Genomic DNA, 56984 nt, shown 5'->3' on the forward strand with positions numbered 1-56984 from the left:
CCCCAAACGCTGTCCACTCATCCGGGTGAATCCGGGAAAACCTCGCTGGATCCAGTGCATACCCGGTTAACGACCCGTTGGCCGAAATCATGAGCACCTCTCCCGCTTTTTTAGAGATTCCAGTCAGAGTTTGGCGGGTTTCACGCAGCCAGCCGGCCAGATCTCCGGCAATTCCGAACGTTAACGACAAAAGCCTGGCAGGAATCCAGCCGGCAAGGTCGGACATTTTTGCAAACCTGGGCCTGGCCGGCGCCTGCGGCCATTGCTCGGCAAGCGCAACCAGCCCACGCGCCAGAACCGCAAGACCAATGCCGCCAACCACATACCAGAAAGCCACCAGAAAGAAACGCTGGAACACCGAAACCATCAGTGCCTTGGACAGGGAGAGGTGCATGGCCTCGGGAGATACTGCGGCTCCCCGCTCATCAGCCGGAAGAAGATCTTTCACATGATGCCAGGCTGACTGCATGTCTCCCCGATGCCACCCCTCCGCATAGGCCCGCAGCACCTGTCGCCAGCCCGGCGTGCCCATCAGGACGACCAGAACCAGGAACTCCAGCGGGTAGGCCGCCATTCTCCAGCCGGACGACACCAGCAGATATTCCGCAAGCCCCAGTATCAGTGCCGGCAACAGGACCAGCGCCAGCCCGGTTGCAATCCCCGATTCATGGCCGGCCCTGACCCGGCTGCCATTGCGGAACCACCGGCGCCAGACCTCGTCGCCGGATAGCATATCCAGGGAGTCCAGACGCCTGCGAACCATGTAGGCCAGAAGAAACACAACAAATACCATTCAGACGGTCCTCCCCGATCCACGGGCTATTTCCAGGGCTGACCGGAAATACCGCCAGTCAAAGGCCGGCCCCGGATCGCTTTTCCTGCCGGGCGCAATGTCGCAGTGCCCGGTAATCCGGCCAGCTGTGATATCCGGCCAGGCCGTCATAATCAGGCCTGCCACTTCCGCCAGCATGCGGTATTGTTCGGTGGTGTAAGGGGTGTCATCGGTTCCTTCGAGTTCAATCCCGATGGAAAAATCATTGCACTCCTCCTGTCCTTCAAAACACGATCGGCCCGCATGCCAGGCTCGATCAAGCAGGCTGACAAACTGGACCAGCGCGCCATCGCGGCGAATAAGCAGGTGTGCAGACACCTGGACGCCCTCGATGGTCTTAAAGTAGGGGTGCGCAGAATGGTCGAGTTGATTACAGAAGAAGTCTTCTATTTCGGGCCCACCAAACTGGCCCGGAGGCAGGCTGATATTATGAACGACCAGAAGAGAGATGCCTGCTCCGTCTGGACGAGGCCCGAAATTCGGCGAAGGGGTCCAGCGGGCGAAGGGAATCCGCCCGGTATCACGAAGCGAGTTTCCATCGGTACCGGAAGCGGTAATGCGTTCGGAAAAAACGTCTGAATCGGGCAAAGTAATTCCAAAAGTTTCAGAGGATTACAGCCTCTGATTGAATCACAAAGTTGCCACGGTTGCCACGAATCAGTCCTTGCGGCTGTTGCGCAGGTTGTCGATGATCGACTCCAGTGCCCGGTCGAAGATCAGGCCGTCATCCAGCATGCTGATATTACCGGCTTCCATGTCGGCGGCCAGCTCCTGACGCAGATACTCGGCGACCTTCGCACCACTTCGATTCACAAAAATGTATTTACCGGTGGCCTTGATAAAGGCGGCGAGCTTGCAGCGCACCCTGGTTTCGTCACGGGTAAGTTCAATCCAGGAACCGACACGCAGGCTTTCTGCCTTTTGCAGCCACTCTGGCGACACGGACGCCGCCTCTGTGTCGGCGCCCCCCTGAGCGGGAGTCTCTCTGACCACAACAGCCGGCTCTTCAGGTTCGGCCGGCAAAGGCGTTGCCTTAACAGCGTCTTCGGCCGCCGGCACAGCCACCGGCGGTTCTATGGGCTGCTCAGAAGTAGGTTCTGCATCGGGCAGGTCTTCTGGTTCCGGAGGTGATTCCGGCCGGGACGGCGCCGTCACCAACCGCTGGAACACGTCCACGTGGGCAAGCTCAAGGTCGCGAATGGCCGCATCAGTGGCAAACGGATCCCAGGAAATCTCCTGCAGCGCCTTGCGAAGGTCGTCCACAATAGCCGGTATCGCCCTCAGCAGATCTGCCCTGGTGGTATCAGTGACCGGGCGCGGATCCACACTCCAGACCAGCTGCTCGGTCAGGTTCCGGGCGTGCTGCCACCGATCGCTGTCCTCGCCTTCCCGGAGGACAACCCATTGTAGGTACCGGGTCCAGGCTTCGCTCAGGAGGCCGGCAACCGGCTCGGGTAGGTCCCGCTGCTCTGTCAGCTCCTGAACCAGGCCTTCCGCCGCCTGGGACGCCCGCTCCTGACGAGCACGCCCTTCCTCTGCATCCCGAAGACGTTGCTCGACGAGCTCACGACGTCGGCGATCAAGATCCATGAAGTGGCTGAAATCTTTCAGCAATTCCTCGAACAGAGAGACGTTGGTGGTGAATTCACTCAGAACCCGATCTACCACCGATTCGATTTTGTCCCGAAGCGGATCCCTTTGCCCGACCTTCTTCTCGGTCCAGCCAATCGCTGAAAGTGCCAGTTCGTTGAGGAGCTTTCTGACGGGATGACCGCCCCGATTAAAAAAGTTCTTGTCACTAAGCGCCACTTTCAGCACCGGAATCTGCAGGCGCCCGATCAATGCTTTCATTACCGGATGCAACTGGCGATCTTCCAGAATAAAGTCGAACAGCATGGAAACCAGATTGATCACGTCACTGTCAACCTGCCCAACGCTCAGGCTGTTGCCATCGCCGGAACGCAGGATGGGTTGAAGCTGTTCGTTCAGCGGTACAACGGTACCGTAACCCCATTGCCTGCTGCTCGACTGCGCTTCAGTCAAACGGGCCATGAGCCTGTCGGTATCAATGTAGCTTTCGCCGACCGGGGATCCGCCAGTTACAGAGTTAGATTCGCCGCGATGCAGCAGCGCGCTGAGCTCAGAGAAAGTAGCCTGTGATTGAGACATACCCTGGCTCTCGCTGGGAGAATCCGCCTGACCTCTGGCGCTGGTCGGCACTGAACTATCTCCTGACCCACGCTGACCGGAACGGGAGGGCACTTTGCCGGTGGGCGGTCGTTTCATGTCGGGCATTACGCCTTCAGTGATCAAGGTGCGATTGGCTTCTTTGTAAAAATCACCGAGGGTATCGGCGAGCAGGCGATCAAAGAGCTTCAGAACCACCAGCTTGGCCCGGATATCAATGTCGAGGTCGGCACAGGCCTCGGCAACACCGCCACAGATGATCTCAGGGCTCAGCGGCATTTGCGCGTCTTTCAGCTCGATGCCCGGCACCAGATGCCCAACCCGGACGGTAAGCAGACGGATCTGTTCTGTATAACGGTTCCGGAGTTTATTTATGAGGTTGTCGACAGCCACCTGCTGCTCAAGCTGGGAATGGTCAACGAGGCTAAGAGAATCCTCGTCAACTTCATCCAGAGACCTGGCACTTTGTTGGGGCTGGAACCTGCCGATTTCATTGAAAGCCTGGCTGACATACTGGAGGATCGAGACCACCATGGCCTTGCGACGAAGCCTGAGCTCCCGCATGGCATCAAAGTAGGCGGTCTGGTCGAGATTGGTGCCAGCTCTGTCGGCGAGTTCAAACAGGGCATCATCGGCACGATCGAAAAAACTGGCAAGAACGGACTTGAGGGACTGACCCGATGCGTCACGCAGGCGCACGAGGGACGCAGGCAAAGAAAACCGGGCGGGCGGTTTCTGGCCTGAAAAGCTGACAACCTTGTTATCGTGCACCATCTCGCTGCTCCGCCTTGTATTACGTAATCGCCTGTTTATTTCTCCACTTCACATGATACGAGCTGCCCACGTCAGGTTGTGTCAGAATTTGTCACCTTTTGTGTAGACCTGACGTGCATCACAGTTTAGCAGTCCTGCCCCAAGAGTTTGGCGATTCACCAGCGGCGCTTTAGAATTGGCAGCCTGAAACGCTGACAACCCACTGCACCGGACTTTTTGCCCTATGATTCCCCCTGAACTCCTCCGCCAGGCCAGAATTGAAAATGTTGCCCAGAGTCTGCGCGAGGACATCGGCGATGGCGACATTACGGCCAGACTGATACCCGCCGACAAACAGGCAACAGGGCGGGTAATTACGCGTGAAACCGCCACCATCGCAGGCAGGGAGTGGGTGGACGAGGTTTTCCGACAGGTGGATCCGGCCGTTGAGCTCAACTGGCAGGTGGCCGATGGCGAAACCGTGTCACCGGATCAGGTATTGTTTACCATGCAGGGTTCTGCACGAAGCCTGCTGAGCTCCGAACGCGCGGCCCTGAACTGGCTCCAGTCCCTGTCTGGCGTTGCGACCGCCTGCGCAGGCTATGCCGCCCGGGTTGCGCACACCAGTGTTCGGCTACTGGATACCCGTAAAACCCTGCCGGGTCTGCGCCTGGCCCAGAAATACGCCGTAACCTGTGGCGGCTGCTTCAATCACCGGATCGGGCTGTGGGATGCTTTCCTGATCAAGGAAAATCACATTGCCGCCTGCGGCTCCATTGCCCAAGCCATTGAAGCCGCCCACCGGATTGCACCGGGCAAGCCGGTGGAGGTGGAAACCGAGAACCTTGACGAGTTGGAACAAGCCCTTCAAGCAGGTGCAGACATCATCATGCTGGATGAGTTCTCGCTCGAAGACATGCGAATCGCGGTCGCTACCACAGGTGGCAAGGCAAAGCTGGAGGCATCCGGGGGAATCAATGTCGACACCCTGGTCCCGATCGCCGAAACCGGCGTGGACTTCATCTCGATTGGCGCGCTGACCAAGGATGTGAAGGCTGTCGACCTGTCAATGAGACTGGACTGATCACTCCCCACTAAGCAGGCGGTCGATCACCTCGAGTTCCCGAACCAGCCTGCTGCCGGACTCCAGTCGCCCCCGGAAATGCTCTTCGGCCATCGGCGCCATACCGGAGGCCGAAGGCAACGGGTGGTCATTTTCGATGATGATCTTCATTCTTTCCACAAAGACAAATTGCAGCCACTGGGTAAATTCCAGCGTATCGATGCAAAAGGGCTGGGCACTCTGGAACGCCTCGTCCGGTGGCGGCTCTGACTCCCAGAGCCCCAACTGCCGCAACTCCATCTCAATGTTCAGAAGGCAGTCCGCAACCTGCCCGACCGGGGTACCGGATTCGGTCATATCAATCTCGCTTCAATCGTTGAGCGGCTCAAGCTCCACGGTTTCGCCATGCAGAACCCGAAACAGGTCCTCGTACTGGCGCGTCAGCGGGTGCTTGGGTGCCATGTGAATCAGGGGCTGCCGGCTCTGGTGGGACTCTTTCATCTTCACGGAACTCGAGAGGCGCACAGGCAGAACCGGCAAGCCCTCTTCGGTAAGCTCCCTGACCAGTTGCTTGGGGAGGCTGGCCCGCGGCTGGAACTGGTTGGCAACAATTCCTTCGACAACAAGATCCTCATTGTGATCTTCCTGCAGATCACGAATTTCGTTGAGGATGTTGTACAGCGCCTGCCGGGAAAAGTCGTCACAATCGAAGGGTATCAGGCAGCGCTGGGCTGCAATCAGGGCAGACCGGGTATAGAAATTGAGCGCCGGCGCGGTATCGATGTAGATCGCATCGAAGGATTCACCCAGTTTTTTCAGGGCTTCCCTGAGTTTGTATATTTTGTGCTTGGCCTCCAGCTTGCGCTCGAGGAAATCCAGCTCCGGGCTGGAGGGCATCACAAACAGGTTCTTGAACGGTGAGGCATGGACAAACTCGTCCGGACGGCGGTTGAACACGGTAAAGGCCACCGTCTGCTCCAGCATATCCGCAACGGTATCCTTGAACTCGCTGGCAGGTTTGCCCAGCAGGTAGTGGGTGGAATTTCCCTGCGGATCAAGATCCACGACCAGGGTTCGCTTGCCACGAGCGGCGCTGATAGCTGCGAGATTGCATGTGATACTGGACTTGCCGACACCGCCTTTCTGGTTAAATACCACCCGTCTCATTTTGCCTCTCCCTTGATGAATCCGTTATCGATTTCTGCCCTGAGATGAACTCATTCCAACTCACCAACCCATCACTGTCTTCACAAACGGGATGGTCAGCCGTCGCTGTGCCTGAAGTGAATTTTCATCCAGTATATCCAGAATCCCCAGCAAATCACCGAGCCTTCGAGGCGCCCGACGCATTATATAGTTGGCTACATCATCCGCCATCACCAGGCCCCGCTTCTCGGCACGGGCCCTGAGAATTGTGAGGCGATCCTCATCCCGGTAGATACCCAACTGGATGACCAGCCCGTGACTGAATCGGGAGACCAAATCCGGCAACTCAAAGGGCAAACTGGCCGGCAAATCGGTCAGACTCACCAACAAAAGGCCGCCTCGATCGAGAATCCGGTTATAGAGGTGAAAAATGGCCTCTTCCCACACGCGCTGGCCTGCGATGCGGTCCACATCGTCCAGGCAGACGATGTCATGGGTCTCAAGCCCCGACAAGGCATCGGGACCAAAAGGCTCGAGCTCTGCGATGCTGATACATACCGCTGCCCTGCTGTGCTTCTCGCCCAGGTGGCATACTGCCTGCAGAAGATGGCTCTTGCCGGTATCGGCATCACCGCAAAGAACAACAACAGGCATATCATCAGGTTGCTGACAAACGCTTTCAAGGCGCTGGGCTGCGCTCGTGTTCCGGTCGCCATGAAAATTGTCGAATCGGGCGTCGTCACGCAGCTTGACCCCGAGCACCAACTGGGATGCGGTCATGGCCGGGTAGCCCTCCAGGCCCGAAAGCCCCACACGAACAGGTAATGCCCCCCGCTGAACACTGTGGAGACAGCCACCAGGAGAATGCCGGCATCCACCACCCACGGCTGCATCGGCAGGTCCGCCAGAAGCACAATGATGGCCAGGGCTACAAGAATCTGGATAAATGTATTGATCTTGCCAGGAATGCTGGGCTCCATGTCGTATCGACCAACCTTGTAGTGGTAGGCAAGAGCGCCGACCACAATCAGCAGATCACGCCCCAACACCAGCAAAAACAGCCACACTGGCAGGACAGAAGTGAGGGTAAGCATCAGGTACGCGGTGATCAGCAAGGCCTTGTCGGCAAGAGGATCTGCAATTGCGCCAAGCCTGGAACGCCAATTGAAATGCCGGGCAAGGAAGCCGTCAACCGCGTCTGTACCAGCTGCCAGAAAGAATATCAGCAACGCACGGCGATAATCTCCGGTCAATAACGCTCCCGCGAATGGAGCGATCAGAAGAATGCGCAGGAACGTCAGGGCATTGGGAATCCAGCGCCAGCGGTGCAAATTCAAAAGACTCCCTCCGGTTACACCTTATTCGCCGCCATCGCTCCCGATGACAGAAGACGGTTGCCAACGATAATACAGAACCTGGTACAGGGATTCGAACGCCTCCCTGGCATCTTCCTCATCGACGGGCACCGGCTGATAGGTAAACAGGGCAGTCTCCTCAGACGCCTCCGCAGAGGTTTGCTGATCCGGGCCAGCCGGCTGTGATTCCTCGCTTTCGGGCGCCTCTTGCGGGTTCGCCCCAGACGACGCCACCTGATCCTCTCCTCTGCGGGCGGTAACCGGAGGTTCTGCCGGAACGTCGGCCTCCATCGGAACAAAGCGCGGATCCAGGGCGATGTACTCCCGGAGCTGGTCCAGCTCACCGGAAAAAGCCACTCGCAGGGTCAGTTGTTCGTCTCGTACCCGATGGGCACCAACGCTAACCACGGGGGTCAGTCCCTCAAGCACCTTATTGGCTCCGGCATAGTCTTCAAGCGACGTAACGCCACGCAGCACAATGTCCACCTGGGGCGAATCGCCCACTTCCGATGCAGCAACCGCGTATCGGCTGGCGTACAGCTCGGCCCAGCGATTAATCATGGCCTCCGCCAATGCCTCGGGAGTCTGGGCGGTTACTGACTCTTCACCAGCATTCATGGCCATACCATCGAACACCCAACCGGCACGCCATTGGCCACCAGCGCGGCTGACGCGCACCAACGCCAGAACATCGTGTTCCAGATCTTCGGAGGCGGACTTCACCCGGCCAATAAACTGCCCCCAGATATCTGACAGCAATTCCCGGTCTGAGGCGAAATCCGACGGCGGAAGCGCCACCGGCAAGCCCCGCTTCCTGGCCGCCTCATCGAACGCAGCCCGCCAGTTTCCAGCGCTGCCCTGCCCGTCGCTTGCGGCAGACCGGGTCACAAGTGTTCTCGAACCCCGATCCTCGGCAGCAATCCAGGCCAGCGTGAGCGGTCTGTTGGCACCCCACACCGGCGCATCAATTGCAGCCAGAGCACGGTTAACGCCAACCGCTCCGAAGGACATGCTCAGAACACTCTGGCCAGACTCGCCACGGGCAACCTGATAGGAAAGCAGCAACGACTCGGCATCGGACAGCAGGGCTTCAACGCCTTCCATCGCCAGTACGTCTCGGGTACCGGAAACCCGGACCAGTACCTGGCTCAGCCCATCTGCATACCCCTGGGCGAGTTGACCCGGCGAGGACCCTTCCACTGGCACCTTTGCCGAATAGAGCCCGGAAACGGTCACCGCAGTCGCCTGGGCGGAAAACCCGGCCAGAAGAACGGTGAACAACGCAACTACCCACGCCCCGGATACAGACCTGTGTGTCGCCTTTTGCCCTGATACTGACATGAAACACCCTGCAATTCGCATGAATGGCGCATAGGATACACCATGCCCCAAGGTGTGAGTAGCGGCCCCGGATTTCGGAAAAGCAATATACATTTGGAGCGCCACACCGCACCTGTTAAAATCCGCCGCCTGACCCACTGGCCAACGGTTAAGTACACCATGAGCGAACAGAAGCCCTCCCTGACCTACCGCGATGCCGGCGTAGATATTGATGCCGGCAATGAACTCGTCAGCCGAATCAAGGACACCGCCGCGCGCACCCGCCGCCCCGAGGTTCTTGGCGGTCTCGGCGGCTTCGGCGCCATGGTCTCGATTCCCGCCGGATATAACGAACCGGTTCTGGTTTCCGGCACCGACGGAGTGGGCACAAAGCTCAGACTGGCCATGCAACTGGACAAGCACGACAGCATCGGTATCGATCTGGTCGCCATGTGCGTGAACGATCTGGTTGTCGGCGGCGCTGAACCGCTTTTCTTCCTCGACTACTACGCGACCGGCAAGCTGAACGTAGACGTTGCCACTCAGGTGGTTGCCGGGATCGGCGAAGGCTGCGAACAGGCTGGCTGTGCGCTGGTCGGCGGTGAAACCGCTGAAATGCCGGGCATGTACGAAGGCGACGACTACGATCTGGCGGGCTTCTGCGTAGGCGTTGCCGAACGCAGTGAAATTATTGACGGCGGCCGCGTCCAGGCCGGAGACGTGCTGATTGCACTGGGCTCTTCCGGCCCCCACTCCAACGGCTACTCCCTGATCCGGAAAATTCTGGAAGTCAGCAACGCTGACCTCAAGCAGCCAATGGGCGACACCACCCTGGCCAATGCTTTGATGGCACCAACGCGAATCTACGTAAAGAATCTTCTGCAGCTGATTCGCGAAGTCGACGTCCGTGCCCTCTCCCACATCACTGGTGGTGGCCTGCCGGAAAATATTCCCAGGGTGCTGCCGGACGGCACCATCGCTGCCATCGATACCAACAGCTGGTCATTGCCCCCGGTATTCCAGTGGCTCAAGGACAACGGTGGCGTTGCCAGTGAAGAGATGTACCGCACCTTTAACTGTGGTATCGGCATGATTGTCTGCGTGCCAGCCAATCAGAAGGAGCTAGCCCTGGATACCCTGAAAGCACTGGGCGAGCACGCCTGGCAGGTAGGCCTGATCGAACGTGCCGATGACGAACAGGCAGATGCCTGCGTTCGCTACGCACCGGGGCTGCTGTCGGCATGAAGGCAGATCAGACCCCTTTGCCGAAAATCCTGGTGCTTGCCTCCGGAAGCGGCACCAACCTTCAGGCAGTGATTGACGCCAGCCGGGAGCGGGATTTTCCCGGGCAGATCGTTGCCGTTGGCTGCAACCAGCCAGGCGCGTTTGCCCTTGAGCGCGCCGCCCAGGCCAATATCGAGACCTTTGTGGTAAACCACAAGAATTTCGAATCCCGGGATGAGTTTGATGCTTCCCTGATGGCGGAAATCCTCCGATACAATCCGGATCTGATTATCCTGGCAGGTTTCATGCGCATTCTGACCACGGATTTTGTGCGGGCATTCCGGGGTAAGATGCTGAATATTCACCCGTCCCTGTTACCGAAGTATACCGGGCTGAATACTCACCGTCGCGCACTGGAAGCGGGCGATACCGTACATGGCGTTTCCATCCACTTCGTTACCGAAGAGCTGGATGGCGGCCCCGTGATTGCCCAGGCAGAAGTGTCGATTGTTTCCGGTGACACGCCAGAAAGCCTCGCTGAGAAGGTACAGGCCAAGGAACACATTCTTTACCCCATTGTTGTGCGCTGGTTCTGTGAGGGCCGGGTTCAGCTGGGTAGCGATTATGTGTTGTTCGACGGCGACCCCTTGAACGCCCCGATGCGTTTGTCTGACAACTGAGGCATCGTCTGAACGAATTGTCATCCCCGCATCCTGCCCGAGCAGCTACACTGTCGCCATTGATGACGGTAATTGTTCGGGTTTAACAAGATGCTTTCACGACATCTCATCAGACTTGGTTGCGCGGCACTGCTGGCCTGTCTCGGCATTCTCGCCGGGCCGGTCACACTGCATGCCCAGACCGAAGCAGATCTGACCCCCTTCGAGGCCAGCTATACCGCAGCCATGGAGAAGGGGCTCTCCCTCAATGGCACCGCAAAACGCACACTCTCCTCCCAGGGCAACGATGTCTGGCTGTACCGCACGGATGTTGATTCCTTCATTGTCAGCATCGACGAATCGCTGGTATTCCGCTGGGAGGACGGGCAAGTCATACCCATGCGATACCGATACCGCTTATCCGGTTTCCTGATCAGCGACCGCAAGAACTCTATCGACTTCGACTGGTCCGCAGGCGTCGCAACCGGGGAATACAAGGGAAAGCCCTTCGAACTGGCGCTGGAAGAAGGCCTGCTGGATCCGCTGGGCTACCAGCTTCAGCTGCACCAGGACATCAAGAATGGCAAGCGGGAAATGACCTATCGGGTGCTCGACGGTAACTCTATCGACACCGATCGCTTCGCGGTGATCAATGGTGAAAACATGAGTACCGGCAGCAAACAGAGCGCCACGCTCAAGGCGGAGAAGGTTCGCGAGGACTCAAAGCGTCAGACGCTGATGTGGTTCTCGCCGGAGCAGAATTTCCTGCTCGTCCGCCTCAGGCAAGTTGAGCCGGACGGCAGCACCTACGAATTGAAGCTCAAGGAAGCAGAGTTCGACCGCTAGACCTCACGCCCGGCCTCGCGCCACACCGCCTTGACCTCATCGGCAATGATCCGGAGGCCCTCGGCAACCCGATCGTCGTCCTGGGAGTAGGTCACGCGCAGACACTCATGCCGGTGCCTCCAGCCATCTTCTGGCAATCCGGGAAAGAAATAGTGCCCGGAAACGACCAGAACCCCTCGGCTCTTCAACCGCTGATACAGTTCAAGGCTGGAGATCGGCAGATCCGGGAACCAGAGCCACAGGAACATGGCGCCCTCGGGCTTGTGCACATACCAGCGGCAGCTGTCCTCCCCCATGGCCTCCCGGAATGCGGCAACCGCCCGCTCCATCTTCGCCTTGTAGAACGGGCAAACCACATCCCGGCTCAGGGACAATATTTCACCGGAACGAACCAGAGGCTCTGCCAGCATGGCGCCAAAACTGCCCGTGGCAAGGTTCATGATGGCATTAATGCCTGACAACGCCTTGATCACCGGCTCGGCCGCAATCACGATTCCGGTCCGCGCTGCCGGCAAACCAAGCTTCGAGAGGCTCAAGCAGAGGATGATCTGGTCGTTCCAGGTGGGTGTTGCATCGACGAACAGCAAGCTGGGAAATGGTGTGCCATAGGCGCCGTCGACGATCAGTGGTATGTCGTGTTGGCGGGCAAGCTCTTCAAGCCGCGCAAGCTCTTCGTCAGTAACGACGTTACCGGTCGGATTGGTGGGGCGTGACACACAGATAGCGCCGGTCTCGCCGGTAACCTCGACGGCATCAAAATCCACCCGGTACTTGAACTCGTGGGCGTCGGTGAACGAGATGTCTGGCTGCACCGCATGGAACAGGCCCGGCTCAATACCCGCGTCAGCGTAGCCGATGTACTCGGGCGCAAGCGGCAAAAGAATATGCTTGCGGTTACCGTCTCCGTAGTCTCCGCCAAACATGTTGAACAACATGAAGAATGCCGCCTGGCTGCCATTGGTAAGGGCGATATTCTCGGGTTTCAGGCCCCAGCCATACTCGCGGTTGAGTAGCTCGGCGAGCGAGGCGATAAACTGCTTTTCCCCCTGGGGCGGATCGTAGATGCCGACCAGACGACGAACATCGCCCTCGTTACGGCTCATATCCGCAAGAATTTCCTGCACTCTCTGCTGGATCTCGGGAATATGCCCGGGATTTCCGCCACCCATCATGATCATGTCATCGCCGGATGCCATGGCATTACCCAGGTCATCCATTAGGGACGTGATACCGGCATCGGCGGTGAACTTGCGACCAAAAGCAGAGAGTTTCATGGGGTAAAATCCATCTGACCTAATCTGAATATAACGGGTAATACCGAAAGTGTAGCTTGCCAGCTCCCCAACGTTTATTCGGTGAGCGAAATGCCAAGGTTACTAACGCCTTCGTTAGCTGCATCCTCCCGGAGACGGGCCACGAACTGATCGGTTGGCGTGCGTTGGCGCTTCAGCTCCAGGATCAGGTCCCGCTGGAAGGTTTTGTCTTCTTTCATCAACGGGTGATGATCAAGCAGACGGACGAGTTCGTCTTCCTCGAGGTCTTCCCCTTCGGACAGCTCAATAAAGTTCATCACGGTTCCGGTCGCCATCTGTGACGCATCGGTAGCGCGGTGTTTGGACGGGTTCAGGCGGTTCAGAAGCGCCTGCTCCAGTAGCTGACAGAAGTCGAAGGCCGGGTAAACACCGTAGGCATCGTAGGCGTCCACGTCTGGCGACAGGGTTTCCAGTTTGGCGAGCAATTGCGGGATCGCCGATTCGGAGACGTCCTTTTGGAGTAGGTCCCAACCTAGATCCAGAAGCTGGCGCATTTTGGCACCGGTCTTCAGGCCCATGGCATCGGCAAACAGCGCGTAGTTGGGGAATGAGCGCTCAGCCAGAGCGAGCAGGAAGGCGCATTCGCGCCATCCCTGCAGTTGTGAAACGGCTTTCAGGAACTGGTTGGCGTTCATGTCCTGGGCAGGGTCACGCCGGTCTGGCCAAGATATTTGCCGCCCCGGTCTTTGTAGCTGGTTTCACAGATCTCGTCGGATTCGAAGAAGAGCATCTGGGCGACGCCTTCGTTGGCGTAGATCTTCGCCGGCAGGTTGGTGGTGTTGGAGAATTCCAGGGTAACCTGGCCTTCCCATTCCGGCTCCAGCGGGGTGACGTTGACGATGATGCCGCAACGCGCATAGGTGGACTTGCCCAGGCAGATGGTCAGGACGCTTCGCGGAATGCGGAAGTATTCAACGGTGCGGGCCAGTGCAAAGGAGTTCGGCGGGATGATGCAGACGTCGCCGGTGTAGTTGACGAAGCTGTTTTCGTCGAAGTTCTTCGGGTCCACGGTGGCGGAGTGGACGTTGGTGAAGATTTTGAATTCGTTGCTGCAGCGTACGTCGTAGCCGTAGCTGGAGGTGCCGTAGGAGATCACGCGGCCTTTTTCGGTTTCACGAACCTGTCCGCTCTCAAACGGTTCGATCATGCCGTGTTGTTCGGACATTCGGCGAATCCACTTGTCGGATTTGATGCTCATTGGCGAAGTCTCGTATCCACTGGGAAAATTGGGGCGTAGTTTACCTTTTCCCTTGGGGTCTGTCGAAGGCTGTCGAGTCTTTACTTCTGGGGGCTGCGGCTGCGTGCTCGGACCTCAGAATTGGCGGGCTGCGCTCATAGGAGCAGCCTTCCAAAAACCGCTACGAGCACATCCATGTGCGCTTGGCGAAGGCCATCCATGGCCTTCGACATTTTTGGAAGGCTGCCCCTAAGACCGCGAACTAACTTCGGAGTGAAACGCCGCAAACCTTGAGACGTTGTCAGTGCTCCGTCACTGAAACGCTTGAGATCGAACCGGAAAGGTTCCGCTCCCGAGTGGACAGTTCAGCCCCTACCCTTCTCGCGATATCCCGGTAACGGCGGGCCACTTCGGAGTCCGGTTCGGCGATAACCGAGGGGGTGCCGCCGTCGGTCTGTTCGCGGATGGTCATGTGCAGGGGCAGCTGGCCGAGGAGTGTGGTGTCGTATTCTGCAGCGATGCGTTCTCCGCCGCCGTGGCCGAAGAGGGGTTCTTCGTGGCCGCAGTTGCTGCAGATGTGGACGCTCATGTTTTCGACCACGCCAAGCACCGGGATGTCGACTTTGCGGAACATCTCGATGCCTTTCTTGCCGTCCAGCAAGGCGATGTCCTGGGGTGTGGTGACGATGACGGCGCCGGTTACGGGGACTTTCTGGGCCAGGGTTAGCTGTATGTCGCCGGTGCCAGGGGGCATGTCGACGATGAGGTAGTCGAGTTCGTTCCAGAGGGTCTGCTGGAGTAGTTGCATCACGGCACCGCTGACCATGGGGCCGCGCCATACCATGGGGGTTTTCTCGGTAACGACAAAAGCCATGGAGTTGGCCTGGAGGCCGTGGGCGTCCATGGGGACGAAGTATTTGTTTTCGCGGGTATCCGGGCGCTTACCTTCGGGCACGCCGAGCATCATGCCGATGCTGGGGCCGTAGATGTCTGCGTCGAGGATACCGACTCTCGCGCCTTCGGCCTGAAGCGCCAGGGCAAGGTTGACGGCGGTGGTGGATTTACCGACGCCGCCTTTGCCGGAGGCGACGGCAATGATGTTTTTGACACCGGGGACGGAAGGCAGGTCTTTCTGGACTTTGTAGGAGTGGATTTTCTGCCCTACATGAACGTCTGCGCTCTCCACGCCGTCAACAAATTCTAGAGCGTTGCCAACAATCTGTTTCAGGGCGCCTGCAATCCCCTTGGACGGATACGGAAGCTCCACTATGAGGGTCACTTTCCCGCTATCGTCGGCGTTCAGGGATTTTACGGCACCCAGTTCGTAGAGGTCCTTGTTGAGGTACGGGTCGCGGTACTCGCGGACCGCTGTTTGCAAGGCCTGCTCTGAAATCTGTGTCATCGGCTTCTCCGGAATAAGCTCATGCTCGATTTTAAGCACGGAAACAGGTGATTCGGGTGAAAATTATCTGCTCGGAAGGTATCATCTGTGCCCGTTTCTGACCATATGGGGTCTTTACCTGGGGCAATCAATCAAGACAGCCGCCGGTCCCCCGTTTTGTCTTTCCAACCCGTGTCAACATAAGGTTCGGACATCACCATGACGCAAGCGAGCAAGCAACAGCGCGATATTCTGGTTACCAGCGCCCTGCCGTACGCCAACGGCCCTATCCATCTGGGGCACCTGCTGGAATACATTCAGACCGACATCTGGGTGCGTTACCAGAAGATGCGTGGCCAGAATTGTTACTACGTTTGCGCCGATGATGCCCATGGTACCGCCATCATGCTTCGTGCCGAGCGGGAAGGCATTACCTCCGAGCAGTTGATCGACCGGATCCGCGAGGAGCATCAGGAGGACTTCGCCGGGTTCCACATCCGGTTCGACAACTATTACACCACGCATTCCGAAGAGAACCGTCAGTTCTCGGAGTATATCTACCGTCAGCTTCAGGAAAACGGGCACATTGCCACGCGCAAGATTACCCAGTCCTACGACCCTGAAAAGAACATGTTCCTGGCGGACCGGTTCATCAAGGGCACCTGCCCCAAATGCAAGACCGAGGACCAGTACGGGGATAACTGCGAGGCCTGCGGCGCGACCTACACGCCGGCCGAGCTGATCAATCCACGCTCGGCGGTCTCCGGCGCCACACCGATCGAGAAAGAATCCGAGCACTATTTCTTCAAGCTGCCGGATTTCCAGGACTTCCTCGCCAAGTGGACCCGTAGCGGCACGCTGCAACCCCAGGTGGCCAACAAACTGGCTGAATGGCTGGACGCAGGCCTTCAGGAATGGGACATCAGCCGCGATGCACCCTACTTCGGCTTCGAGATTCCGGACGCGCCCGGCAAGTACTTCTACGTGTGGCTGGATGCACCGATCGGCTACCTCGCCAGCTTCAAAAACCTCTGCAACCGGGAAGGCATCGATTTCGAGCACTTCTGGAAGGCCGATTCCACCGCTGAGGTCTACCACTTTATCGGCAAGGACATTATTAACTTCCACGCGCTGTTCTGGCCGTCCATGCTGCACGATGCAGGCTTCCGCACACCGACCGCAGTCTGGGCCCACGGCTTTGTCACCGTTAACGGGAAAAAAATGTCCAAGTCCCGCGGCACGTTCATCATGGCGCGCACTTACCTGGACCACCTCAACCCGGAATACCTGCGCTATTACTTCGCCGCCAAACTGACCGGCAGCGTGGATGACATGGACCTGAACCTGGAAGACTTTGCCGCCCGGGTGAACTCGGATCTGGTGGGCAAGGTGGTGAACATTGCCAGCCGCAGTGCCGGTTTCATTACCAAGCGCTTCGACGGCCAGCTTGGCCAGGTTACCGAGCACGCCAAACTGAAAGAATTTATCGAGGCCGGCAAGGAAATCGAGGAATACTACGAGTCCCGCGAGTTTGGCCGCGCGATGCGCCGGATCATGGAACTGGCCGACATCGCCAACCAGTACGTCAATGACGAGCAGCCCTGGGTGATCGCCAAGCAGGAAGGCCAGGATGAAAACCTGCAGGCCATCTGCACCAACGCCATCAACATGTTCCATCTTCTGATGACCTATCTGGCACCGGTGCTGCCGGAGACCGCCAAGGCCTCGGAAGCGTTCCTGAATGCGCCGCTGGACTGGAACAATCGGAGCGAACGCCTGGAGAACCACGGCATCAACAAGTTCAAGCCGTTGATGAACCGCGTGGATATGGCCCAGATCGAGAAAATGCTGGACGCCTCAAAGGAAGAATTGCCCGCAGCGACCGGCAAACCGGCACCTGCTGCCAATCTTGAGCCCATTGCCGATGAAATAGAATTTGGCGATTTCGCGAAAGTGGATCTTCGAGTGGTTAAAATTGTCAAAGCAGAGCATGTGGAAGGTGCCGACAAACTTCTTCGCCTCACCCTTGATGTAGGGCATGGCGAACGTAATGTGTTTGCTGGTATTAAGTCTGCTTACAAACCGGAAGATCTTGAGGGGCGACTGACAGTGATGGTAGCCAATCTCAAACCCCGGAAAATGAAGTTCGGAACGTCCGAGGGCATGGTTCTGGCAGCGGGCCCCGGTGGTAAGGATATCTTTATCCTTTCCCCGGATTCCGGCGCCACCCCCGGCATGCGGGTCATGTAAGGGGCGTTGGCAGGGTCAATGGAGCAAGGCGAATGACCGAATATCTGCTGATTCTGGTCAGCACCATTCTGGTGAACAATTTTGTACTGGTTCAGTTTCTGGGCCTGTGCCCCTTTATGGGTGTATCCGGAAAACTGGAGACGGCCATGGGGATGTCGCTGGCCACCACGTTCGTGCTGACCCTGGCTTCGGTGTGCAGTTACCTTGCCTATACCTACCTGCTCGAGCCGCTGGACCTCGCGTTCCTCAGAACCATCACCTTTATTCTGGTGATTGCGGTGGTGGTTCAGTTCACCGAAATGGTGGTGCGCAAAACCAGCCCGTTGCTATACCGGGTATTGGGTATCTTCCTTCCGTTGATCACCACGAATTGCGCGGTGCTCGGCGTCGCCCTGCTTAACATCAACAAGAACAACAACTTCGTCGAGTCGGTTTTATACGGATTTGGTGCAGCAGCGGGCTTTTCGATGGTTCTGGTGCTGTTCGCCGCCATGCGTGAGCGCATCGCCGTGTCCGATGTGCCGGTGGCCTTTCGCGGTGCCGCCATCGGGCTGGTGACAGCCGGGTTGATGGCCCTGGCTTTCCTGGGCTTTGGCGGCCTGGTCAGCGTTTGATCGGCCGGTGGGATTAGGAGTAACAGGTTATGTGGACAAGCGTTCTTGTTGCCGTTGTGGTGCTTCTGGCCCTTGCCGTTGTTTTCGGGGGCCTGCTCGGGTTTGCGGCCGAACGGTTCAAGGTGGAGGGCAACCCGCTGGTGGATCAGATCGATGCCCTTCTGCCCCAGACCCAGTGCGGCCAATGCGGCTATCCCGGTTGCCGGCCCTACGCCGAATCCATTTCCGAGGGGGGGCCCATCAACAAATGCCCGCCGGGCGGCGAGTCTACCATCAAGGCACTGGCAGACCTGCTGGATGTCGAGCCGGAACCCCTGGATGCCGAACACGGTGTTGAGCAGGTCAAACGGGTTGCGGTTATTCGCGAAGACGAATGCATTGGTTGCACCAAGTGCATCCAGGCCTGCCCCGTGGATGCCATTCTTGGTGCCGCCAAGCACATGCACACGGTGATTGAGAGCGAATGCACCGGCTGCGATCTGTGTGTTGATCCCTGCCCGGTGGATTGCATCGATATGGTGACGGTGGAACCGGATATTCGCACCTGGACCTGGACACCGCCCACATCCGGACTCATTGCCACCGATCGCCAGGGAGCCAGCGCCTGATGACTCAACTCTGGGACTTCGCCGGCGGCATCCATCCCCCGGAACACAAGGACATTTCTACCGCGCGCCCGATTCGCAATGCAGGGGTGCCTGACTACCTGGTACTGCCACTTCAGCAGCACATCGGCGATCCTGCCGAAGCCATTGTTGAGGTGGGCGAGCGGGTGTTGAAGGGCCAGAAAATTGCCGATGTAACAACCGGCATGGGCGTCCCTGTTCATGCGCCGACATCCGGCGTTATCGAGAGCATTGCCGACTTCCCTGTGCCCCACCCTTCAGGTATGGCAGATCGGTGCATTACCCTTAAACCGGATGGCGAAGACCAATGGTGCCAGCGTAATACAGTGACGGACTATCGTTCGCTGGAGCGGGACAAGGTTCTGCAGATCATCCGTGACGCCGGCATTTCCGGCATGGGTGGAGCCGGCTTTCCAACCAACATCAAACTCCGGCCACCACGGGACCGGAAGGTCAGCACGCTCATCCTCAATGGTGCCGAATGCGAGCCTTACATCACCGCTGACGACATGACCATGCGGGAGAAAGCCGATGAGGTGGTTGCCGGACTGAAAATCATGGCCTGGATTCTGCGCCCCGAGCGCTGTGTGATCGGCATCGAAGACAATAAACCGGAAGCCATTGCCGCACTTCAAAAGGCCACCGAAGGCACCCAGACCGAAATTGCGGTTGTTCCCACCAAATATCCCTCAGGTGGCGAGAAACAGCTGATCCAGATACTGACCGGCATGGAAGTACCCAGCGGCGGAATTCCAGCCGATATCGGCGTAATGTGCCAGAACATTGGAACCGCCGTTGCCGTGGCCCAGGCGGTTTTTGAGGGAACACCTCTGATCTCCCGTGTCGTTACCATCACCGGGGAAGCCGTCCGGGAACCGGGCAATTTCGAGGCGCTTATTGGCACACCCATTGAGCATCTGCTGGAGCAGGCCGGCGTCAACCAGGACGCGGTCAGCCGGCTGGTGCTTGGCGGACCCATGATGGGCTACACGCTGACAACAGAAGCAGTACCGGTGATCAAAACCACCAACTGTGTGATCGCCGCAACGGCCTCTGAATTGCCTGCACCGCCGCCGGAGCAACCGTGCATTCGCTGCGGCCAGTGTGCCGAAGCCTGCCCCATGGAGCTTTTACCACAACAGCTGTTCTGGCACGCCAAGGCCACCGAATTTGAAAAGGCGGAGCACCTGAACCTGTTTGACTGTATTGAATGCGGGGCCTGCTCCTACGTTTGTCCGAGTTCGATTCCACTGGTTCAGTATTATCGATTCGCCAAGGGCGAGATCCGTTCACAACAGGCGGAACAGCTGAAGTCAGACAGGGCTCGTGAACGCTTCGAAGCTCGCCAGGCGCGCCTTGAGCGGGAGCAACAGGAGAAAGAGCTGAGGCGTAAGGAGCGGGCACAGGCCGCAGCCGAAGCAGCCGCGAAAAAACAGGCAGAGGCTGAAAAAGCGGCCGCCGAGGGTCAGGCCGTTGACGAACGTGCCGCCAAGTCGGCGCTTGTGGAACAGGCCCTGGCCCGCAAGAAAGCAAAAGCACAAGCGTCCCAGTCGCCTGCCCCCAGTGCGCCGCCGACGGAGGAAAAGCCCGACATCGAGGCCCTTGAGAAACAGCTGGAGCAGGCCAGGTCCAAGCTGGAAACCATGCAAGGCATGCTTGATGACGCCAAAGCCCAGCAGGCGGACAACGTCGAGAAGCTCGAGAGGGCCGTGGCCAAGAATCACGATCGGGTGCAAAGAGCGGAAGAGGCGCTGTCTGGGGCCAGAGAAAAGCTGGCCGCCGGTCCGACTGAATCCCAGACAACCCACTAAACAAGATCAGGCAACACATCCATGGCATTTGTTCAGCAGTCATCGCCACACGCCCACAGTGCCCGGCCAACATCCCGCGTGATGTTGTGGGTTCTTATTGCGGCATTGCCTGGTCTGTTGGCCCAGACGCTATTTTTCGGCTGGGGCAACCTGATCAACGTGGTCTTCTGTATTGCCCTGGCGATCGCCTCTGAAGCTGCCCTGCTCAAGCTCAGAAAAAAGCCGGTCGCCTTCTTCATCAAAGACAACACGGCCGCCGTCACCGGCCTTCTGTTGGGTCTGTCGCTGCCACAGTTTGCGCCCTGGTGGGTATCTGCGGTCGCAGTGATCTCGGCTATCGTTGTAGCCAAACAACTCTATGGCGGGCTGGGCTCAAATCCTTTCAACCCTGCCATGGTTGGCTACGCCCTGGTTCTGGTGTCTTTTCCGGTGGCGATGACCACGAACTGGGCAGAGCCCGCCATGCTCTGGGACGGTGCTCCGGGCTTTGGCGAGACCCTGGCAACCATAGCCTCCGGCCAGCAAACAGCGGTCGATGGCTGGACGATGGCCACGCCTCTTGACGAGTACAAACACAAGATCACAACCCACACCGCAACCGAAGTGCTGAACCACCCGACGTTTGGTGAGGGTATCGCCAGAGGCTGGGAATGGGTCAATGCGGCATTTCTGACAGGGGGCCTTCTGCTCATCGCCCTGCGGATCATTACCTGGCACATTCCGGCAGGATTTCTTGGTGGAATGATCGTGATGAGCCTGGCCTTTGGCAACAATGCCGACCTCTATGCACCACTATCCCTGCATCTGCTTGCAGGCGGGACCATGCTCGGTGCCTTTTTTATCGCTACCGACCCGGTGTCTGCAGCTACGAGCCACCAGGGCAAACTTATCTATGGGGCGGGAATTGGCATCTTGATCTACCTGATCCGCACCTGGGGCAATTATCCCGACGCCGTGGCGTTCAGCGTTCTGCTGATGAATTTTGCCGTTCCTTTCATTGATCATTACACACCTCCACGCACTTACGGCCACCACAAGGCCCGTCGGGGTGTGCCGGGGAGCCAGGGGTAATCATGGCTGCAGTTGCACAGTCCATCCGTCGCAGCGCCATCGGGCTCGGCTTGTTCGCCGTAATTACCGGTGGCACCATTGCCGTGACCCAGGTGGCCACCGAAGAGCGAATTCGTGAGCAGGCCGCCCGCGCAGAGGCCCAGGCCCTGTATGAGATCATTCCGGAGAGCCGGCACAACAACGACCTGCTCAGGGACACCGTGCAGTTACCCGCCAGTGAGCGGCTCGCGCAACCTGGCCCCCTGACCGTCTGGGTGGCTCGACAGAACGAACAGCCCATTGGCATGATCATGCCGTTGGTAGCGCCGGACGGCTACTCGGGTAAAATTCACCTGCTGGTGGGGGTGAATATGCAAGGCACCATCCTCGGAGTGCGGGTCACCAATCATAAAGAAACACCCGGGCTCGGAGACCAGATCGAAACCCGCAAATCCGACTGGATCAAGAGTTTCGATGGACGCCAGTTGGGCAAGCCTCCACATCGGGAGTGGAACGTCAAAAAGAATGGCGGAGAATTCGATCAGTTCACTGGCGCCACCATCACGCCAAGGGCTGTGGTAAAAGCGGTTCAGAAGGCACTGATCTACTTCCGGGAAAATCGTCAGATTATCCGGGAGCGGCTTAATGAAGAGCCGTCACCGAGAGACAACATCCTGAACCCTGAAGCGATTGCCGGCGAATCGTCCAAAACGGAGCATTCCTGATCATGGCAACCAAATCATCCAGCGAAATCATCCGCGACGGGCTCTGGAGCAACAACCCGGCCCTCGTCCAGGTGCTTGGGCTCTGCCCGCTTCTGGCCGTGACCAGTACCGTTGTCAACGCTATCGGGCTGGGTCTGGCCACACTCATGGTGCTCATGGGATCCAACCTTGCCGTGTCGCTGATTCGCAATTTCGTGAGCGAGTCTGTGCGCCTGCCCGCATTCGTCATGATCATAGCTTCATTCGTAACCTGCGCCGAATTGCTCATGCAGGCCTTTACCTATGAGCTCTATCTGATTCTCGGCATCTTCATTCCACTGATTGTCACCAACTGCGCCATCCTGGGCCGGGCTGACGCTTTTGCTTCCAGAAATCCACCACTTCCGGCACTGCTGGATGGCGCCATGATGGGCCTTGGCTTTCTGGCGGTGCTGGTGGTTCTGGGCGGCCTTCGGGAACTTGTCGGACAGGGCACCCTCTTTGTCGACATGCACCTGCTGCTGGGTCCCGTTGCTGCCGATTGGGTGATCCGCCCCTTCGACAACTACCCGGATATGCTTTTCATGATTCTTCCGCCCGGCGCCTTTATCGGGCTCGGACTGCTGATCGCGCTCAAAAACGGTATCGACAACCACCTGGAAGAGCGCCGCAAGGCACATGAACCAGCGCCTGTAGCTGCAGGCAGCAAGCGGGTCCGGGTTACCGGGAACGTATCCTGAGTCCGCACTTGCACAAGACTGAGAGCTGATGAACAAACAGAAACGCATCGAGATCTTCACCCGCCTCAGGGAGGCGAACCCCAGCCCGACCACCGAGCTGAACTACTCCAGCCCGTTCGAGTTGCTGATTGCTGTTATTCTCTCGGCCCAGGCCACGGACGTGGGTGTCAACAAGGCTACCGACAAGCTGTTCCCGGTCGCCAACACGCCTGAGGCCATCCTCGCCCTGGGGGTGGATGGCCTGAAAGAGTACATCAAGACCATTGGCCTGTTTAACAGCAAGGCCGAGAACGTGATCAAGACCTGTCGAATCCTGATTGAGAAACACGGCGGTCAGGTGCCGGAGCGGCGGGAGGATCTTGAGGCGTTGCCCGGAGTCGGTCGCAAAACCGCGAACGTGGTCTTGAACACCGCCTTCGGCCACATGGCCATGGCGGTGGACACTCACATCTATCGCGTGTCGAACCGCACCGGCATTGCGCCCGGCAAGAACGTTCTGGAGGTGGAGAACCGGTTGATGCGCCTGGTGCCAAAAGAGTTCCTGCTGGACGCGCACCACTGGCTGATTCTGCACGGGCGCTATACCTGTACTGCCCGCAAACCGAAATGCGGCGCCTGTATCATTGAGGACCTGTGCGAGTTCAAGCAGAAACGGGATTATCTCTGAATTCGGGGCGTAAAAAAGCCGGCATCTTGCCGGCTTTTTGTTTCAGATGCCAAGCCGCGGTTAGCGCTGACCCAGCATTTTCTCCTTCAGATCCTTCTGCGCCGGCTTATCGGACAGCCAGATTCCGAACAGGGCCTTTTTAAAGGCCAGATCGCCAACCGTGTCCTTGTGCTCGCCGTTCTTGAGAACCCGCACGCCTTCGCCCGGCAGATACACCAGATCGAAAACGTCACCCTCGGTGATTTCTTCCTGGAAGACCGCCATAAACTGGTCCACATCCTCCTGGATAGATGCCATATCGCCGTCGGTGGAGGCCTCGAAACCTTCCAGGGTGGCCTCGGTCATGCGTTCGCTGGTAATCATGCCGGAGATGATGTGCAGAGTGATGGCCTGGGGCTCATCTGCGTTAATCACGGCCTCACCATCGTCGATGGTCTCGGGAACGTACAGACCGCCGACATACAGGTCCATGAACCATTTGGAACGGGTACCTGCGCCATTAAGCGTGAGTTCGGTATCCATGGCGGAATAGGTATCCGGAACATCAACACCTTCCACGGTGAGTGCAGCGACCGGTGCAGACAGCAGGGCCGTCAGCGTCAGAGACGCAAAACCGGTTGTAAGAGCCTTCTTCATAGTCCTTTCCTTTTCGATCGTTATTATTGACGTGTTTCATTCGTGCACCGGGTTTCGACACCCTTATCCCCGCCCGGTCATGGCATTCTATCAATGGCGCTGGCGGGCGGGACGCGCCCTGGTTCTCATTTGGGGCGATCCTGAAACACAAAAAAGCCGGCCAGGGTATCCCCTGGCCGGCTTTGGATCGAGATATGAGAAAGGCGTTACTTGAACAGCAGGTTTCCGGACAGGCCTTCCTTCTCCAGGATCTCACGAAGGCGGCGAAGCGCCTCGACCTGGATCTGCCTTACTCGCTCACGGGTCAGGCCAATCTCCTGGCCGACTTCCTCCAGCGTGCTTACCGGGTAGCCCCGCAGACCAAAACGGCGTGAAAGAACTTCCTGCTGCTTGTCGCTGAGCTGATCAATCCACTTTTCCAGGCAGGAACACATATTGTTGTCCTGCAGAAGATCCGCCGGATCCGAGGCCCCTTCATCCGCTACGGTATCCAGAAGCGACTTTTCGCCACCAGTACCAATGGGAGTGTCCATGGAAGCGACGCGCTCATTAAGACCCAGCATCCGCTTAACGTCGGCCACGGGCTTATCGACCATCCTGGCGATTTCTTCCGCCGAGGGCTCATGATCCAGTTTCTGGGTCAGTTCCCGCGCTGCACGCAGATAAAGGTTGAGTTCCTTGACCACATGAATCGGCAGACGGATGGTGCGGGTCTGGTTCATGATGGCCCGCTCAATGGTCTGGCGAATCCACCAGGTGGCGTAGGTGGAGAATCGGAAACCCCGCTCCGGATCAAACTTTTCCACTGCCCTGATGAGGCCAAGGTTGCCCTCTTCGATCAGGTCCAGAAGAGTCAGACCGCGGTTCACGTAACGTCGTGCGATCTTCACCACAAGGCGAAGGTTGCTCTCGATCATCCGTTTACGGCCAGACTCCTCTCCCTTGCGGGCCAGACGGGCAAAATAGACCTCTTCTTCCGGCGTGAGCAGGGGGGAAAAGCCAATTTCGTTGAGATACAGCTGAGTGGCATCCAGCTGCTTTTGACTGGTGAAATAACGTCCCTGGGTGGGGATGTCCTCTTCTACTTCTGCTACTTCTTCGGTTGGCTCTTTTTCAACTTTCTCTTCTGCTAACAATTGATCCTCGGCATCGTCCATGTCCGATACACGATCAATGATGATATCTTCTTGCTCTGCTGACATTTGTCTTGCCCCGCCTCTCAATAATCCTGGATGTTCGCCCGATACTTCTTGTTGTTGCGGACGTCTTTGTCTTCACGCTTTTTCTTCAGGACATTTTGTTGGTCGGCCTGTCATGGCCTTTACCGTTTTTGTTTTTCTTGCGAACGCGGTTTGTTCGTCAGTGCCGGGGTGTGCGATTTGGGCAGCCTGCTGACTGCTTCGTTCACTGGCGCGGTGGCAGATAATGGACTGGGTCAACCGGATTGCCGTTCTTGCGAATCTCGAAATGCAACATGGGTCGTTCAGCGCCACTGCTACCGAGCTCTGCGATCACCTGCCCGGCTTTCACATCCTCCCCTTCCTGCACCAGAATCTTCCGGTTGTGAGCGTAAGCACTCAAATAGTGCTCGTTGTGATTCACGATAATCAGGTTGCCGTATCCTAGCAACCCGTTGCCGGCATAGACCACATTCCCCGTGGCCGCAGCTCTTACAGCATCCCCGGCTTGCCCGGCAATATCAACACCTTTATTGACTTTTCCGGATGTTGAATATCCAGCAATTACAGTGCCAACGTGAGGCCAGCGCCATTCAATCCGGGCCACGGTCTGGGTCTGGGAAGCAAGTGGCGCGCCCTTGTTCGCTACTCTCGTCACCGCAGGTTTGGGTGCCGTAGCGGCTGTCTGTTTTGGAGGCGAAGCACGACTTCCCGTTCTCGGCGGTTGCGATCCAGAGGGCTTTTTGGCAGCTGTAGTCTGACTGCCCGAGGTTACACTTCCGCGAAGATCCAGACGAATCACCTGACCCGCTTTGAGATTCCAGGGCGGACCAATGCCATTGGCATCGCCAAGCTCGCGGTAGTCCCGACCATACCGCCAGGCTATGCTGTAAAGGGTTTCACCGGGTTTGACGACGTGACGGCCCCAATAGACCGGGGGATTGTAAATGTCGTCCTGGTAGAGTGCCGGCGTGTTACAGCCGGAAAGTAACAGCAGGGCCATCAGGGGCAGGAGTGCAAGACGGCTGGCCAGCACCTTTTTCGCGGGGCGATCAGGCTCTGAGGCACCGGACGGGAACCGCGGGGACGCCGGTAAAACGGCATTGATGAGCCCACGCATGAATCTCACAGGAATAAAACTGACCCAGTTATGAAAAATCCGTATAACCGCTGTCGGTTGTCGAAGCAGTTTCTAAAGTTTTTATAGTAACTTGCTAATATATTGCACATTTTCCTCGGGAAGCCAAGTTACTGACCGACCTCCCTTGTTACCTCCAGAAACACCCGTTTTGTGCGTCAGGTAACACTCTTCGCACACAGTCGCCTCGAATTACCTCGATGGTGCGACCTCTCCATGCCGGGAACCGAGCCACTCCACCAGCAGAACGAGGGCAAAACCGGCCGCTGCCATGAGCAGGGCAAATAGCACCTGGGGATCCTGGCCGGCCTGCTCTGCAAAGGTAGAGGGCCAGATACTCGTCTCATTCAGGGGAACTTGTTCACCGGAGCTGTTGGTACGCCAACTGAGAGTCTCCTTCCAGGGCCAGACCTTGTTGAGCGCTCCGATCATGAAGCCGGTGAGCAAGGCGAGCACGAGATCATGAAAATGGTGGAACGCCCAGGTGATCAGGCGGGCGATGGATAAAAGGCCCACCACGCAACCTGCCATAAACAGGAGCAGAATGCCCGCGTCCAACGATTTGATCGCCGCCAGCACGGGCGCGTACATACCGATAATCACCAGGATGAAGCTGCCCGAGATGCCAGGAAGAATCATGGCACAGATGGCCAGCGCGCCGGCCCCGAAAAACGCCAGAGAGGAAGGCGCGACTTCGCTGGCAGACAGGGTGGTTATCCACCACGCGATAACAATGCCGAACAACAGCGGAACCAGCAGTGCGGGCTTGTAGTGTCGAACCTGACGCCCGACATGCCACACCGAAGCGACGATCAATCCAAAGAAAAAGCTCCAGATCAGGATCGGATAGGCCACCAGCATATAGCTGATGCCAGATGCCAGGGTAGCAACGCTGGTCAGAACGCCCGCTAGCAGGGCGACCAGAAAAGTTCCGTCACAGGCGAACCAGAACCGACTGAACCGGCCTCGAAACAGGTCATGGAAGACTGCTCCGGGAACCGCATTGATAGCTTCCAGCAGGCGGAAATAGATACCGGTAATGAATGCAATGGTGCCACCGGAAACCCCTGGAACGATATCAGCGGCGCCCATGGCGATTCCTCTCAGAAACACGGCTGCAGGGTGGTGGCTGCGTACAATATCATTGTCGTGGTTTGGTTTACTTGCTTGAGAGTCGACCATGATTATCGGACAACCCCGCCCAGAAGCGGCACAAACCGGACCGCTTCCAGCTCCTTGTGATCAAAGCGATCTCCCCGCCGGGTTACCTGCACCAGCACCTGATTCTCCTCACCTACCGGGGCAATCAAAACGCCACCGTCTGCCAGTTGCGCGAGTAATTCGCCTGGAACTTCAATGGGCGCTGCCGTCACGATAATGCCGTCGAAAGGGCCACGTTCAGGCCAGCCCATGCCACCATCAGCATGTTTCAGGAATACGTTTCTGGCGTTCAGTTGTCGCAACCGGTCCCTGGCCCTGTCCTGAAGCGCCTTGATCCGCTCGACGCTGTAGATTTCGGTGAACAAGCGGGAGAGCACCGAGGTCTGGTAACCGGACCCGGTGCCAAGCTCCAGGACCCGTGAGGGCCCGTGGGCAAGCATTAATTCAGTCATGCGGGCAACTATGTAGGGCTGTGACAAGGTTTGGCCGTAGCCAATCGGTAGCGATGTATCTTCGTAGGCCCTATGGGAAAGCGCCTCATCCAGGAAAATGTGCCTTGGCACCTCCCCCATAATCTCAAGTACCCGGTCCGATTCGATGCCGGCTTCCCTGAGGCGCTGAACCAGTCGCATCCGGGTGCGTCGGGAGGTCATCCCGATGCCTTCGAGCTGCGCTGTCATCCCCGCCCCTCCAGCGAAACCTCCAGTGTATCGACCCAATCCCGGAGCCGTGAGAGCGCCTCATGCCGGGTCATGTCGATGTGAACCGGGGTAACCGAGACATAACCTTCGCGGACGGCGTTGAAATCGGTGCCGGGACCGGCGTCACCGCCGACACCTGCCGCCCCGATCCAGTAACGCTCTTTGCCGCGAGGACAGGTCATCGGGACGGCACCCTCTGCCCGTTCCCGGTGGCCCAGGCGCGTCACCCGAATGCCAGCCAGTTCCTCCCAGGGAACATCCGGGACATTCACGTTGAGAATGGAGCGAGGCCCCAGCACCAGGGGACGCTCGTTCTCGAGCAGCACCCGGACAACCCGGGCGGCGGTCTCGTAGTGAAAGTGGCCATCGTTGACGAGGGAGACGGCAATGGCGGGGAGTCCGAGGTGGCGACCCTCGGTTGCTGCAGCAACGGTACCGGAGTAGATAATGTCGTCGCCCAGGTTGGCGTGGGTGTTGATACCCGACACCACCCTGTCGAAGGGCTCACGGAACAATCCGTTTACCGCCAGGTGGACGCAGTCGGTCGGTGTTCCATCGACCGAACGGAAGCCGTTGGGATGTTCCTCAACCGTCAGGGGGCGATTGAGCGTCAGGGCGTTACTAGCGCCGCTGTGATCCCGGTCAGGCGCCACGACCTCAAGCTCACCCAGTCCTTTTAAGCCATCAAACAGGGCTATGAGCCCCGGTGAATGAACGCCGTCATCGTTCGACAACAGAATACGCACAGTGTTCTCCGCTAGCCTTGTTGTTCGTTGTGTCGGCCGAGGCTCATGTCCTCAAGCTCGAAAATATCACTCAAAATCGTTGTCGCGTACTGGCCGGGCGAAAGAAAAAACGCCAGCTCCAGACAGTCGTCAGCGAGCCACTGCCAGGAGAGGCTCTCCGGCTTTACCGCCAGTGGCCGTCGCTCCGGTTTCATCCGGGTGACCGAAAACAGAGCGGCCAACTCCGGGGTTTGCGCAACAATGCCTCGCTCGAGGGTTTCCAGGGGCCCGGAAGCGGTGGTGCCGCCGTCACCCCACAGTGGACCTGTCGCTCCTGCCTCGGCCCAGCTGCCATCGTCTACCCGAGCTGCCAGCACCTCGTTAAAGAGCCAGGAGCGCGCTGCCGAAAAATACAATACGTTTTTCGAGCCGTCGCTGCCAGCTCGCTTTTTGCCACCCCGGCCTTTTCCGCCGGACCGGCCACGTCGGTTCAGGGTAGCGGGATCAAGGTGCACCGCACGATCAATGTTAGCGCCACCATTGCCGAACCGTTGGGGGCCAAAGTAGTTTGGAGCCCCAATATCGCCCAGACGCTCCAGCGCCAGGTCAATAACCTGGCGCTCACCGGAAACGGCCCTCAGGATAATTGTGAAGCCATTGCCACTGTGCTCCCCACGCCGCAATTTCCGCGCCTGCCGCGAAGCCGCCAGAACCGGCCAGCGTGTGTCAATCTCCCGGATCAGGACGGCGTCCTGATCTTCGCTTCCGGGACGATACAGACTGAACCACTGGCGGGTCACAGCATGCCGATCCTTGAGTCCACAGAAACCGACATCAAAGTGACGACACCCGGCGATCCTGGCCAATTCGCGGGCAACGTACTCTGTGTTATCTCCCACTTTCTCCAGTTTCACACAAAGATGCTCGCCACTGCCTGCGATTACACCTCCCTCGACGGCCGGGTCGCTTTCCGACAGCTCCAGCAATTCGTCGACAATGAAATCGCCCGGGGCGGTTTTCAGGCGGCCAGAGGCAATACGACCGCCGCCGGAGGTTGGCCAGTCAAGGCGCCAGTTGCTCAAGATTCCACCGGTTCAAGCAGGCAGATCGCCTGGCAGGCAATGCCTTCACCGCGCCCGGTAAAACCCAGCTTTTCCGTGGTTGTGGCTTTCACGCTTACACGACTGGCCGGGACGCCCAGATCTTCGGCGATGTTCAAACGGATGGCATCAATATGAGGTGCCATTTTGGGAGCCTGGGCAATAATTGTGGCATCCACGTTAACGACGGAGAAACCTTCGTCCCGGACACGGTTCACAACCCGACGCAAAAGGTCCCGGCTGTCGGCCCCTGCCCACTCATCACTGGTGTCCGGGAAGAAATGCCCGATGTCGCCAAGCGCAGCAGCGCCCAGCAATGCATCTGCCAACGCATGCAGCAGGACATCACCATCGGAGTGGGCCTTGAGCCCGTGGGAATGCGGAATACTTACGCCGCCAATAATCACAGAGTCGCCTTCGCAGAAGGCATGGACATCGAAGCCCTGACCAATACGCATAATGTGCTCCGGAACACTCCGAAAGTTCAGAATTGGCTCAGAATGAAGCCTGCCAGTGCCAGATCCGCGGGCACGGTGATCTTGATATTGTCCGGGCGCCCTTCAACCAGCACCGGCATGTTACCGGAAAACTCCACCGCGGAGGACTCATCGGTCACCGGAAGCTCCCCGGCAAGAGCAGCCTCCAGGGAATCAACAAGAATACGGTAGCGAAACATCTGGGGCGTCAGGGCCCGCCACAACCCCGTGCGATCAACTGTCTCAATCACTTCTGGAAGCTCACCCGTACCAGCTTTCTTTATGGTGTCGGCAACCGGCGAGGCAAGCAGCCCCCCAACAGGATGGCTGTAGAGCCGGTCAATCAGATTGGAGAGATCCCGGGTATGAAGGCAGGGCCTGGCCGCATCATGCACCAGAACCCAGTCGTCATCTCTCACCTGTTCCGCCATGGCATGTAGCGCCGACAACACCGAACCGCCTCTTTCGGAACCGCCCGTACAGGTCTGGATTCGGCTATCTCCGCTGGCCTCGGTATCCAGCCACCAGTGGTCGGCCGGGTGCAATGGCACCATGCAGCCGGAAAAAGGCGCGGAGTCCATCAGTCGGGAAAGGGTAATGTCGAGAATGAAGCGTTCGCCAATCCGAAGGTATTGTTTCGGTTGCTCAGCCTGCATACGCTGGCCGATGCCGGCGGCAGGAACAATCAACCAGAGTCTCGGGGCAGGCATAGACAATCAGTTTTCAACAACCAGGAAAAAGGTCTCGTCTTCTCTTATCAGGCCGAGGTTCATTCTGGCCCGTTCTTCAACGGCGCCCTGCTCGTTACGCAGATTCCTGACTTCCGCATAGAGACGTTCATTGCGGATAGCCAGCTCGGCATTTTCTTCACGTTGCTCGGCAATGGACTGCTCCAGAGCCCATACCTGCGCAAAGCTGCCCTCCCCGACCCACAGGCGCACCTGCAGCAGGAGAATCACAACCACCATTATGGTCCAGAGCAACTTCATTGCCGATTCCGTTCAAAATTCAATCAATCAAAATACCAACGCCGGACGTTGAGTATAGACCTTAGAGTAGATTAGCAACAAATTCTTCTAACTGCCTGTACAAAAAGGCCATCATGTCCGGAATTTCGCCCAGAACACGATGGCCTTAACAGTTTTTCGCCAATTACCGGCCAGACACTCTGCCAGAACCGGTGGGATCAGTCGATCAGCCCTGCCCTTTGATCTCGCTCAGGCCGCGGTAAGGCGCCTTACCGTCCAGCGCTTCTTCGATGCGCAGCAGCTGGTTGTACTTGGCAACACGATCCGAGCGGCACAGGGAACCGGTCTTGATCTGGCCGGCGCAGGTCGCCACCGCCAGATCGGCAATGGTGGTGTCCTCGGTTTCACCGGAACGATGTGAAATCACGGCAGTGAAACCGGCATCCTGGGCCATCTTGATGGCATCGAGGGTTTCGCTCAGGCTGCCGATCTGGTTGAACTTGATCAGGATGGAGTTACCCACGCCCTTCTCGATACCCTGCTTCAGGATTTTGGTGTTGGTCACAAACAGGTCGTCACCGACCAGTTGAACCTTGGCGCCCAGTTTGTCGGTCAGCACCTTCCAGCCATCCCAGTCGCTCTCGTCCATGCCGTCTTCAATGGAGACAATCGGATATCGCTCACACAGACCTGCCAGGTAATCGGCAAAGCCCTCGGAATCGAAGCTCTTGCCTTCGCCGGACAGCTGGTACTGGCCATCCTTGTAGAATTCGGAAGATGCACAGTCCAGGGCGAGGGTCACATCGGTACCAAGCTTGTAACCGGCCTTCTCGACCGCTTCCTGGATAACCGCCAGCGCCGCTTCGTTGGATGGCAGGTTGGGAGCAAAACCACCCTCATCACCAACCGCTGTGTTCAGGCCCTGGGCCTTCAACACTTTCTTCAGGCTGTGAAAAATCTCCGCGCCAACACGCAGGGCTTCAGAGAAACTTTTGGCGGAAACCGGCTGAACCATGAACTCCTGGATATCAACGTTGTTATCCGCGTGCTCGCCACCGTTCAGGATGTTCATCATCGGCACCGGCATGGAGAACTTGCCAGAGGTACCGTTGATGTCGGCAATGTGCGCATACAGCGGCTTGCCCAGAGAGATTGCCGCCGCCTTGGCCGCCGCCAGGGACACTGCCAGGATTGCGTTGGCACCCAGGTTAGCCTTGTTCTCGGTATTGTCGAGATCCAACATGATCTGGTCCAGAGCACGCTGATCAGCCGCATCTTTGCCCATCAGCGCATCACGGATCTTGCTGTTCACGGCCTCTACAGCCTTCAGAACACCCTTGCCAAGGTAACGGGAAGCGTCACCATCACGCAGTTCCAGGGCTTCCCGGGAACCCGTGGAAGCGCCAGACGGTGCGCAGGCGGTACCAATGGTGCCGTCTTCGAGGATAACGTCGGCTTCTACTGTCGGGTTACCGCGGGAATCCAGAACCTCACGGCCCTTAATGTTGGCAATCTTGGTCATTCTTCTCTGTCTCCAAGTTCATGTTCAAATTCGGGAGTCAGAGCGAACGGGAACGGCCCTGCGAAAACCGCTACGAGCACATCCATGTGCGCTTGTTTCGGGCCATCCATGGCCCTCTACATTTTCGCAGGGCCGTTCCCGCTCGCTCCCAAAGTCCGCGTAAAACGCCAACACCGCCAATCAGGCGGTGTCGATAGGTTTAAAGCTTTTTACCAGATCATCCACGGCTTTCACCCGCTGCAGGAAGGGCTCAAGCTGGCTGAGCCGCAAAGCGCAGGGGCCATCGCACTTGGCTTTGTCCGGGTCCGGATGGGCCTCCAGGAACAAACCGGCCAACCCCTGGGACATACCCGCCAGCGCCAGGTCAGTCACCTGCGCACGTCGGCCACCGGCCGAATCTACGCGTCCGCCGGGCATTTGCAGGGAGTGGGTCACATCGAACATCACCGGAACATTCATGGCTTTCATGATGCCAAAGCCCAGCATGTCGACAACCAGGTTGTTGTAGCCGAAGCTGCTACCCCGCTCACACAGGATTACCTTGTCGTTGCCCGCTTCCTCGCACTTGGTGATGATGTGCTTCATTTCCTGGGGAGCCAGGAACTGGGCCTTCTTGATGTTGATCACTGCACCGGTTTTCGCCATGGCGACCACCAGGTCCGTCTGGCGGCTCAGGAAAGCCGGCAGCTGGATGATGTCGCATACCTGCGCTGCGGGAGCGGCCTGGGCCGGCTCGTGGACGTCCGAAATAATGGGAACACCAAACTTGCTTTTGATGTCCGCCAGAATCTGCAGCCCTTTCTCAAGGCCCGGACCACGAAACGAATTCACCGACGAACGGTTGGCCTTATCAAACGACGCCTTGAAAACGTAGGGAATGCCGAGCTTACCGGTGGCCTCAACGTAGGCCTCGGCAACCTCCATGGCCAGCTCCGGCGACTCAAGGACGTTCATGCCACCAAAGAGCACAAACGGTTTGTCGTTGGCGACGTCGATTCCCGAAACGTTTACAGTGCTCTGCGCCATGCTCAGGATCCTTTCTTACAGGTCAGTGCTGCCTCAACAAAGCCTTTGAACAGCGGGTGGCCGTCCCTGGGTGTGGAGGTAAATTCCGGATGGAACTGACAGGCGACAAACCAGGGATGATCCGGCGCTTCAACCACTTCGACCAGACGACCATCGGTCGAACGACCTGAGATCTGAAGACCGGCCTCTTCCAACTTTGGCAGGAAGTGGTTGTTGACCTCGTAACGATGGCGATGACGCTCGCGAATGGTTTTCCTGCCATAGCAGTTGGCAATGGTGGAACCTTCGGTAAGCACGCAGTCCTGGGCGCCGAGACGCATGGTCCCGCCAAGATCAGATTCTTCCGTACGCTCTTCACGCTCTCCGGTGGAATCCAGCCATTCGGTGATCAGGCCCACCACCGGCTCCGGCGTGTGCTCGCGGAATTCTGTGCTGTGAGCGTCGGTCAGACCGGCCACGTTCCGCGCGTATTCAATTACAGCAACCTGCATACCCAGGCAGATGCCAAGGTAAGGCACCTTGTTCTCACGGGCATACTGAACTGTGCGGATCTTGCCTTCCACGCCGCGCTCACCGAAACCGCCCGGCACCAGAATCGCATCAGCACTGGCCAGCGCACCGGTGCCATCACGCTCGATGTCTTCCGAATCGATGTAGTTGATATTGACCTTGGTGCGGGTCTTGATGCCGGCGTGCAGCAGGGATTCGATCAGCGACTTGTACGCGTCGAGAAGCTCCATGTACTTGCCAACCATGGCAATGGTCACTTCCTGCTCGGGATTCATCAGTGATTCAACAACGTTGTCCCACTCACTGAGGTCCGCAGGACGCGCATCCAGGCCGAATCGTTCGATAACGAGCTGATCCAGGCCATGCTCATAGAGCATGCGAGGAATGGCGTAAATGGATTTGGCATCCTGGAGAGGAATAACGGCCCGCTCTTCGACGTTGGTAAACAGAGCAATCTTGCGACGTGAACTGGCGTCCACCTCGTGCTCGGAGCGGCACAGCAGGATATCCGGCTGCAGACCGATAGAGCGCATTTCCTTGACCGAGTGCTGGGTGGGCTTGGTCTTGATCTCACCCGCAGTGGCAATGTACGGAACCAGGGTCAGGTGCATGAAAAGTGCACGCTGGGGACCGACTTCCACCTTCAATTGGCGGCAAGCTTCGAGAAACGGCAGGGATTCAATATCACCGACCGTGCCACCAATCTCGATCAGCGCTACGTCGGCGCCAGCAGCACCTTCAACGACCCGCCGCTTGATCTCGTCAGTGATGTGGGGGATTACCTGCACAGTTCCGCCCAGGTAGTCGCCACGGCGCTCCTTGCGGATTACTTCCTCGTACACCCGGCCGGTGGTGAAGTTATTGCGCTTGCTCATCGGGGAGCGGATGAAGCGCTCATAGTGGCCAAGATCAAGGTCTGTTTCCGCGCCATCCTCGGTGACAAAAACCTCACCGTGCTGGAACGGGCTCATGGTGCCGGGGTCCACGTTGATGTACGGGTCCAGCTTGAGAATAGTGACCTTCAGGCCGCGTGCCTCGAGGATCGCAGCCAGAGAGGCTGATGCGATACCTTTCCCCAAGGAGGACACGACACCGCCGGTGACGAAAATATAACGCGTCATGCAGATTCCGTGATTGTCTGGTTCGGTGAAGGAGGGAGATTGTCATCTCAAGATGGGACGCCAGACTACCAGAAAGGCTCCATTGACTCAATCACATTCCCGCTCTACGACCAGCCGCCAACCGGCGGCATGGGCGCCTCCCGAGTATTGTTCAGAACACCATAAATCGCCAACGGCAATGAGCTCCGCTGCGTCCCCGGAACCGGCAAAAACCAGCGGCAGCCGGGCCCTCTCCCACGGCGGAACGGCGACTTCCTGCAGCCATTTCTTGAGCGAACGGGACGGCCCATCGGGACGGAAACGGACCCGCTCGCCACCCTGCCTCGTAAATATCCGTATTGGCGGCAACGGCCGTTCCGGGGTAGTGACAGATTCCAACCTGAGGGACCACTCTCCCCACTCCACACTGGCCCCCGGCTCGATATCGACCGGAACGTCCGATAACGGGCCGCGGTCAGGAACCAGGCATAGATCGCCCCGGAAACGGCGCAGACTGAAGCCATCGGACCGGAACTCCGGCTCCCGATCCTCTGAGGCAAACAGCAGATCCCGAATGACTTGCTGCCAGTCACCGGGGGTGGGCGCATGAAACCCGCGCTCCCGTACCCACCAGCGGATCAGATTCTTCTGCTCCGCCAGAGGCAGCGTTTTCAGGCCATCAACGGGGAGACGGTCCCGGTCGCCGCCGCCAGCCTGCCACTGCAGGGAGGCCAGCTTGCGATTAAGCGCTTCGCTCTCGGCACAGGACTCCGCCGTGTGCCGCAGCCTGCGATTCAACCCCGGCCAGCGCTCCCGCAAGAGCGGCAACACAGTGTGACGAAGGAAATTCCGGTCAAATCGCTGGTCGGTATTGCTTGGATCCTCAACCCATGACAGACCGGCGACCCTGGCCCAACGCTCGAGCTCGGCCCTCTCGAACCCGAGCAGGGGCCGGGCGAGGGTCGCGGTGCCCAGCTCACGACGGGCCGGCATGCCCGCCAGCCCGGCCACACCGCTGCCCCTGAGCATCCGGAACAGAACGGTTTCCGCCTGGTCATCCCCATGGTGAGCCATCAAGACCAGGTCGCCCTTCCCGACCAGCGCCTCGAGGGCGGCATAGCGGGCCTTGCGGGCGGCTTCTTCTATACCCGCACCCGAGCTACGGCCACCACCAACGGTTACCCGCTCAACCACAAGCGGCACGCCAAGTCGCTCACATTCACCGCGACAGAACGACTCGGTATCCGATGCATTGGGTTGAAGCTGATGATTGATATGGATCGCCCGGACAGCGCCGGAATAGCCATGGCAGTGGGCTGCCAGGTGCAATAACAGGGTGGAATCGAGGCCGCCGCTCAGGGCGACCCAAAGACGGGTGTGATCGGGGAGTTCTCTGACCGGGGCACACAGGGCCTCCGGCCAGTGGAATCCGGAGCCGGGCTCAGCGCCCGGTGTCATAGCGGGTCAGCCGCTCATAGCGACGGGATACCAGCTCATCCAGTGGCAGGCGGCTGAGTTCAGCGACGCCTTTTGCCAGGACCTCTTTGAGGGATGCTGACATTTTTTCGGGATTGCGGTGAGCACCCCCGAGAGGTTCGGTAATTACGTTGTCTGCGAGGCCGAGATCTCTCAGGCGGTCAGCGGTAACACCCATGGCCTCCGCGGCCTGGGCAGCGTATTCGGCACTCTTCCAAAGGATCGAGGCACAGCCCTCTGGGGAAATCACCGCGTAGGTGGAATACTGGAGCATATTCAACTGGTCACAGACACCGATGGCCAAAGCACCACCGGAACCGCCCTCACCGATCACCGTGGAAATAATGGGTGTCTTGAGGCGAGACATCACGGCGAGGTTGAAGGCAATGGCCTCACTCTGGCCACGCTCTTCCGCACCAATGCCCGGATAGGCACCCGGCGTATCGATGAACGTGAGAATGGGCATCTTGAAGCGCTCGGCCATTTCCATCAGGCGCAGGGCCTTGCGATAGCCCTCAGGGCGCGGCATACCGAAGTTACGCTTGACCTTGTCCCGAACTTCACGGCCCTTTTGATGACCAATGACCATCACCGGCTTGTCATCCAGCCGGGCAGTACCCCCTACGATAGCCAGGTCGTCTGCATAGCGACGGTCGCCGTGCAGTTCATCGAAATCCTCAAACATGGATTCGATGTAGTCCAGGGTGTAAGGCCTGCGGGGGTGACGGGCCAGTCGCGCGACGTCCCAGGGCTTGAGATCGGAGAAGATACTCTCCGTGAGGCTGACGCTCTTTTTCTTCAGCCGTGTGATCTCGTCGGTGATATTGATGTCGGTGTCATTGCCAACCATCCGAAGCTCTTCAATCTTGGCTTCCAGGTCGGCGATTGGCTGTTCGAAATCCAGATAGTTAGGGTTCATGATGTTCCATCATTTTTTGCCAGGCGGGAAAGTGCTCCGCCAAACCAGAATTTGACACAAAGATAGCAGCGCCCGGTCAGTGGCTAAAGCGGACATTGGTATGAGTCCGCTATCTGACAAAGTTTTAATTTTCAGCTTACTCAATCATAGACCAGTTCTACCGACTGGTCGCCTACGAGGTAACGGAGCTCCAGTAGCAGGTTGTCATCCGGCTGCACCCGCCAGGACTCGCCCAGCTCGATCCGTGTGGACGCCTCGGGGCTGCTGTACTCAATCCAAACGGGGCTGCCCTCACACCGGAACGGCCTGAGGGTGGTGTCCAGTTTCTCCAGCAGTCCGTTCTGTAGCTGATCGGCGTGCAGATTCAGCTTCAATCCGCGGCTGAACTGCTTGCGAGCGCTCGCCACATCCATCACCGAGCTCACCCGCATCTTCATCTGGCCTGAATAGTCGTCGTGACTGACCTGCCCTTCCACCACAATCACCTGGTCAGATTGCAACAGCTCCCGATTTTCAAAGAAGGCTTCCGAGAACAGGGTCGCCTCTATCCGGGCGCTCCTGTCATCCAGCGTAATGAAACACATGGTGGAGCCGGTACGGGTTTTCATGGTGCGCTGGGCAACCACCAACCCGGCGACCCGCTGGGGCGACTTGTTCGGCTTCAAATCGGCAATGGAGGATCTTACGAACCGCCGAACCTCTTTTTCATATTCATCAAACGGGTGGCCGGTAAGGTACAGCCCCAGCGTGTCTTTCTCGCCCTTCAGACGCTGCTTCTCGGGCCACTCGCGCACACCGGCCACGTCCTCGTAGGGATCGCCACCGTCCCCCGCTTCAAGCATTTCACCGAACATATCCATCATGCCGACGGATTCGTTCCGGGATTGCTGGCCGGCCTGCTGCACGGCCTTATCAATGCTGGCCATCAACTGAGCCCGGCTGGCGCCAAGCTTGTCCATGGCGCCGCAGCGGATTAGCGCTTCCATGGCCCGTTTGTTGACCTTTTTCAGGTCAATGCGTCGACAAAAATCGAAAATATCCTGATAGGGCTCGCCATCACCACGCCCCTCGACGATGCTCTGGATCGGGCCCTCGCCCAGCCCCTTGATGGCCCCCAGGCCATAGACAATCTGACCCTCGTCGTTGACGGTAAAGGTGTATTCCGAGCGACTGACGTCGGGCACCAGGAGGTCCAGCTTCATATTCCGGCACTCTTCCACCAACGTGACCACCTTATCGGTGTTCTGCATATCGGCGGTCAGTACCGCGGCCATGAATTCCGCCGGGTAGTGGGCTTTCAGCCAGAGGGTCTGGTAGGACACCAGCGCATAGGCAGCCGAGTGGGATTTGTTGAAGCCGTAACCCGCAAACTTTTCCACCAGGTCAAAGATGTTTTCGGCCAGGGTGGTATTGATCCCGTTCTGTTCACAGCCATCCAGGAAAAACTGCTTCTGCTTGGCCATTTCTTCCGGTTTTTTCTTACCCATGGCCCGACGAAGCATGTCCGCATTACCAAGAGTGTAACCTGCCATCACCTGGGCGATCTGCATGACCTGCTCCTGGTACAGGATAACCCCATAGGTGGGCTCCAGCACCGGCTTCAGGCCTTCATACTGGTAATCCGGGTGCGGGAACGACATGGGCTGGCGACCGTGCTTCCGATCGATAAAGTCGTCCACCATGCCGGACTGCAGCGGACCCGGCCGGAAAAGGGCCACCAGGGCGATCATATCTTCCAGTGAGTCGGGCTGCAGGCGGCGAATCAGGTCCTTCATGCCCCGGGATTCCAGCTGGAACACTGCCGTGGTTTCAGCTTTCTTGAGCATGTCGAACGAGGGCACGTCATCCAGCGGAATCTCGTTGATGTCGAGCGGCTGCATGCCCTTCTTTTCCCGGCGCGGATTGATCATGTTCAGCGCCCACTTGATGATCGTGAGCGTCCGCAGACCCAGGAAGTCGAACTTCACCAGTCCGGCGTCTTCCACATCGCCCTTGTCGAACTGGGTAACCAGGCTGCCGCCCTCGTCGTCGCAGTACAGGGGCGAGAAATCGGTGATCTTGGTGGGTGCGATCACCACGCCACCGGCGTGTTTACCAGCGTTCCGGCACACCCCCTCAAGCTTCAAGGCCATTTCCCAGATTTCCTGGGCTTCTTCGTCGTTCTCGAGAAACTCGACCAGCTGTGGCTCCTGCTCCAGAGCCTTCTCAAGGGTCATGCCCGGCTCGAACGGAATCATTTTAGACAGCTTGTCGGCCAGGCCATAGGATTTTCCCTGCACCCGGGCAACATCCCGCACAACCGCCTTCGCGGCCATGGTGCCGAAGGTAATGATCTGCGACACCGCCTCACGCCCGTATTTCTGGGCGGTGTATTCGATCACCCGGTCCCGGCCCTCCATGCAAAAGTCGACGTCAAAGTCGGGCATGGAAACCCGTTCCGGGTTCAGGAACCGCTCGAACAGCAAATCGTATTCCAGCGGGTCCAGATCGGTGATCAACTGGGCGTAGGCCACCAGCGAGCCGGCACCGGAACCCCGACCCGGCCCCACGGGCACGCCGTTGTTCTTGGCCCACTTGATGAAGTCCATCACGATCAGGAAGTAGCCCGGGAACCCCATCTGGATGATGATATCCAGCTCGAAGTTCAGGCGCTTGTAGTAAGCCTCGCGTTTGGCATCGTATTCCGGATCGTCCTTGCTGAGGGTCTTGGCCAGGCGCTCTTCCAGACCCTCCTCGGAGACCTTCCGGAAATAGTCGTCCATGGTCATGCCATCGGGAATCGGGTAATTGGGCAGGAAGTACTCGCCCATCCGAACCTTCACCGAGCAGCGCCGGGCAATCTCCACGGTGTTCTCGATCGCTTCCGGAATGTCGCTGAACAGCTCGATCATCTCATCGGCGCTGCGCAGGTACTGCTGATCACTGAACCGGCGATCACGGCGCGGATCATCCAGGGTACGACTCTCACCGATACAGACCCTGGCCTCGTGGGCCTCAAAGTCTTCCGCTTCGAGGAAGTGCACGTCGTTAGTGGCAACCACCGGGAGGCCAAGAGCACCCGCCAACTCAACACTCAGGTGCAGGCAGTCTTCGTCTCCGGGACGACCGGTGCGCTGTAACTCGAGGTAGTAGCTATCCGGGTACAAATCCATCCAGTATCGGGCCCGTTCGCGGGCCAATTCCGGTTTGCCCGCCATCAAAGCCTTGCCCACATCGCCCATTCGCGAACCAGAGAGCGCAATCAAACCGTTCGCCCGCGCCTCAAGCCACTTGCGCTGGATGATCGGCTTGCCAAACCGCTGCCCCTCGGTATACCCCAGGGAAATGATTTCGGTGAGGTTGAGATAACCGTCGTTATCTCGCGCCAACAGGGTGATCCGGAACGGGTTCTCGGGCTCGTCCGGATTTTCCAGCCACAGATCGGCGCCAATGATGGGTTTGACGCCCGCGCCCATGGCCGCCTTGTAAAAGCGAACCAGCGAGCACATGTTGGATTGCTCGGTCAGGCCAACAGCCGGCATGCCCAGCTCGGCAACGCGCTTGATCAGCGGTTTAACCCTGACCAGGCCATCCACCATGGAGTATTCGGAATGGACGCGGAGGTGTACAAAAGTCTGCGACATAACGTCAGGTTATTCCTGCTGTGTAATTCAGTTGGGGCGGCCGGCTCAACCGCCGATCACGGCCCGGAGTTCTTCTTCGGTCTGGGGTCCAAAACGGGTTTCGACCAGATCGCCGCCCGGATTAACCAGAAAAGTGGCAGGCAGCGCGACCGGTAACTTCCAGCCGAACCCCGGCCCTGGATCGTCCGCCAGCATGGTAAATTCAATGCCCATACGCTCGCCCAGTTCGACCAATGCGTCGCCCTGTACCCCATCAAAATTGACGGCGAGTACGGTAATGTCGGGCGCCTTGTCCAGCTCATTGAGCTCGGGAATTTCCTCAAGGCACGGTTTGCACCATTCCGCCCAGTAGTTAACCAGCACCCACTGGCCGCGCAAGGTGTCCCAGTTCAGCTTTGTGCCTTCTGCCCGCTCAAGCTCGATTTTCTGACAGCCGGACATCACCAGAATGAGCAGCGCCACGGCCAGAACATGCAGGCCGGAACGCCCACGGACAGAATCAGGGTACTGCACTGGAAAACCTCCTGTTAGACTACCGGCCACAGAAATCGTGGACTCCATTCAGACAATCAGGCACGAAGATGACAGAACCAACCCGGATTTTCCACAACCCTCGCTGCTCGAAATCCCGCCAAACCCTTGAACTGCTTACCGAACGGGGAATTGAGCCAGAGATTATACGCTACCTGGAAACACCACCGACAGAGCAGGAGCTCACGGATATCCTGAACGCTCTGGATCTTCGCCCCCGCGAACTGATGCGCACGAAAGAAAAAGAGTATAAAGAACAGGGCCTGAACAGCCCCGACCTGAGCGACGAACAACTCATCGCCGCGATGGTAGCAACACCGAAACTGATTGAACGACCGATTGTGACCGCCAACGGCAAAGCAGCACTTGGCCGGCCACCGGAAAACGTTCTCGCGATTCTGTAACGCCGAACAATCTCCTCCAGCCAGATCAGAAGGATCTCTGACGATGTCCGATCAATTGCCCTACGTTCTCGTGCTATTTTACAGCCGCACAGGCCAGACTGCGGAGCTGGCCAGCCAGATTGGCCGTGGCGTGGCCCGGGTAACAGGCATGGAGGCGAGGTTACGGTCGGTACCGCCGGTTTCACCGGACACGGAAGCGTCCCTGCCCGCAGTGCCGGACTCGGGAGCGCCCTACGCCAGCAAATCCGATCTCGCAAACTGCGCCGGCCTGGCCATCGGCAGCCCCACACGCTTTGGCAACATGGCGGCGCCCCTGAAGCATTTCCTCGACAGTACCGGCGACCTCTGGCTGAGCGGAACCCTTGAGGGCAAACCGGCGGGCGCGTTTACCTCTACCGGCAGCCTCCATGGCGGGCAGGAAACGACACTCATGACCATGATGATGCCACTGCTGCATCATGGCATGGTGGTCTGCGGCCTGCCTTACTCGGAGAAAAGTCTCAGCGAAACAGACACCGGTGGCACACCCTACGGCCCTACCCACTGGGCCGGAACCGGCGAACAGCAACCACTGAGCACGCATGAGAAAGCCCTGTGCCAGGCCTTCGGCGAACGCCTGGCGCGCCTGGCGCTAAAGCTCGCTGACTGATACGCGACCGGGCGCAGGACGTACTTTGCTCTACACTTATCGATTCCGGAACACACTATGCTGAACAACCCGAAGGCCCGCGTCACTGTGCGGGCGACGATCGCCCTTTATATCGGCGTGCTTGCAACCCTGCTGATCACGACGTTCTACCCGGCCCCCGTCGAGGGCGTCTCAATATCGTTAATGCTGGCGGTGAAACTGGTTCCGCTTCTGCCCTTTGCGGTCACGGTCTTTCGCGGTCACAATCGGGGCTATATCTGGATGTCCTTCGTGGTGATCTTCTACTTCACTCAGGCCGTTGTTTCGGCATGGCTGAGCGAAGGCGCCCCGGGGCCGCTCATTTTGACGGCACTGACCTTCCTGTTGTTCACTGTTGCCATGATTCACCTGAAGGTGAACCGGCCGGTGGCAGACGGAAACACACCCTGAAGATGTGGAACTGACCCTCTATGGCTGACACAAGCAACTCCGGAACGGTGCAGCGGCCACCCGCGCCGCCCAGAAGTAACCTGACCCTGAGAGATGTTTGCACCGCGCTCGTTACCAGCGGGGAAATCAGCCAGGAAGACGCAGAGCGGGTGTTGTCGGCCAACCTGGGCGCGGCAACCGGCGACGGACAGAAAGGCAAGCGCCACCCGCTGGAACTGGTGGCGATTGCTGCGCTGACCAGCCAGAAGAGCGGTCGCACCCTGGATCTGGATAGGCTGACCCACTGGCTGGCCGATTGGGCGGGGCAACCGTATTACCATATTGATCCCCTCAAGATCGACACACCCGCCATTGCCCGGGTGATGTCTTACGCCTTCGCCCAGCGCCATGGCATCCTGGCAGTTGAGATCGGCGCCGATGAGGTGCTGATCGCCAGCACAGAACCTTTCAAGAGCGATTGGGTGCAGAACCTTCAACAGGCCGTCCGCAAGGATATCCGGCGCGTTGTCGCCAATCCCGAGGATATCCGCCGGTACACGGTAGAGTTCTACCAGCTCGCCAATTCCGTCAGCAAGGCCAGTGGCAGCCAGGGCCCGGGTGTTGCCGGCAACCAGAATTTCGAGCAGCTGCTCGATCTTGGCGCCAGCGAACACCCGGACGCCAATGACCAGCACGTCGTCAAGATTGTCGATTGGTTGCTGCAGTACGCCTTCGACCAGCGCGCCTCGGATATTCACATCGAGCCCCGCCGCACGGTCACCCAGGTCCGGTTCCGGATAGACGGCGTGCTGCACAACGTTTATGAGTTCCCCGAGCATGTGGGCGTGGCGGTGACCAGTCGCCTCAAGATCCTCGGTCGCCTGAATGTGGCGGAAAAACGCCGCCCCCAGGACGGTCGTATCAAGACCCGCAAACCCGACAACCGGGAGGTGGAACTGCGTCTGGCCACCATGCCGACTGCCTTTGGCGAAAAGATGGTCATGCGGATCTTTGATCCAGACGTGCTTTTGAAGTCCTACGAGCAACTGGGATTCGGCAAGGAAGACCGCCAGCGCTGGCAGGAAATCACATCCCGCCCACACGGCATCGTCCTTGTCACTGGGCCCACTGGTTCCGGCAAGACCACGACCCTGTATTCGACCCTGAAACAGATTGCATCGCCCGAGCTAAACGTCTGCACCATCGAGGATCCCATCGAAATGGTGGAGCCGGCGTTCAACCAGATGCAGGTTCAGACCAATATCGACCTGACCTTTGCAGCCGGCGTAAGGGCGCTGCTGCGTCAGGACCCGGATATCATCATGATCGGCGAGATCCGCGACCTGGAAACGGCGGAAATGGCCGTGCAGGCTGCCCTGACAGGCCACCTGGTGCTATCGACACTGCATACCAACGACGCCCCGAGTGCGATCACCCGGATGATGGAACTGGGCATTCCGCCTTACCTGATACGGGCAACGGTACTGGGCGTCATGGCACAACGGCTTGCCCGAACGCTCTGCCCTCACTGCAAATCCCCCGGCCCTGCTGATGAACAGGCCTGGCAAACCCTCACCAGGCCCTGGAAAGCGCCCGTTCCCAAGCAGTTCTACCACCCTGTGGGATGCCTGGAATGCCGGAACACCGGTTATCTTGGGCGGGCAGGCGTGTATGAAATCATGACGCTATCTGGCGCATTGCTCAGACAGATCACCGACCATTGCGAGCTGGAGCAGCTCAGGCTGGATGCCTACAAGGAAGGCATGAAGTCACTGCGCCTCAGTGGCGCGCAGAAAGTTGCTGCCGGCCAGACTACGGTCGAGGAAATTTTAAGGGTAACGCCCGAAAGCCAGCGTTGAAGCAGGGTCAGGCGCCCGGGCGCAATCCGCACTGGCCCAGTAATTCCTGCCAGGCTTTGGTGTGGGCCATCATGGCCACGTCGAGCTCCCGCCACAGACTGGCCTCGGCGCCCTGCGAGAGATGCCGCTCATACCAGCCGGCGAAACTTTCTGGCATGACCGCCCGCTGCATTTCCGCCAACTGTTCGAACGGCTCGATCAGCGCCACCCGCCCCTGGGTCACAGTGCTCATATAGGGTTGGATCTTCTCGATGTACACACTGAAGAACATGCTCTGAACAATATTCGACTGGTTGTTGGGCTGGCCGTTAATACACAGAGGCTTGCCTTCAATTCTTTGCTTGAGCAATGCCGTCCCGTCCCGCAGCCTTGCAGTCAAAAGAAGCGCACTGTTGATTAACTGCCCGGCCCGGTATTCTGCCTGCCAGCGCTGATGAACATCGCCGGCAAAGTCGAGGGAAACCGCCAGATCTTCAGAGTACAAACGAGCCACTGCTGCGTTCAGGCTGTCGATATCAAGAGCGAGATCAGACACCGGATTGCCCTCTGGCGCGACGGGATAGTAGCCCTTGGCCAGGGTAAACAGCTTTTCGATTTCTTCTACGCCCCAGGTGGCATTCCAGATGGCGATGGGCAGGGATTCAAGCTTGCTGTCGATACCACCGGCAAGCTCTTCGGCAAATTCTTCATCTTCTATATCCGGCAGACAGTCCCTGGCCGCTTCGATAAACCGGATTTCATAACGAAGGCGGTTCAGGGGTTGCATAACTCGCCCCATCACCGAGTTTTTCTCACCAACAACGTACTGGAGTTCACAACCGTAGAGCGAGAGAAAATCAAGCATCCCCATGTCCAGCTCGGGCATGGTCAGCACACGGTCACGGCGGCGGGGAAGCTGGCTGGCGGAGGGGATGTCAGAAAACTCGGGATCGGTTTCCAACACGCGGGCCACCCGCTCCACATATTCGTCCATCATGGGACGAGCATCCGAGAACGGGTCGCAACCGGCAAGAAGCACGGCGAGAACCGGCGCAAAGATTCTGCAAATTCCGGTTCCGGGCATTCATTCCTCCTGCGATGGCGTTAAAAAGCCCTGGGCCTAGCGCTTTTGCAGCAGGGTATCGACCTCCGCAAAATCACGGGCAACGAAACGTTCGGTTTCCGGCAGATCTCCCTCGCGAACAAGCCAGGCGGTTTGCATGCCGGCTTCCTCGGCTGCCTCCAGTTCAGCTTCCACATCAGACAGGAACAGCACCGTGCAGGCCTCGACGCCCAACTCAGACAGAATATTCCGGTATGAAACCGTCTCTTTCTTGCCCCCGATACGGGTATCGAAATAGCCCGAGAAAAACGGCGTAAAATCGCCTTCCGTGGTAAAACCGAAAATCAGCTTCTGGGCTTTCACCGAACCTGATGAATATACGAACAAACGCAGCCCCCGATCATGCCAGCGTTGAAGGTAGTCGGCTGCGTCAGCATAGATGTGCCCTTTCAGCTCTCCCTGCTGATATCCCTGCTCCCAGACCATGCCCTGCAGCGTCTTAAGAGAGGTTTCCTTGCGGTCTTCCCTGATCCAGGTTTCAAGCACTTGGATCAGCCCTTCGACATCCTCACGCGCAACGCCTGAAACCTCGGCCACTGCGTCCAGTTGCTCAGACACAGCAGGGCTGTCCTGATGCTGGTCACGGACAAAACGCGGCAGGTGCTCGCTGGCATAGGGAAACAGGACATCGTGCACAAACGAAATAGAGCTGGTGGTGCCTTCGATATCCGTGAGCACAACCCGGATCATTCGGCCGCTCCTGCCAGCGCCTCATAGCGAGGCAGGCGACCGGCGATGTCTTCACCGGTAAAGTCCGCCACCCAGCCCTCGGGGTTGGTGAACAGGCGAATGCAGGTAAATGCAGGTTCCGGGCCCATATCAAACCAGTGGCGAGTGCCATCGGGCACACTGATCAGATCGTTTTTCTGGCACAGCACGGCGAACACCTCGTTGCCGAAGTGCAGGTAAAACAGACCCTGGCCACGGACAAAGAAACGAACTTCGTCTTCACTGTGGGTGTGCTCATCCAGGAACTTTTGCCGGACCGCGTCTTTTTGCGGATTGTCCGGGTTCAGGCTGATCACATCCGCGGTCTGAAAACCACATTCGTGCTTCAGTTTCGAGACTTCCTCGCTGTAGGCCTCAAGGATGTCTTCCTGGGATGCGTCAGCCGGCAGATCTTTCGTTGGCCACTGCTCATAGCGCACACCGTGGCGGGCCAGAAGCTCCCGTATTTCTTCAGGATTCCCGGTCACTTTGCGTGCCTTTTCGGGCTGGCTCTGGTCGAAAATACTCAGGGTAGTCATGGGCGAACCCTCATGGTTTCAAGCTCACATTCAAACAGGAATTCAAAGGCTTCGACATGGCGCAGGCAATCGGCCATGGTTTTGCCCCAGGTGTACAGGCCATGGCCACGAATCAGGTAGCCTGGCTGTTCCGGATGCTCCCGGAACCATTCGCGAGTGTGCGCCGCCAACGCGTCGATGTCCTGGGTGTTGTCGAACACCGGAACCGTCAGGACTGATTCGTGGGTCTCAACGCCGGTAAATGCCTTCTGCAGCTCATAGCCCTCCAGCGCCAGTGGCTGGCCGGGCTCAAGCAGACGACTCAGCACCGTTGCCTTCACCGAGTGGGTGTGCAGAACCGCGCCCACCTCGGGAAAGACCTCATACAGCACCGTATGCAGCCTTGTTTCTGCAGAGGAGCGACAGTCGCTCTGTACCGGCCGGCCAGCCAGATCGACCACCATGACATCACCCGCACCCAGTTGGCCCTTGTGACGGCCCGAAACGGTAATGGCAATGTGCTCGGAATCGATGCGGGCAGAATAGTTACTGCTGGTTGCGGGCGACCAACCCTGCTGATACAGGAACCGACCGGCTTGCACAATCGCATCCGCGGCGACGGCATATCGGGTTACATCAAACACGAGTTCTCTCCCGGGTTTCAGAGCGCTTGGGACACTCCCATGGGCGACATTATAGGGACGAAGCGGCGCCCCGCAAATGATGCCGTGCGGCAATCAAATCGGCGACAATGGAGACAGCAATCTCTGCCGGTGTCTTGCTCGGAATATCGACACCAATGGGGGCTCGCAGACGCTCCAGTGCGTGTTCTTCCAGACCCAGAGAGGCGAGCCTTTCCCGCCTGGCTTCCGAGGTTCTTCGGGATCCCATGGCGCCAACGTAAAAGGCTCTGGAGTGAAGAGCTGCCAACAACCCCATATCATCAATGCGTGGATCATGGGCGAGGGCCAGGATACCGGACCAGGCGTCGCCGAACTGTGTCGAAATCAGATCATCGGGCAGGCGCCGGTCCAGGGGGATCTGCTCAAAACTCCAGCCAGCGGCGAAGGCCTCCCTCGGCTCACAGAGGGTGACCGCAAAATCCGCCGCGGTCGCGAATTCGAAAACGTAACGGGCCACTTCGCCGGCACCGATCAACAACAGACGGCACTCGGGCTGCAGGGTGTGAAGGAGCTGTTCGCCGTCAAAGTGGACCGCGTTACCCGCCAGGGAGACAGAACGCTCCAGGCTCGTAACCCCGTTTATTGGCACGCGACGAACCACCGGTTCGCGATCGCGCAAGGCAGCCGCCAGTGCCTGAACGTGATCGTTACCCGTCTGGCTCCGGAAGGGTTCGATCAGAAGCCGTATCCGGCCACCGCAAGGCAGCTGGAAATGATCCCGGTCATCATCGGTGATTCCATAATCAACGAAGACCGGATGGTCCGGCCCGTCTTCCGCTGTGCGCCGAAGCAGATCTTCTTCCAGACAGCCACCGGACACCGACCCGCTCCAGTGGCCGGATTCTGCAATCGCCAGCCAGGAGCCGACCGGACGCGGCGAGGAGCCCCAGGTTTCCACTATGGTGCAAAGCCAGGCTCTCTGACCTTCCGCCAGCCAGCGAGACATGTTTTCTAACACTGTCTGACGGCCGGTAGCGACCGAATACGCGACGCTTGAATCAGGCATTGGCTCTCAATGGCAGGCTACGCTGCCGCTTTCCATTGAGCGCAAACAGGGCATTACCCAGGGCCGGGATCACCGGCGGCACGCCAGGCTCGCCGACTCCCGTCGGCGACTCGCTGCTTGCAACAATATCCACCAGTACCTCAGGACGCTCGTACTGCCTCATTAGAGGGTAGTCGTGGAAATTACTCTGCTGGACCTCGCCATTCTCCAGCGTGATTTCTCCATAAAGTGCCGCAGTCAGCCCAAACAGGATACCGCCCTCGATCTGGTCCTCCACGATACGGGGGTTTACGACCTGGCCACAGTCCACCGAGCAGGTGACCTTGTATACCCGGATCGCACCATTCTCGATTCCGGCTTCCACCACCTGGGCAACGTACGTTCCGAAACTGCGGAACAGGGCGAGTCCCCGGGCCCGACCCTCTGGCACAGGCGACTGCCAGTCGGCCAGCCTGACAACCCGGTCAAGCACTTCAAGGTGCCTTGGCTCGTGGGAAATCAGGCGACGACGGAACTGGTACGGATCCTCACCTGCCTCATGGGCAAGTTCGTCCATGAAGGTTTCGACGGCAAACCCGTTGTGGGAAAAACCTACCGAACGCCACCAGGTAATCGGAATGCCGGGATCGGTGTGGGTATGACGGATATCAACGTTGGACACCCGGTACGGATACTCGATGGCACCCTCGATTGCGGAGAAATCTTTCGGCGTCGCAATGCCTTCGGCCATCAGCCCGACACTGCCCAAAGTGTCGTACATGAACTTTGGAGCCCACGGATACTGGGCAGGCGCCGCATTGCGGACGTACCAGTCAAGAATTTGCGGGCCCACGATCTGGTGATGCCAGCCTGTCAGCTCGCTGCCCGCGAAGCTGGCTTTCATGCGGTGCAGCATGGCCGGGCGATAGAGATCGTGACGGGTGTCCTCTTCACGGGACCAGATGACCTTAACCGGCCGTCCGACCCGATAGGCCACTGCCGCGGCCTCTTCGATATAGTCCTGAGTCAGTCGACGGCCAAAACCGCCGCCGAGAAAGGTCGTATTGATAGTGATATCGTCGGGGCCAAGATTGGTCACCCGGGCTGCTGCAATCCGGCCAAGGTCCGGCGCCTGTGTAGGGGCCCACACTTCCATGCCGTCCTCTCGGTACCAGGCCGTGGCATTCATGGGCTCCAATGTCGCGTGGGCCAGGTAGGGCTGGGCATATTCCGCTTCCACTACCCGGTCGCCCTCCTCCATGGCACTGGCAAAACTGCCCTCACTACGCTCGGACTCTCCGGGATCGTCATCGGCGGCGGCGCGGTAGGAGTCGAACACGTCGCCCGTAGACAGAGACACGGCATCCGAAAAATCCCAGTCTATCTTGAGCGCGTCCTGAGCCTTCCGGGCACGCCAGTATTTGTCGGCAACAACGGCCACGCCACGCTCGATCTCAAATACATCAAGCACACCCGTCATTGCACGGACCTGATCAGCGTTGAAGTCCCGGACCCGACCGCCGCGTCGGGGAGAGCGTGAAACAACGCCGTACACCATGTCCGGAAGATCGACATCAATCCCGTAAACTGCGGTTCCCGTGGACTTCGCCCGGGCATCGAGCTTGCCTTGTTGCTTGCCAATGTATTTCCATTCGCTCTGCGGTTTGAGCGATATGTCACCACGCAGCACTTCTTTGGCGGCCAACTCAACCAACTGGCCATAGGCCATGGAGTCGATACCGTTCGGGTGCACCACCCTGCCTTCACTGGCGCGACATTCGGTTGCTTCGACGTTCCATACACGTGCTGCCGCCATAACCAGCATTTGCCGGGCTTCCGCACCGGCCGTTCGAAGCGGCTCCCAACTGGTCGCAACACTGGTGCTACCGCCTGTCAGTTGCAGCTTGTACAGAGGATTTCGATACTCCGGCGCCACCGGTGCAAAGCGTGGCGTGATCCGTTCCGGCTGGATTTCCAGCTCTTCGGCAATCAAAGTCGTCAACCCGGTGTAGGTGCCTTGCCCCATTTCAACCCGGGCCAGAGTGAAGAAGACTTCATTATCGGCAGTGAGTTCCAGCCAGGCATCGGGACGCCATTCGCCCGTGTCCGGCTTATAACCCGTCTGGATTCCCGCGCAGCCCGGCAACGTTATTGAAACCATCAGGCTGCCGGAGGCACCGGCACTGACCTTGAGGAAATTTCGTCGGTTCATCGCCATGTTACGCTGCCCCTCCCTGAGCGCCGTCTGACGTCTCAGCGCCAACGACGGATTCCACGGCTGCAATGATCCGCGAGTAGGTACCGCATCGGCAGAGATTGCCTGTCATGGCCGCAACAATTTCCTCACGTGAAGGCGCCGGATTGGTGGCCAGAAGGTGGGTCGCACTCATAATCTGGCCTGACTGGCAGTAGCCACATTGGGGAACGCCGTGTTCGATCCAGGCTTCCTGCAGGGCATGAAGACGACTCCCCTCCCCCAGGCCTTCAATCGTAACCACATCACCACCCGCGGCCATCTGGACCGGTGTCGAGCAGGAACGCACGGGCTGCCCGTTCAGGTGAACCGTGCAGGCGCCACAGAGGCCCGCGCCGCAACCGAATTTGGTTCCCTTGAGCCCCAGCTCATCACGCAATACCCATAGAAGAGGCGTATCCCCCTCGATGTTCAGCGACCGCTCGTCGCCATTGACTGTCAGGCTCACGGCCATCCCAACCCTCTCCTTTACCTGTCTCCGGCATTATTTCCGGATTTCTTATTGTGATTACCCCTGCGGCAGATACCAGAGTCCTATTTGACGACTTCTTCGCCATCCTTGTTAACCCAGATCTTGCGCTCGCCCGACTCCATCTTGCCGTTTGAGTCCCAGACCTCCCGGTCCGTTGTGGCCTCTTCAACTTTGCCGTTGTCGTTCCAGATAACTCGATCCTTACAACCGGCCAGCGCCAGTACGGCGAATACAACCAATACAGCTTTCTTCACGACGATAACCTCCGTTCAGCCGCCTCAGCGGCTATTGTTAAGGAATACTTGGGATTGGCAGCCCTAACGGCTGCCGTGGAGTTCACGATTATGCTGCTTATCCCGGTCACTCTTTCGCACCATGACATATACAGCCCCCGTACCACCATGGTGTTTCTGGGCCGAATGAAAGGCCAGGACATCGTCCAGCTCTGGCAACCATTTGGCGAGGTAGCTTTTCAACTGGGCGATACCATCAGGATTACGCTCGCCCTTGCCATGAAGAATGATGACCGAACGCAGGCCATAGCGCACGCAATCACCGATGAACCTGAAGACTTCGCGCCGGGACTGCTCAACCGTCATACGATGCAGATCAAGGCGGGCTTCGATCGGATACTGGCCCAGTCGGAGCTTTCGGAATACGCCGTGCTGGATGCCTGGCCGCTGCCAGCTCAGTATATCGTGGGCCGTGAGTGGCTCTACCATGTCGGAAGTCAGGGGATTGGCGTCCCGCGCAGGCTTTTCAACAGCCGCCCTCTGACGCTCCAGATGGCCTGGCGTCAGTTCCCGGGGCGTTGTCACCTCGGCCCGGTTAGGCTTACGGATACGCCGGACGTCTTTCATTTCCTCAAGGAAGCTGAGGCGCTCTTCTTTGGTAGTCATGGCGTTACAATTAATGACCTGTTTCAGGAACCGACTTTACCACCCGGGTAACCGGCCTTAAAGAAAACTGATCTATGTCAGACTTATTGCGACCAAAATCGTAGGGCAACAGATGCTTTGGCTACACTACACTTCAGACGGACAATAATAACCAGCGAGTGACAACGGACATGGCCTCAGCGCACCAGGAAAATGAACGCCCGCAGAACATCCGCGCCATCATGACGTTTTTGCGGGAACATGCGCCTTTCTCCAGCATGGATGACGCCCATCTTGCGCATTTCGCGGAGAACGCCTCCATCCAGTTCTACGCCGATGGCGATGTCGTCCTGTCTCCTGATCAGGATGTCGTCAAACGATTCTACGTGGTCAAGCAGGGACGGATTCGTGGCGAGCGCCACAACGACAAGGAAGACCGCACGGAAACGACCTTCGAAATCAGCCGGGGCGAGTGCTTTCCCCTCGCCGCCATGATCGGCGAACGGCCCACCAGAACCCTGCATCGGGCAGACGGCGACACCTTCTGCCTCAGCATCGGACAGACGGCATTCGTTACACTCTTTGCTGAAAGCGAACCGTTCCGGGATTTTTGCCTGCGGGGCGTCAGCAGCCTGCTCGATCAGGTAAACAGGCGCATACAGTCAAGTGCCATGGCCTCAATCGGGTCCAGCACCTCCCTCGATACGCCACTCGAACGCTATGCCCTGCGCAATCCGATTGTCTGCTCTCCCGATCTGCCGGTGCGTAAAGCCGTGGCCCGAATGCACGAAAACAACGTCGGCAGCATTATCGTTACCGATGAAAACCGCATCCCAACCGGCATTTTCACACTGCGGGACCTTCGCACCATGATCGCCGAGGGCGCCGGCCCTCTGGATACACCGATACAGCAGGTAATGACCAAGAATCCCTGCTGCCTTCCTTCCCACGCAGATGCGTTCGAAGCCGCAATGCTGATGGCGGAGCATCATTTTGCGCATCTTTGTGTCATCGACGATGACCGTAAACTGATTGGCGTGGTTTCGGAACGAGACCTGTTCTCCCTGCAGCGCGTGGATCTGGTGAATCTTGCCCGCACCATTGGCACGGCCACCCACCTGCGCACCCTGGTCAGCCTGCGAACAGACGTATCACGCCTGGTGGATGCAATGCTCGCCCACGGCGCCGACTCCGGGCAGGTGGTCAAGATCATCACCACGCTCAATGATGTAACCGTCAGACGGGTCCTGGAACTGAACATCAAGAAGAACGACCCGGGCATTCCCTTCACCTGGCTGACGTTTGGCAGCGAGGGCCGCCAGGAGCAGACCCTGCTGACCGACCAGGACAACGGCATACTGTTCCAGACGCCGGAAGGGATGACCGCCGAAGAGGTCCGGGAAAAGCTGTTGCCCTTTGCGCGAAAGGTAAACGACGAACTGGCCGAATGCGGCTTTACCCTGTGCAAGGGCAACATCATGGCCAGCAACCCGAAACTCTGCTTGAGCGACAAGGAGTGGGACGACTGGTTTATCCGGTTCATTGATGCCTCCACGCCCCAGAACCTGGTGTATTCCTCAATTTTTCTTGATATGAGGGCTATCTACGGCCCAACCGAGCCGCTGAACGACCTTCTGGACAAGATCCTCACGCGGATCCGGAAAAACGCCCTGTTCCAGAAAATGCTTGCCGGCAATGCTTTTCAACGGAAGCCGCCGCTCACCATGTTCCGCAATTTCCGCTATATATCCGAGGGCAACAAGCATTCCCTGGACCTCAAGCGCCAGGGCCTGGCCCCGTTTGTTGAGGCGGTGCGGGTTTTCGCCCTGGCGAATGGCGTTGAGACAGCGAACACGTTGGAGCGCATGGATGAGCTGGCGAAAAAGGGCGTCTTCGATCCGAAAGATGCCAACGCCTGGAAGGAAGGTTATAGCCTGATCCAGGCAATCCGCATGCGGGCCCACCAGGAAATGCTGGCAAAGGGAGAGGAGCTCACTAACTACATCGATCCCGACGATCTGAACCCACTCGACCGCCGAATCCTGCGGGAATCCTTCAGGCAGGCGCAGCGGTTGCAACAGAAACTCGAAGTTACCTACCAACTCTGACCTTCAGGCGCGAGACATGCTGGAACAGATCAAACAATGGATTGAGCATCGCCGGGGCGGAAAAATCGGTAGTCACGATCCTGGCAACCTACCCAATCCGAAAACGCCGGGAGAGCAGCTGCTTACGGATTGCCGCCTGATCGTGCTTGATCTGGAAACCACGGGCCTGAACCCCTCGAAAGACGAGGTCATCGCTATCGGGGCCGTCGCCATTCGCGGCGGCATTATCCACCTGGGCGACCAGTTCGATCTGATTCTCAGGCGTCCGGAGCTCGACATCCGCGAAACCGTGCTTATTCACGGGATCGGGCCTGAGGCGCTGACCCAGGGGCACGAAATCGAGGATGCCCTTCTCTATCTTCTTGAGTGGATGAACGGCGACCCGATCCTGGCCTACCACTCGGCGTTCGATCAGAAATTCCTGGAAAAGACCCTGAAGGCGCAGCTTGGCTATACCCATTCTCACACCTGGATGGACGTGGCAGACCTGATGCCTGCATTTTTCCCGAACACCAAGACCGGTGGCAAAGGACTCGACAACTGGGCCGATTATTTTGGACTTGAAGTCAGCGAACGTCACCACGCCGCTTCCGATGCTCTCGCTACAGCCGAACTGACCCTGGTTGCCCTCAATAAGGCGCGGTCGGAAGGGGTAAAAACACTGAAAGGGCTTTACGACAAGCTCCATTACCACCGGCGCCTTCAAAACATGCATCGTTTCTGAATCGATGCCCGGCAGCACGTCTCATTAATAGACCGACGTCACGCCAAATTACTGAGAATTAGACCTTTTGCCAATATCTATAAATCGCTTGACCAGTAAAGTCAGTAGGGACAACTAGTCGGAGAAGTACTTATATGAATAATAAATTCTCTAACCGAAGTGCCTCACCAAAAACCCACCCAACCTCCACAACAACAAAACAGGAGTGATCCTATGTCAGCAGGTCATAGCTACGATGCTGAAGCATACTGGAAGGCGAATCTGCGCCTGATATTCGGGAGCCTGATCGTCTGGGCACTGGTATCTTACGGCTTTGCAATTCTGCTCCGTCCGATGCTTGCCGGTATTCCGATTGGTGGTACTGATCTGGGCTTCTGGTTTGCCCAGCAAGGTTCCATCCTTACGTTCATCGCTCTGATCTTCCACTACGCGTGGCGCATGAACAAGATCGATGAAAAATTCGGCGTGCACGAGGAGTAAGAACGAATGAGCCAATTTGCCATTAACATCATGTTTGTAGGGGGCTCATTCCTCCTCTACATCGCAATCGCTATCTGGGCCAAGGCCGGAAGCACGAGTGACTTCTACGTGGCCGGCGGTGGTGTCCATCCGATCACCAACGGCGCGGCAATCGGCGCCGACTGGATGTCCGCGGCATCCTTTATCTCCATGGCAGGTCTGATTGCTGCCGGTGGTTACGCCAACTCCACCTTCCTCATGGGCT

58 protein-coding genes (2 of these 58 running past the window's edge) are annotated in these 56984 nt (G+C 58.2%); 20 read left to right on the forward strand and 38 right to left on the reverse strand.

Annotated features, from left to right (window positions below; translation table 11 throughout):
- The 3 genes from J3362_RS08810 to J3362_RS08820 all read right to left on the reverse strand — a co-directional run.
- Positions 1-793, reverse strand: the 5' portion of a protein-coding gene (locus J3362_RS08810; protein WP_349519171.1) for a histidine kinase. Its footprint begins 95 nt before the window's first position; the window shows 793 of its 888 coding nt (coding positions 1-793); the start codon lies at positions 791-793; its stop codon lies off the left edge, out of view.
- Complete coding sequence (gene ampD / locus J3362_RS08815) at positions 794-1390, reverse strand: 1,6-anhydro-N-acetylmuramyl-L-alanine amidase AmpD (RefSeq protein WP_502882426.1); 597 nt, start codon at positions 1388-1390, stop codon at positions 794-796. It abuts the gene before it with no gap.
- Between the two features lie 99 nt (positions 1391-1489).
- Entirely contained in the window at positions 1490-3793 is a 2304-nt protein-coding gene (locus J3362_RS08820) for a DUF1631 domain-containing protein (RefSeq protein ID WP_349519173.1), read from the reverse strand.
- Positions 3794-4016: 223 nt separating this feature from the next.
- On the opposite strand from J3362_RS08820, the gene nadC reads away from it, so the two are divergent.
- Positions 4017-4856: a carboxylating nicotinate-nucleotide diphosphorylase gene (nadC, locus tag J3362_RS08825; RefSeq protein WP_349519174.1), complete on the forward strand. Its 840-nt coding sequence runs from the start codon at positions 4017-4019 to the stop codon at positions 4854-4856.
- On the opposite strand, the gene J3362_RS08830 is transcribed toward nadC, so the two are convergent.
- The 5 genes from J3362_RS08830 to J3362_RS08850 are packed head-to-tail and all read right to left on the reverse strand — an operon-like array spanning position 4857 to position 8617.
- Positions 4857-5192 carry a YqcC family protein gene (locus J3362_RS08830; RefSeq protein ID WP_349519175.1) on the reverse strand — a complete coding sequence of 112 codons (336 nt, stop codon included), beginning with the start codon at positions 5190-5192 and terminating at the stop codon, positions 4857-4859.
- A gap of 12 nt (positions 5193-5204) precedes the next feature.
- Positions 5205-6002: a ParA family protein gene (locus J3362_RS08835; RefSeq protein WP_349519176.1), complete on the reverse strand. Its 798-nt coding sequence runs from the start codon at positions 6000-6002 to the stop codon at positions 5205-5207.
- A 60-nt stretch (positions 6003-6062) separates the two neighbouring features.
- Positions 6063-6761 (reverse strand): DnaA regulatory inactivator Hda, encoded by a 699-nt coding sequence (gene hda / locus J3362_RS08840; protein WP_349519177.1) that lies wholly within the window; start codon positions 6759-6761, stop codon positions 6063-6065.
- Positions 6758-7318, reverse strand: a complete 561-nt coding sequence (locus tag J3362_RS08845) for a CDP-alcohol phosphatidyltransferase family protein (protein ID WP_349519178.1) — start codon at positions 7316-7318, stop codon at positions 6758-6760. The genes hda and J3362_RS08845 overlap by 4 nt, the downstream gene beginning before the upstream one ends.
- 21 nt (positions 7319-7339) lie before the next feature.
- Positions 7340-8617 (reverse strand): DUF8605 domain-containing protein, encoded by a 1278-nt coding sequence (locus J3362_RS08850; protein WP_349519179.1) that lies wholly within the window; start codon positions 8615-8617, stop codon positions 7340-7342.
- A 219-nt stretch (positions 8618-8836) separates the two neighbouring features.
- Here J3362_RS08850 and purM point away from each other — a divergent pair, with 219 nt between their 5' ends.
- The 3 genes from purM (at position 8837) to J3362_RS08865 (ending at position 11385) form a co-directional block, all read left to right on the forward strand.
- On the forward strand, positions 8837-9901 hold the full coding sequence (purM, locus tag J3362_RS08855; protein WP_349519180.1) for a phosphoribosylformylglycinamidine cyclo-ligase: 1065 nt from the start codon (positions 8837-8839) through the stop codon (positions 9899-9901).
- Entirely contained in the window at positions 9898-10560 is a 663-nt protein-coding gene (gene purN / locus J3362_RS08860; protein ID WP_349519181.1) for a phosphoribosylglycinamide formyltransferase, read from the forward strand. Before purM ends, purN begins: the two co-directional genes overlap by 4 nt.
- Before the next feature lie 90 nt (positions 10561-10650).
- Entirely contained in the window at positions 10651-11385 is a 735-nt protein-coding gene (locus J3362_RS08865) for a DUF3108 domain-containing protein (RefSeq protein WP_349519182.1), read from the forward strand.
- On the opposite strand, the gene J3362_RS08870 is transcribed toward J3362_RS08865, so the two are convergent.
- The 4 genes from J3362_RS08870 to apbC all read right to left on the reverse strand — a co-directional run bounded on the left by J3362_RS08870 (position 11382) and on the right by apbC (position 15277).
- Positions 11382-12659, reverse strand: a complete 1278-nt coding sequence (locus J3362_RS08870; RefSeq protein ID WP_349519183.1) for a valine--pyruvate transaminase — start codon at positions 12657-12659, stop codon at positions 11382-11384. The two genes, J3362_RS08865 and J3362_RS08870, sit on opposite strands and share 4 nt — an antisense overlap.
- 74 nt (positions 12660-12733) lie before the next feature.
- Entirely contained in the window at positions 12734-13333 is a 600-nt protein-coding gene (locus J3362_RS08875) for a YjaG family protein (RefSeq protein ID WP_008172846.1), read from the reverse strand.
- Complete coding sequence (gene dcd, locus J3362_RS08880) at positions 13330-13896, reverse strand: dCTP deaminase (protein WP_008172848.1); 567 nt, start codon at positions 13894-13896, stop codon at positions 13330-13332. The genes J3362_RS08875 and dcd overlap by 4 nt, the downstream gene beginning before the upstream one ends.
- A gap of 280 nt (positions 13897-14176) precedes the next feature.
- Positions 14177-15277, reverse strand: a complete 1101-nt coding sequence (gene apbC / locus J3362_RS08885) for an iron-sulfur cluster carrier protein ApbC (RefSeq protein WP_349519184.1) — start codon at positions 15275-15277, stop codon at positions 14177-14179.
- Between the two features lie 198 nt (positions 15278-15475).
- Between apbC and metG the strand changes: the two genes are divergently transcribed.
- The 8 genes from metG to nth are packed head-to-tail and all read left to right on the forward strand — an operon-like array spanning position 15476 to position 23718.
- Positions 15476-17506: a methionine--tRNA ligase gene (gene metG, locus J3362_RS08890; RefSeq protein ID WP_349519185.1), complete on the forward strand. Its 2031-nt coding sequence runs from the start codon at positions 15476-15478 to the stop codon at positions 17504-17506.
- Positions 17507-17538: 32 nt separating this feature from the next.
- A complete protein-coding gene (gene rsxA, locus J3362_RS08895; RefSeq protein WP_014576726.1) occupies positions 17539-18120 on the forward strand; it encodes an electron transport complex subunit RsxA in 582 nt (193 codons plus the stop codon).
- 29 nt (positions 18121-18149) lie between these two features.
- Positions 18150-18728: an electron transport complex subunit RsxB gene (gene rsxB, locus J3362_RS08900; RefSeq protein ID WP_349519186.1), complete on the forward strand. Its 579-nt coding sequence runs from the start codon at positions 18150-18152 to the stop codon at positions 18726-18728.
- On the forward strand, positions 18728-20557 hold the full coding sequence (gene rsxC, locus J3362_RS08905) for an electron transport complex subunit RsxC (protein WP_349519187.1): 1830 nt from the start codon (positions 18728-18730) through the stop codon (positions 20555-20557). Before rsxB ends, rsxC begins: the two co-directional genes overlap by 1 nt.
- Before the next feature lie 21 nt (positions 20558-20578).
- Positions 20579-21628, forward strand: a complete 1050-nt coding sequence (rsxD, locus tag J3362_RS08910; protein WP_349519188.1) for an electron transport complex subunit RsxD — start codon at positions 20579-20581, stop codon at positions 21626-21628.
- Positions 21629-21630: 2 nt separating this feature from the next.
- Positions 21631-22332 (forward strand): electron transport complex subunit RsxG, encoded by a 702-nt coding sequence (gene rsxG, locus J3362_RS08915; protein ID WP_349519189.1) that lies wholly within the window; start codon positions 21631-21633, stop codon positions 22330-22332.
- A gap of 2 nt (positions 22333-22334) precedes the next feature.
- Complete coding sequence (locus J3362_RS08920) at positions 22335-23051, forward strand: electron transport complex subunit E (RefSeq protein WP_349519190.1); 717 nt, start codon at positions 22335-22337, stop codon at positions 23049-23051.
- Positions 23052-23079: 28 nt separating this feature from the next.
- Positions 23080-23718, forward strand: a complete 639-nt coding sequence (gene nth / locus J3362_RS08925) for an endonuclease III (RefSeq protein WP_349519191.1) — start codon at positions 23080-23082, stop codon at positions 23716-23718.
- Between the two features lie 60 nt (positions 23719-23778).
- On the opposite strand, the gene J3362_RS08930 is transcribed toward nth, so the two are convergent.
- The 17 genes from J3362_RS08930 to J3362_RS09010 form a co-directional block, all read right to left on the reverse strand.
- Positions 23779-24354, reverse strand: a complete 576-nt coding sequence (locus tag J3362_RS08930) for a chalcone isomerase family protein (protein ID WP_349519192.1) — start codon at positions 24352-24354, stop codon at positions 23779-23781.
- A gap of 206 nt (positions 24355-24560) precedes the next feature.
- Positions 24561-25556, reverse strand: a complete 996-nt coding sequence (gene rpoS, locus J3362_RS08935) for an RNA polymerase sigma factor RpoS (RefSeq protein WP_349519193.1) — start codon at positions 25554-25556, stop codon at positions 24561-24563.
- A 202-nt stretch (positions 25557-25758) separates the two neighbouring features.
- A complete protein-coding gene (locus J3362_RS08940; RefSeq protein ID WP_349519194.1) occupies positions 25759-26652 on the reverse strand; it encodes a peptidoglycan DD-metalloendopeptidase family protein in 894 nt (297 codons plus the stop codon).
- Between the two features lie 210 nt (positions 26653-26862).
- Positions 26863-27852: a DUF368 domain-containing protein gene (locus J3362_RS08945; protein ID WP_349519195.1), complete on the reverse strand. Its 990-nt coding sequence runs from the start codon at positions 27850-27852 to the stop codon at positions 26863-26865.
- Between the two features lie 2 nt (positions 27853-27854).
- Positions 27855-28511 carry a protein-L-isoaspartate(D-aspartate) O-methyltransferase gene (locus tag J3362_RS08950; RefSeq protein ID WP_349519196.1) on the reverse strand — a complete coding sequence of 219 codons (657 nt, stop codon included), beginning with the start codon at positions 28509-28511 and terminating at the stop codon, positions 27855-27857.
- Positions 28508-29278, reverse strand: a complete 771-nt coding sequence (gene surE / locus J3362_RS08955; protein WP_008172880.1) for a 5'/3'-nucleotidase SurE — start codon at positions 29276-29278, stop codon at positions 28508-28510. Before surE ends, J3362_RS08950 begins: the two co-directional genes overlap by 4 nt.
- 11 nt (positions 29279-29289) lie before the next feature.
- On the reverse strand, positions 29290-30339 hold the full coding sequence (gene truD, locus J3362_RS08960) for a tRNA pseudouridine(13) synthase TruD (RefSeq protein ID WP_349519197.1): 1050 nt from the start codon (positions 30337-30339) through the stop codon (positions 29290-29292).
- Positions 30336-30815, reverse strand: coding sequence for a 2-C-methyl-D-erythritol 2,4-cyclodiphosphate synthase (gene ispF, locus J3362_RS08965; RefSeq protein ID WP_349519198.1), 480 nt, complete (start codon positions 30813-30815; stop codon positions 30336-30338). The genes truD and ispF overlap by 4 nt, the downstream gene beginning before the upstream one ends.
- Positions 30816-30841: 26 nt before the next feature.
- Entirely contained in the window at positions 30842-31543 is a 702-nt protein-coding gene (gene ispD / locus J3362_RS08970) for a 2-C-methyl-D-erythritol 4-phosphate cytidylyltransferase (protein WP_349519199.1), read from the reverse strand.
- Between the two features lie 6 nt (positions 31544-31549).
- Positions 31550-31822: a septum formation initiator family protein gene (locus J3362_RS08975; RefSeq protein WP_349519200.1), complete on the reverse strand. Its 273-nt coding sequence runs from the start codon at positions 31820-31822 to the stop codon at positions 31550-31552.
- 205 nt (positions 31823-32027) lie between these two features.
- Complete coding sequence (eno, locus tag J3362_RS08980; RefSeq protein ID WP_349519201.1) at positions 32028-33323, reverse strand: phosphopyruvate hydratase; 1296 nt, start codon at positions 33321-33323, stop codon at positions 32028-32030.
- A gap of 180 nt (positions 33324-33503) precedes the next feature.
- Positions 33504-34349 carry a 3-deoxy-8-phosphooctulonate synthase gene (gene kdsA, locus J3362_RS08985; RefSeq protein ID WP_349519202.1) on the reverse strand — a complete coding sequence of 282 codons (846 nt, stop codon included), beginning with the start codon at positions 34347-34349 and terminating at the stop codon, positions 33504-33506.
- A 2-nt stretch (positions 34350-34351) separates the two neighbouring features.
- A complete protein-coding gene (gene pyrG / locus J3362_RS08990; RefSeq protein ID WP_349519203.1) occupies positions 34352-35980 on the reverse strand; it encodes a CTP synthase in 1629 nt (542 codons plus the stop codon).
- An 87-nt stretch (positions 35981-36067) separates the two neighbouring features.
- Complete coding sequence (gene tilS, locus J3362_RS08995; protein ID WP_349519204.1) at positions 36068-37417, reverse strand: tRNA lysidine(34) synthetase TilS; 1350 nt, start codon at positions 37415-37417, stop codon at positions 36068-36070.
- Positions 37401-38354, reverse strand: a complete 954-nt coding sequence (accA, locus tag J3362_RS09000) for an acetyl-CoA carboxylase carboxyl transferase subunit alpha (protein WP_349519205.1) — start codon at positions 38352-38354, stop codon at positions 37401-37403. The genes tilS and accA overlap by 17 nt, the downstream gene beginning before the upstream one ends.
- A 140-nt stretch (positions 38355-38494) precedes the next feature.
- Positions 38495-41977 carry a DNA polymerase III subunit alpha gene (gene dnaE, locus J3362_RS09005; protein WP_349519206.1) on the reverse strand — a complete coding sequence of 1161 codons (3483 nt, stop codon included), beginning with the start codon at positions 41975-41977 and terminating at the stop codon, positions 38495-38497.
- 45 nt (positions 41978-42022) lie between these two features.
- A complete protein-coding gene (locus tag J3362_RS09010) occupies positions 42023-42490 on the reverse strand; it encodes a TlpA family protein disulfide reductase (RefSeq protein WP_349519207.1) in 468 nt (155 codons plus the stop codon).
- A 68-nt stretch (positions 42491-42558) separates the two neighbouring features.
- Between J3362_RS09010 and arsC the strand changes: the two genes are divergently transcribed.
- The 4 genes from arsC to tfpB are packed head-to-tail and all read left to right on the forward strand — an operon-like array spanning position 42559 to position 45828.
- On the forward strand, positions 42559-42912 hold the full coding sequence (gene arsC, locus J3362_RS09015; protein WP_349519208.1) for an arsenate reductase (glutaredoxin): 354 nt from the start codon (positions 42559-42561) through the stop codon (positions 42910-42912).
- A gap of 43 nt (positions 42913-42955) precedes the next feature.
- The gene (wrbA, locus tag J3362_RS09020; RefSeq protein ID WP_349519209.1) at positions 42956-43561 is read left to right on the forward strand and encodes an NAD(P)H:quinone oxidoreductase; all 606 of its coding nucleotides are present in this window, start codon (positions 42956-42958) and stop codon (positions 43559-43561) included.
- A 57-nt stretch (positions 43562-43618) separates the two neighbouring features.
- Positions 43619-43990: a DUF2069 domain-containing protein gene (locus J3362_RS09025; protein ID WP_349519210.1), complete on the forward strand. Its 372-nt coding sequence runs from the start codon at positions 43619-43621 to the stop codon at positions 43988-43990.
- 20 nt (positions 43991-44010) lie between these two features.
- Positions 44011-45828: a type IV pilus assembly ATPase TfpB gene (gene tfpB / locus J3362_RS09030; protein ID WP_349519211.1), complete on the forward strand. Its 1818-nt coding sequence runs from the start codon at positions 44011-44013 to the stop codon at positions 45826-45828.
- Between the two features lie 7 nt (positions 45829-45835).
- Here the strand turns inward: tfpB and J3362_RS09035 are convergent, their stop codons facing one another.
- From J3362_RS09035 to smrA, 9 genes are all read right to left on the reverse strand, one after another.
- On the reverse strand, positions 45836-46891 hold the full coding sequence (locus J3362_RS09035) for a DUF3080 domain-containing protein (protein WP_349519212.1): 1056 nt from the start codon (positions 46889-46891) through the stop codon (positions 45836-45838).
- 36 nt (positions 46892-46927) lie between these two features.
- Positions 46928-47620, reverse strand: coding sequence for an acireductone synthase (gene mtnC, locus J3362_RS09040; RefSeq protein ID WP_219119814.1), 693 nt, complete (start codon positions 47618-47620; stop codon positions 46928-46930).
- Entirely contained in the window at positions 47617-48177 is a 561-nt protein-coding gene (locus tag J3362_RS09045; protein ID WP_349519213.1) for a 1,2-dihydroxy-3-keto-5-methylthiopentene dioxygenase, read from the reverse strand. The genes mtnC and J3362_RS09045 overlap by 4 nt, the downstream gene beginning before the upstream one ends.
- Positions 48174-48800, reverse strand: a complete 627-nt coding sequence (locus tag J3362_RS09050; protein ID WP_349519214.1) for a methylthioribulose 1-phosphate dehydratase — start codon at positions 48798-48800, stop codon at positions 48174-48176. Before J3362_RS09050 ends, J3362_RS09045 begins: the two co-directional genes overlap by 4 nt.
- 49 nt (positions 48801-48849) lie before the next feature.
- Positions 48850-49845, reverse strand: coding sequence for an XdhC family protein (locus J3362_RS09055; protein ID WP_349519215.1), 996 nt, complete (start codon positions 49843-49845; stop codon positions 48850-48852).
- Positions 49838-52087, reverse strand: a complete 2250-nt coding sequence (locus tag J3362_RS09060) for a xanthine dehydrogenase family protein molybdopterin-binding subunit (RefSeq protein ID WP_349519216.1) — start codon at positions 52085-52087, stop codon at positions 49838-49840. The genes J3362_RS09055 and J3362_RS09060 overlap by 8 nt, the downstream gene beginning before the upstream one ends.
- On the reverse strand, positions 52044-52532 hold the full coding sequence (locus J3362_RS09065; protein ID WP_349519217.1) for a (2Fe-2S)-binding protein: 489 nt from the start codon (positions 52530-52532) through the stop codon (positions 52044-52046). Before J3362_RS09065 ends, J3362_RS09060 begins: the two co-directional genes overlap by 44 nt.
- Before the next feature lie 80 nt (positions 52533-52612).
- The gene (locus tag J3362_RS09070; protein WP_349519218.1) at positions 52613-52804 is read right to left on the reverse strand and encodes a hypothetical protein; all 192 of its coding nucleotides are present in this window, start codon (positions 52802-52804) and stop codon (positions 52613-52615) included.
- A 63-nt stretch (positions 52805-52867) separates the two neighbouring features.
- On the reverse strand, positions 52868-53449 hold the full coding sequence (gene smrA, locus J3362_RS09075) for a DNA endonuclease SmrA (protein ID WP_349519219.1): 582 nt from the start codon (positions 53447-53449) through the stop codon (positions 52868-52870).
- A gap of 170 nt (positions 53450-53619) precedes the next feature.
- Here smrA and J3362_RS09080 point away from each other — a divergent pair, with 170 nt between their 5' ends.
- The 4 genes from J3362_RS09080 to J3362_RS09095 form a co-directional block, all read left to right on the forward strand.
- Positions 53620-55536, forward strand: coding sequence for a putative nucleotidyltransferase substrate binding domain-containing protein (locus J3362_RS09080; protein ID WP_349519220.1), 1917 nt, complete (start codon positions 53620-53622; stop codon positions 55534-55536).
- Positions 55537-55552: 16 nt separating this feature from the next.
- Positions 55553-56260: a 3'-5' exonuclease gene (locus J3362_RS09085; RefSeq protein ID WP_349519221.1), complete on the forward strand. Its 708-nt coding sequence runs from the start codon at positions 55553-55555 to the stop codon at positions 56258-56260.
- Between the two features lie 213 nt (positions 56261-56473).
- Positions 56474-56740: a DUF4212 domain-containing protein gene (locus J3362_RS09090; RefSeq protein ID WP_008172923.1), complete on the forward strand. Its 267-nt coding sequence runs from the start codon at positions 56474-56476 to the stop codon at positions 56738-56740.
- Positions 56741-56746: 6 nt separating this feature from the next.
- A protein-coding gene (locus J3362_RS09095; protein WP_349519222.1) for a sodium:solute symporter family protein crosses the window boundary here: on the forward strand, positions 56747-56984 show its 5' portion. It continues 1529 nt past the right edge of the window; 238 of the gene's 1767 nt are visible here — the first part of the coding sequence; its start codon is at positions 56747-56749; its stop codon lies off the right edge, out of view.

The organism is Marinobacter sp. NFXS11, from assembly GCF_040148675.1.
In the GTDB taxonomy this organism is placed as follows: Bacteria; Pseudomonadota; Gammaproteobacteria; order Pseudomonadales; family Oleiphilaceae; genus Marinobacter.

What these genes read in the sequence shown, in the direction of transcription:
- J3362_RS08820 (WP_349519173.1), bottom strand. Translation starts at nt 3,793, where the DNA reads ATGGTGCACGATAACAAGGTTGTCAGCTTTTCAGGCCAGAAACCGCCC.
- nadC (WP_349519174.1), top strand. Translation starts at nt 4,017, where the DNA reads ATGATTCCCCCTGAACTCCTCCGCCAGGCCAGAATTGAAAATGTTGCC.
- J3362_RS08830 (WP_349519175.1), bottom strand. Translation starts at nt 5,192, where the DNA reads ATGACCGAATCCGGTACCCCGGTCGGGCAGGTTGCGGACTGCCTTCTG.
- J3362_RS08835 (WP_349519176.1), bottom strand. Translation starts at nt 6,002, where the DNA reads ATGAGACGGGTGGTATTTAACCAGAAAGGCGGTGTCGGCAAGTCCAGT.
- hda (WP_349519177.1), bottom strand. Translation starts at nt 6,761, where the DNA reads ATGACCGCATCCCAGTTGGTGCTCGGGGTCAAGCTGCGTGACGACGCC.
- purM (WP_349519180.1), top strand. Translation starts at nt 8,837, where the DNA reads ATGAGCGAACAGAAGCCCTCCCTGACCTACCGCGATGCCGGCGTAGAT.
- purN (WP_349519181.1), top strand. Translation starts at nt 9,898, where the DNA reads ATGAAGGCAGATCAGACCCCTTTGCCGAAAATCCTGGTGCTTGCCTCC.
- J3362_RS08865 (WP_349519182.1), top strand. Translation starts at nt 10,651, where the DNA reads ATGCTTTCACGACATCTCATCAGACTTGGTTGCGCGGCACTGCTGGCC.
- J3362_RS08870 (WP_349519183.1), bottom strand. Translation starts at nt 12,659, where the DNA reads ATGAAACTCTCTGCTTTTGGTCGCAAGTTCACCGCCGATGCCGGTATC.
- J3362_RS08875 (WP_008172846.1), bottom strand. Translation starts at nt 13,333, where the DNA reads ATGAACGCCAACCAGTTCCTGAAAGCCGTTTCACAACTGCAGGGATGG.
- dcd (WP_008172848.1), bottom strand. Translation starts at nt 13,896, where the DNA reads ATGAGCATCAAATCCGACAAGTGGATTCGCCGAATGTCCGAACAACAC.
- apbC (WP_349519184.1), bottom strand. Translation starts at nt 15,277, where the DNA reads ATGACACAGATTTCAGAGCAGGCCTTGCAAACAGCGGTCCGCGAGTAC.
- metG (WP_349519185.1), top strand. Translation starts at nt 15,476, where the DNA reads ATGACGCAAGCGAGCAAGCAACAGCGCGATATTCTGGTTACCAGCGCC.
- rsxA (WP_014576726.1), top strand. Translation starts at nt 17,539, where the DNA reads ATGACCGAATATCTGCTGATTCTGGTCAGCACCATTCTGGTGAACAAT.
- rsxB (WP_349519186.1), top strand. Translation starts at nt 18,150, where the DNA reads ATGTGGACAAGCGTTCTTGTTGCCGTTGTGGTGCTTCTGGCCCTTGCC.
- rsxC (WP_349519187.1), top strand. Translation starts at nt 18,728, where the DNA reads ATGACTCAACTCTGGGACTTCGCCGGCGGCATCCATCCCCCGGAACAC.
- rsxD (WP_349519188.1), top strand. Translation starts at nt 20,579, where the DNA reads ATGGCATTTGTTCAGCAGTCATCGCCACACGCCCACAGTGCCCGGCCA.
- rsxG (WP_349519189.1), top strand. Translation starts at nt 21,631, where the DNA reads ATGGCTGCAGTTGCACAGTCCATCCGTCGCAGCGCCATCGGGCTCGGC.
- J3362_RS08920 (WP_349519190.1), top strand. Translation starts at nt 22,335, where the DNA reads ATGGCAACCAAATCATCCAGCGAAATCATCCGCGACGGGCTCTGGAGC.
- nth (WP_349519191.1), top strand. Translation starts at nt 23,080, where the DNA reads ATGAACAAACAGAAACGCATCGAGATCTTCACCCGCCTCAGGGAGGCG.
- J3362_RS08930 (WP_349519192.1), bottom strand. Translation starts at nt 24,354, where the DNA reads ATGAAGAAGGCTCTTACAACCGGTTTTGCGTCTCTGACGCTGACGGCC.
- rpoS (WP_349519193.1), bottom strand. Translation starts at nt 25,556, where the DNA reads ATGTCAGCAGAGCAAGAAGATATCATCATTGATCGTGTATCGGACATG.
- J3362_RS08940 (WP_349519194.1), bottom strand. Translation starts at nt 26,652, where the DNA reads ATGCGTGGGCTCATCAATGCCGTTTTACCGGCGTCCCCGCGGTTCCCG.
- J3362_RS08945 (WP_349519195.1), bottom strand. Translation starts at nt 27,852, where the DNA reads ATGGTCGACTCTCAAGCAAGTAAACCAAACCACGACAATGATATTGTA.
- J3362_RS08950 (WP_349519196.1), bottom strand. Translation starts at nt 28,511, where the DNA reads ATGACAGCGCAGCTCGAAGGCATCGGGATGACCTCCCGACGCACCCGG.
- ispF (WP_349519198.1), bottom strand. Translation starts at nt 30,815, where the DNA reads ATGCGTATTGGTCAGGGCTTCGATGTCCATGCCTTCTGCGAAGGCGAC.
- ispD (WP_349519199.1), bottom strand. Translation starts at nt 31,543, where the DNA reads ATGCCTGCCCCGAGACTCTGGTTGATTGTTCCTGCCGCCGGCATCGGC.
- J3362_RS08975 (WP_349519200.1), bottom strand. Translation starts at nt 31,822, where the DNA reads ATGAAGTTGCTCTGGACCATAATGGTGGTTGTGATTCTCCTGCTGCAG.
- eno (WP_349519201.1), bottom strand. Translation starts at nt 33,323, where the DNA reads ATGACCAAGATTGCCAACATTAAGGGCCGTGAGGTTCTGGATTCCCGC.
- kdsA (WP_349519202.1), bottom strand. Translation starts at nt 34,349, where the DNA reads ATGGCGCAGAGCACTGTAAACGTTTCGGGAATCGACGTCGCCAACGAC.
- pyrG (WP_349519203.1), bottom strand. Translation starts at nt 35,980, where the DNA reads ATGACGCGTTATATTTTCGTCACCGGCGGTGTCGTGTCCTCCTTGGGG.
- tilS (WP_349519204.1), bottom strand. Translation starts at nt 37,417, where the DNA reads ATGACACCGGGCGCTGAGCCCGGCTCCGGATTCCACTGGCCGGAGGCC.
- accA (WP_349519205.1), bottom strand. Translation starts at nt 38,354, where the DNA reads ATGAACCCTAACTATCTGGATTTCGAACAGCCAATCGCCGACCTGGAA.
- dnaE (WP_349519206.1), bottom strand. Translation starts at nt 41,977, where the DNA reads ATGTCGCAGACTTTTGTACACCTCCGCGTCCATTCCGAATACTCCATG.
- arsC (WP_349519208.1), top strand. Translation starts at nt 42,559, where the DNA reads ATGACAGAACCAACCCGGATTTTCCACAACCCTCGCTGCTCGAAATCC.
- wrbA (WP_349519209.1), top strand. Translation starts at nt 42,956, where the DNA reads ATGTCCGATCAATTGCCCTACGTTCTCGTGCTATTTTACAGCCGCACA.
- J3362_RS09025 (WP_349519210.1), top strand. Translation starts at nt 43,619, where the DNA reads ATGCTGAACAACCCGAAGGCCCGCGTCACTGTGCGGGCGACGATCGCC.
- tfpB (WP_349519211.1), top strand. Translation starts at nt 44,011, where the DNA reads ATGGCTGACACAAGCAACTCCGGAACGGTGCAGCGGCCACCCGCGCCG.
- J3362_RS09035 (WP_349519212.1), bottom strand. Translation starts at nt 46,891, where the DNA reads ATGCCCGGAACCGGAATTTGCAGAATCTTTGCGCCGGTTCTCGCCGTG.
- mtnC (WP_219119814.1), bottom strand. Translation starts at nt 47,620, where the DNA reads ATGATCCGGGTTGTGCTCACGGATATCGAAGGCACCACCAGCTCTATT.
- J3362_RS09045 (WP_349519213.1), bottom strand. Translation starts at nt 48,177, where the DNA reads ATGACTACCCTGAGTATTTTCGACCAGAGCCAGCCCGAAAAGGCACGC.
- J3362_RS09055 (WP_349519215.1), bottom strand. Translation starts at nt 49,845, where the DNA reads ATGCCTGATTCAAGCGTCGCGTATTCGGTCGCTACCGGCCGTCAGACA.
- J3362_RS09065 (WP_349519217.1), bottom strand. Translation starts at nt 52,532, where the DNA reads ATGGCCGTGAGCCTGACAGTCAATGGCGACGAGCGGTCGCTGAACATC.
- smrA (WP_349519219.1), bottom strand. Translation starts at nt 53,449, where the DNA reads ATGACTACCAAAGAAGAGCGCCTCAGCTTCCTTGAGGAAATGAAAGAC.
- J3362_RS09080 (WP_349519220.1), top strand. Translation starts at nt 53,620, where the DNA reads ATGGCCTCAGCGCACCAGGAAAATGAACGCCCGCAGAACATCCGCGCC.
- J3362_RS09085 (WP_349519221.1), top strand. Translation starts at nt 55,553, where the DNA reads ATGCTGGAACAGATCAAACAATGGATTGAGCATCGCCGGGGCGGAAAA.
- J3362_RS09090 (WP_008172923.1), top strand. Translation starts at nt 56,474, where the DNA reads ATGTCAGCAGGTCATAGCTACGATGCTGAAGCATACTGGAAGGCGAAT.